The organism is Pararhizobium sp. P1_E7, from assembly GCF_056405855.1.
Map to the genome: position 1 here is coordinate 1 of NZ_JBFUBH010000023.1, position 55,679 is coordinate 55,679.

Annotated in this window: 57 protein-coding genes, 1 tRNA gene and 2 riboswitches (1 of these 60 running past the window's edge); of the genes, 18 read left to right on the top strand and 40 right to left on the bottom strand. The window is 61.9% G+C overall.

Features of this window, described 5'->3' with window-relative positions; all coding sequences use genetic code 11:
• Positions 1–630 (top strand): LLM class flavin-dependent oxidoreductase (locus AC1D17_RS18940; RefSeq protein WP_477566885.1); only part of this gene is annotated, 630 nt, incomplete at its 5' end.
• Positions 631–645: 15 nt separating this feature from the next.
• Here AC1D17_RS18940 and AC1D17_RS18945 read toward each other — a convergent pair.
• From AC1D17_RS18945 to tesB, 6 genes are all read right to left on the bottom strand, one after another.
• On the bottom strand, positions 646–1,452 hold the full coding sequence (locus AC1D17_RS18945; protein WP_477566886.1) for an exodeoxyribonuclease III: 807 nt from the start codon (positions 1,450–1,452) through the stop codon (positions 646–648).
• A 210-nt stretch (positions 1,453–1,662) separates the two neighbouring features.
• Positions 1,663–2,331, bottom strand: coding sequence for an outer membrane lipoprotein carrier protein LolA (locus tag AC1D17_RS18950; RefSeq protein WP_477566887.1), 669 nt, complete (start codon positions 2,329–2,331; stop codon positions 1,663–1,665).
• Between the two features lie 137 nt (positions 2,332–2,468).
• Entirely contained in the window at positions 2,469–5,156 is a 2,688-nt protein-coding gene (locus tag AC1D17_RS18955; protein ID WP_477566888.1) for a DNA translocase FtsK 4TM domain-containing protein, read from the bottom strand.
• A 272-nt stretch (positions 5,157–5,428) separates the two neighbouring features.
• The gene (locus AC1D17_RS18960; protein WP_477566889.1) at positions 5,429–6,853 is read right to left on the bottom strand and encodes an ammonium transporter; all 1,425 of its coding nucleotides are present in this window, start codon (positions 6,851–6,853) and stop codon (positions 5,429–5,431) included.
• Between the two features lie 29 nt (positions 6,854–6,882).
• Positions 6,883–7,233: a P-II family nitrogen regulator gene (locus tag AC1D17_RS18965; protein WP_319005512.1), complete on the bottom strand. Its 351-nt coding sequence runs from the start codon at positions 7,231–7,233 to the stop codon at positions 6,883–6,885.
• Positions 7,234–7,456: 223 nt separating this feature from the next.
• Positions 7,457–8,335 carry an acyl-CoA thioesterase II gene (gene tesB / locus AC1D17_RS18970; RefSeq protein WP_477566890.1) on the bottom strand — a complete coding sequence of 293 codons (879 nt, stop codon included), beginning with the start codon at positions 8,333–8,335 and terminating at the stop codon, positions 7,457–7,459.
• Between the two features lie 120 nt (positions 8,336–8,455).
• Between tesB and AC1D17_RS18975 the strand changes: the two genes are divergently transcribed.
• The gene (locus AC1D17_RS18975) at positions 8,456–9,670 is read left to right on the top strand and encodes a ubiquinone biosynthesis hydroxylase (RefSeq protein ID WP_477566891.1); all 1,215 of its coding nucleotides are present in this window, start codon (positions 8,456–8,458) and stop codon (positions 9,668–9,670) included.
• Between the two features lie 212 nt (positions 9,671–9,882).
• Here AC1D17_RS18975 and AC1D17_RS18980 read toward each other — a convergent pair whose 3' ends face one another.
• From AC1D17_RS18980 to AC1D17_RS18995, 4 genes are all read right to left on the bottom strand, one after another.
• Positions 9,883–10,071 (bottom strand): Trm112 family protein, encoded by a 189-nt coding sequence (locus AC1D17_RS18980; protein ID WP_037097280.1) that lies wholly within the window; start codon positions 10,069–10,071, stop codon positions 9,883–9,885.
• A 10-nt stretch (positions 10,072–10,081) separates the two neighbouring features.
• The gene (locus AC1D17_RS18985; RefSeq protein ID WP_477566892.1) at positions 10,082–10,765 is read right to left on the bottom strand and encodes an LON peptidase substrate-binding domain-containing protein; all 684 of its coding nucleotides are present in this window, start codon (positions 10,763–10,765) and stop codon (positions 10,082–10,084) included.
• Positions 10,766–10,923: 158 nt separating this feature from the next.
• A complete protein-coding gene (gene trxA, locus AC1D17_RS18990; RefSeq protein ID WP_477566893.1) occupies positions 10,924–11,910 on the bottom strand; it encodes a thioredoxin in 987 nt (328 codons plus the stop codon).
• A 58-nt stretch (positions 11,911–11,968) separates the two neighbouring features.
• Complete coding sequence (locus AC1D17_RS18995) at positions 11,969–12,478, bottom strand: prolyl-tRNA synthetase associated domain-containing protein (protein ID WP_477566894.1); 510 nt, start codon at positions 12,476–12,478, stop codon at positions 11,969–11,971.
• Positions 12,479–12,501: 23 nt separating this feature from the next.
• On the opposite strand from AC1D17_RS18995, the gene AC1D17_RS19000 reads away from it, so the two are divergent.
• Together AC1D17_RS19000 and AC1D17_RS19005 are read left to right on the top strand one after the other, a co-directional pair.
• Positions 12,502–12,741: a hypothetical protein gene (locus tag AC1D17_RS19000; RefSeq protein WP_477566895.1), complete on the top strand. Its 240-nt coding sequence runs from the start codon at positions 12,502–12,504 to the stop codon at positions 12,739–12,741.
• Positions 12,732–12,806 (top strand) — tRNA-Gly (locus AC1D17_RS19005). Before AC1D17_RS19000 ends, AC1D17_RS19005 begins: the two co-directional genes overlap by 10 nt.
• Positions 12,807–12,837: 31 nt before the next feature.
• Here AC1D17_RS19005 and AC1D17_RS19010 read toward each other — a convergent pair.
• The 5 genes from AC1D17_RS19010 to metA form a co-directional block, all read right to left on the bottom strand.
• Positions 12,838–13,419, bottom strand: a complete 582-nt coding sequence (locus tag AC1D17_RS19010) for a dioxygenase family protein (protein ID WP_477566896.1) — start codon at positions 13,417–13,419, stop codon at positions 12,838–12,840.
• A gap of 136 nt (positions 13,420–13,555) precedes the next feature.
• Positions 13,556–14,323, bottom strand: a complete 768-nt coding sequence (locus AC1D17_RS19015; RefSeq protein WP_477566897.1) for an SDR family oxidoreductase — start codon at positions 14,321–14,323, stop codon at positions 13,556–13,558.
• Between the two features lie 147 nt (positions 14,324–14,470).
• The gene (locus tag AC1D17_RS19020) at positions 14,471–15,487 is read right to left on the bottom strand and encodes an aldose epimerase family protein (RefSeq protein WP_477566938.1); all 1,017 of its coding nucleotides are present in this window, start codon (positions 15,485–15,487) and stop codon (positions 14,471–14,473) included.
• 238 nt (positions 15,488–15,725) lie between these two features.
• The gene (locus AC1D17_RS19025; RefSeq protein ID WP_477566939.1) at positions 15,726–16,178 is read right to left on the bottom strand and encodes an N-acetyltransferase family protein; all 453 of its coding nucleotides are present in this window, start codon (positions 16,176–16,178) and stop codon (positions 15,726–15,728) included.
• Positions 16,175–17,101, bottom strand: a complete 927-nt coding sequence (metA, locus tag AC1D17_RS19030; RefSeq protein WP_477566898.1) for a homoserine O-acetyltransferase MetA — start codon at positions 17,099–17,101, stop codon at positions 16,175–16,177. The genes AC1D17_RS19025 and metA overlap by 4 nt, the downstream gene beginning before the upstream one ends.
• An 87-nt stretch (positions 17,102–17,188) precedes the next feature.
• Positions 17,189–17,266: riboswitch (SAM riboswitch) on the bottom strand.
• Between the two features lie 247 nt (positions 17,267–17,513).
• Between metA and AC1D17_RS19035 the strand changes: the two genes are divergently transcribed.
• Positions 17,514–18,971, top strand: coding sequence for a PAS domain S-box protein (locus AC1D17_RS19035; RefSeq protein WP_477566899.1), 1,458 nt, complete (start codon positions 17,514–17,516; stop codon positions 18,969–18,971).
• Between the two features lie 29 nt (positions 18,972–19,000).
• Here the strand turns inward: AC1D17_RS19035 and AC1D17_RS19040 are convergent, their stop codons facing one another.
• From AC1D17_RS19040 to AC1D17_RS19050, 3 genes are all read right to left on the bottom strand, one after another.
• Complete coding sequence (locus tag AC1D17_RS19040) at positions 19,001–20,830, bottom strand: ABC-F family ATP-binding cassette domain-containing protein (RefSeq protein WP_477566900.1); 1,830 nt, start codon at positions 20,828–20,830, stop codon at positions 19,001–19,003.
• Positions 20,831–20,832: 2 nt separating this feature from the next.
• A complete protein-coding gene (locus AC1D17_RS19045; protein ID WP_477566901.1) occupies positions 20,833–21,483 on the bottom strand; it encodes a thiamine diphosphokinase in 651 nt (216 codons plus the stop codon).
• A gap of 124 nt (positions 21,484–21,607) precedes the next feature.
• Entirely contained in the window at positions 21,608–22,135 is a 528-nt protein-coding gene (locus AC1D17_RS19050) for a MarR family winged helix-turn-helix transcriptional regulator (RefSeq protein WP_477566902.1), read from the bottom strand.
• A gap of 120 nt (positions 22,136–22,255) precedes the next feature.
• Here AC1D17_RS19050 and AC1D17_RS19055 point away from each other — a divergent pair, with 120 nt between their 5' ends.
• Positions 22,256–23,758, top strand: coding sequence for an MDR family MFS transporter (locus AC1D17_RS19055; protein WP_477566903.1), 1,503 nt, complete (start codon positions 22,256–22,258; stop codon positions 23,756–23,758).
• Positions 23,759–23,822: 64 nt separating this feature from the next.
• Positions 23,823–23,939, top strand: a riboswitch (TPP riboswitch).
• Positions 23,940–23,979: 40 nt separating this feature from the next.
• Entirely contained in the window at positions 23,980–24,990 is a 1,011-nt protein-coding gene (thiB, locus tag AC1D17_RS19060; RefSeq protein WP_477566904.1) for a thiamine ABC transporter substrate binding subunit, read from the top strand.
• 199 nt (positions 24,991–25,189) lie between these two features.
• Here the strand turns inward: thiB and AC1D17_RS19065 are convergent, their stop codons facing one another.
• From AC1D17_RS19065 to hemC, 6 genes are all read right to left on the bottom strand, one after another.
• Complete coding sequence (locus AC1D17_RS19065) at positions 25,190–25,933, bottom strand: glutamine amidotransferase (RefSeq protein WP_477566905.1); 744 nt, start codon at positions 25,931–25,933, stop codon at positions 25,190–25,192.
• Between the two features lies 1 nt (position 25,934).
• A complete protein-coding gene (locus AC1D17_RS19070) occupies positions 25,935–26,420 on the bottom strand; it encodes a tellurite resistance TerB family protein (protein ID WP_477566906.1) in 486 nt (161 codons plus the stop codon).
• Between the two features lie 31 nt (positions 26,421–26,451).
• Positions 26,452–28,131: a heme biosynthesis HemY N-terminal domain-containing protein gene (locus AC1D17_RS19075; protein ID WP_477566907.1), complete on the bottom strand. Its 1,680-nt coding sequence runs from the start codon at positions 28,129–28,131 to the stop codon at positions 26,452–26,454.
• A gap of 10 nt (positions 28,132–28,141) precedes the next feature.
• Complete coding sequence (locus AC1D17_RS19080; RefSeq protein ID WP_477566908.1) at positions 28,142–29,440, bottom strand: COG4223 family protein; 1,299 nt, start codon at positions 29,438–29,440, stop codon at positions 28,142–28,144.
• Positions 29,441–29,613: 173 nt separating this feature from the next.
• Positions 29,614–30,336, bottom strand: coding sequence for a uroporphyrinogen-III synthase (locus tag AC1D17_RS19085; protein ID WP_477566909.1), 723 nt, complete (start codon positions 30,334–30,336; stop codon positions 29,614–29,616).
• Positions 30,337–30,339: 3 nt separating this feature from the next.
• Positions 30,340–31,269, bottom strand: coding sequence for a hydroxymethylbilane synthase (gene hemC / locus AC1D17_RS19090; RefSeq protein ID WP_477566910.1), 930 nt, complete (start codon positions 31,267–31,269; stop codon positions 30,340–30,342).
• A gap of 75 nt (positions 31,270–31,344) precedes the next feature.
• Between hemC and tsaD the strand changes: the two genes are divergently transcribed.
• From tsaD to AC1D17_RS19115, 5 genes are all read left to right on the top strand, one after another.
• Complete coding sequence (tsaD, locus tag AC1D17_RS19095) at positions 31,345–32,442, top strand: tRNA (adenosine(37)-N6)-threonylcarbamoyltransferase complex transferase subunit TsaD (RefSeq protein ID WP_477566911.1); 1,098 nt, start codon at positions 31,345–31,347, stop codon at positions 32,440–32,442.
• The gene (locus AC1D17_RS19100) at positions 32,442–33,440 is read left to right on the top strand and encodes an NAD(P)H-dependent glycerol-3-phosphate dehydrogenase (protein ID WP_477566912.1); all 999 of its coding nucleotides are present in this window, start codon (positions 32,442–32,444) and stop codon (positions 33,438–33,440) included. Before tsaD ends, AC1D17_RS19100 begins: the two co-directional genes overlap by 1 nt.
• An 18-nt stretch (positions 33,441–33,458) precedes the next feature.
• Complete coding sequence (locus AC1D17_RS19105; RefSeq protein ID WP_477566913.1) at positions 33,459–33,752, top strand: YciI-like protein; 294 nt, start codon at positions 33,459–33,461, stop codon at positions 33,750–33,752.
• Between the two features lie 2 nt (positions 33,753–33,754).
• Positions 33,755–34,186, top strand: a complete 432-nt coding sequence (locus AC1D17_RS19110; protein WP_264219697.1) for an EVE domain-containing protein — start codon at positions 33,755–33,757, stop codon at positions 34,184–34,186.
• A 195-nt stretch (positions 34,187–34,381) separates the two neighbouring features.
• Positions 34,382–35,044 carry a class I SAM-dependent methyltransferase gene (locus AC1D17_RS19115; RefSeq protein WP_477566914.1) on the top strand — a complete coding sequence of 221 codons (663 nt, stop codon included), beginning with the start codon at positions 34,382–34,384 and terminating at the stop codon, positions 35,042–35,044.
• Here the strand turns inward: AC1D17_RS19115 and AC1D17_RS19120 are convergent.
• Positions 35,031–35,384 carry a hypothetical protein gene (locus AC1D17_RS19120; RefSeq protein ID WP_477566915.1) on the bottom strand — a complete coding sequence of 118 codons (354 nt, stop codon included), beginning with the start codon at positions 35,382–35,384 and terminating at the stop codon, positions 35,031–35,033. The two genes, AC1D17_RS19115 and AC1D17_RS19120, sit on opposite strands and share 14 nt — an antisense overlap.
• A 24-nt stretch (positions 35,385–35,408) precedes the next feature.
• On the opposite strand from AC1D17_RS19120, the gene AC1D17_RS19125 reads away from it, so the two are divergent.
• The 6 genes from AC1D17_RS19125 to ftsZ all read left to right on the top strand — a co-directional run bounded on the left by AC1D17_RS19125 (position 35,409) and on the right by ftsZ (position 40,878).
• Positions 35,409–35,693, top strand: coding sequence for a hypothetical protein (locus AC1D17_RS19125; protein WP_477566916.1), 285 nt, complete (start codon positions 35,409–35,411; stop codon positions 35,691–35,693).
• A 283-nt stretch (positions 35,694–35,976) separates the two neighbouring features.
• The gene (gene sdhC / locus AC1D17_RS19130; RefSeq protein ID WP_264219694.1) at positions 35,977–36,369 is read left to right on the top strand and encodes a succinate dehydrogenase, cytochrome b556 subunit; all 393 of its coding nucleotides are present in this window, start codon (positions 35,977–35,979) and stop codon (positions 36,367–36,369) included.
• A gap of 15 nt (positions 36,370–36,384) precedes the next feature.
• Positions 36,385–36,765: a succinate dehydrogenase, hydrophobic membrane anchor protein gene (sdhD, locus tag AC1D17_RS19135; RefSeq protein ID WP_264219693.1), complete on the top strand. Its 381-nt coding sequence runs from the start codon at positions 36,385–36,387 to the stop codon at positions 36,763–36,765.
• 6 nt (positions 36,766–36,771) lie between these two features.
• A complete protein-coding gene (gene sdhA, locus AC1D17_RS19140; protein WP_477566917.1) occupies positions 36,772–38,616 on the top strand; it encodes a succinate dehydrogenase flavoprotein subunit in 1,845 nt (614 codons plus the stop codon).
• 12 nt (positions 38,617–38,628) lie between these two features.
• On the top strand, positions 38,629–39,408 hold the full coding sequence (locus tag AC1D17_RS19145) for a succinate dehydrogenase iron-sulfur subunit (protein WP_060502745.1): 780 nt from the start codon (positions 38,629–38,631) through the stop codon (positions 39,406–39,408).
• Between the two features lie 444 nt (positions 39,409–39,852).
• Complete coding sequence (gene ftsZ / locus AC1D17_RS19150; protein WP_477566918.1) at positions 39,853–40,878, top strand: cell division protein FtsZ; 1,026 nt, start codon at positions 39,853–39,855, stop codon at positions 40,876–40,878.
• 94 nt (positions 40,879–40,972) lie between these two features.
• Here ftsZ and AC1D17_RS19155 read toward each other — a convergent pair whose 3' ends face one another.
• From AC1D17_RS19155 to AC1D17_RS19225, 15 genes are all read right to left on the bottom strand, one after another.
• The gene (locus AC1D17_RS19155; protein WP_477566919.1) at positions 40,973–41,470 is read right to left on the bottom strand and encodes a DUF2867 domain-containing protein; all 498 of its coding nucleotides are present in this window, start codon (positions 41,468–41,470) and stop codon (positions 40,973–40,975) included.
• A gap of 116 nt (positions 41,471–41,586) precedes the next feature.
• Positions 41,587–42,993, bottom strand: a complete 1,407-nt coding sequence (gene lpdA, locus AC1D17_RS19160; protein ID WP_477566920.1) for a dihydrolipoyl dehydrogenase — start codon at positions 42,991–42,993, stop codon at positions 41,587–41,589.
• 22 nt (positions 42,994–43,015) lie between these two features.
• The gene (locus AC1D17_RS19165; protein ID WP_477566921.1) at positions 43,016–43,774 is read right to left on the bottom strand and encodes an SDR family oxidoreductase; all 759 of its coding nucleotides are present in this window, start codon (positions 43,772–43,774) and stop codon (positions 43,016–43,018) included.
• Positions 43,771–44,265: a hypothetical protein gene (locus AC1D17_RS19170; protein WP_477566922.1), complete on the bottom strand. Its 495-nt coding sequence runs from the start codon at positions 44,263–44,265 to the stop codon at positions 43,771–43,773. Before AC1D17_RS19170 ends, AC1D17_RS19165 begins: the two co-directional genes overlap by 4 nt.
• 2 nt (positions 44,266–44,267) lie before the next feature.
• Positions 44,268–44,909 carry a LysE family transporter gene (locus AC1D17_RS19175; protein ID WP_477566923.1) on the bottom strand — a complete coding sequence of 214 codons (642 nt, stop codon included), beginning with the start codon at positions 44,907–44,909 and terminating at the stop codon, positions 44,268–44,270.
• Between the two features lie 41 nt (positions 44,910–44,950).
• Positions 44,951–45,364, bottom strand: a complete 414-nt coding sequence (locus AC1D17_RS19180; protein ID WP_477566924.1) for an MAPEG family protein — start codon at positions 45,362–45,364, stop codon at positions 44,951–44,953.
• Positions 45,365–45,376: 12 nt separating this feature from the next.
• Positions 45,377–46,618 carry a 2-oxoglutarate dehydrogenase complex dihydrolipoyllysine-residue succinyltransferase gene (odhB, locus tag AC1D17_RS19185; RefSeq protein ID WP_477566925.1) on the bottom strand — a complete coding sequence of 414 codons (1,242 nt, stop codon included), beginning with the start codon at positions 46,616–46,618 and terminating at the stop codon, positions 45,377–45,379.
• Between the two features lie 29 nt (positions 46,619–46,647).
• On the bottom strand, positions 46,648–46,965 hold the full coding sequence (locus AC1D17_RS19190; RefSeq protein ID WP_477566926.1) for a YciI family protein: 318 nt from the start codon (positions 46,963–46,965) through the stop codon (positions 46,648–46,650).
• Positions 46,966–46,978: 13 nt separating this feature from the next.
• On the bottom strand, positions 46,979–49,975 hold the full coding sequence (locus AC1D17_RS19195) for a 2-oxoglutarate dehydrogenase E1 component (RefSeq protein ID WP_477566927.1): 2,997 nt from the start codon (positions 49,973–49,975) through the stop codon (positions 46,979–46,981).
• Positions 49,976–50,145: 170 nt separating this feature from the next.
• The gene (gene sucD / locus AC1D17_RS19200; protein ID WP_477566928.1) at positions 50,146–51,048 is read right to left on the bottom strand and encodes a succinate--CoA ligase subunit alpha; all 903 of its coding nucleotides are present in this window, start codon (positions 51,046–51,048) and stop codon (positions 50,146–50,148) included.
• A gap of 18 nt (positions 51,049–51,066) precedes the next feature.
• Positions 51,067–52,260, bottom strand: a complete 1,194-nt coding sequence (sucC, locus tag AC1D17_RS19205; protein WP_477566929.1) for an ADP-forming succinate--CoA ligase subunit beta — start codon at positions 52,258–52,260, stop codon at positions 51,067–51,069.
• 46 nt (positions 52,261–52,306) lie between these two features.
• On the bottom strand, positions 52,307–53,269 hold the full coding sequence (gene mdh / locus AC1D17_RS19210; RefSeq protein ID WP_113550956.1) for a malate dehydrogenase: 963 nt from the start codon (positions 53,267–53,269) through the stop codon (positions 52,307–52,309).
• Positions 53,270–53,463: 194 nt separating this feature from the next.
• Positions 53,464–54,576, bottom strand: coding sequence for a cell division protein ZapE (zapE, locus tag AC1D17_RS19215; RefSeq protein WP_477566930.1), 1,113 nt, complete (start codon positions 54,574–54,576; stop codon positions 53,464–53,466).
• A 108-nt stretch (positions 54,577–54,684) separates the two neighbouring features.
• Positions 54,685–55,227, bottom strand: a complete 543-nt coding sequence (locus AC1D17_RS19220) for a protease inhibitor Inh/omp19 family protein (protein ID WP_477566931.1) — start codon at positions 55,225–55,227, stop codon at positions 54,685–54,687.
• 223 nt (positions 55,228–55,450) lie between these two features.
• On the bottom strand, positions 55,451–55,679 hold the final stretch of the coding sequence (locus AC1D17_RS19225; protein ID WP_477566932.1) for a TraB/GumN family protein. 875 nt of this gene lie beyond the right edge of the window; only the last 229 of its 1,104 coding nucleotides appear in the window; its start codon lies off the right edge, out of view; the stop codon is at positions 55,451–55,453.

Below are 55,679 nucleotides of genomic sequence, written 5' to 3' on the forward strand. Positions count from 1 at the left end.
GGCTTGAGCGATGCGGATATGGGCCGTAAGCATGCCGAAGTTCTGCTGGAAGTCCTCAAAGGCGAGGGTTTTGCCCAGCCCAACCCGCGTCCGATGTTTCCCAATCCGCCGGGCCTGCTGCGCCTCGAGCCGCATTCGGAAGGTCTTCGCGACCGCATCTGGTGGGGGGCGAGCTCGAATGCCACGGCGGTATGGGCAGCCAAGCTCGGCATGAACCTGCAGAGCTCGACACTGAAGAACGACGAAACCGGCGAGCCCTTCCACGTCCAGCAGGCGGCGCAGATCCGCGCCTACAGGGACGCATGGAAGGAAGCGGGCCATACGCGCACGCCGCGGGTTTCGGTCAGCCGCAGCATTTTCGCGCTGGTGGACGATCGTGACCGCGCCTATTTCGGCTCCGGCAAGGATCAGGACACGATCGGCTATATCGACGACCAGACAAGGGCGATCTTCGGCCGCTCCTATGCCGCAGAGCCTGATGTCCTGGTGAAACAGCTCGTCGCGGACGAGGCGATCGCGGAAGCCGATACCCTGCTCCTCACCGTCCCCAACCAGCTGGGCGTCGAATACAACGCCCATGTCATCGAGGCGATCCTCAAGCATGTCGCACCGGCGCTCGGCTGGCGGTGAGGCGGGCCGTCGCGGCTAAAGATCGAAATGGGCGATAACGGGCACGTGGTCTGACGGGCGTTCCCAGCCGCGGGCTTCTTTCAGGATATCGACGCGGCTGAGAAGCGGGGAAAGATCGGCGGAGGACCAGACGTGATCGAGCCGGCGGCCGCGGTCGGCGGCTTCCCAGTCCTTGGCCCGATAGCTCCACCAGGTGTAGAGCTTTTCCGGAGACGGCGCGTGCTTGCGCATCAGGTCCACCCAGGCGCCGCCGGTGAGCACGGCGGTGAGGCCTTCTGTCTCGATGGGCGTGTGGCTGACGATCTTCAGAAGCTGCTTGTGCGACCAGACGTCGTGCTCCAAAGGCGCGATGTTGAGGTCGCCGACCAGGATGGATGAAATGCCGGCTTCGCTCTCGGCGTGCAGCAGCTTCATCTCGTCGATGAAATCCAGCTTGTGGCCGAATTTCTGGTTGATCGTCCGGTCCGGCTCGTCGCCGCCGGCGGGCACATAGAAATTGTGCAGGCGGATTTTTTTGCCGGATTTTTCAAAGACGACCGACAGATGCCGGGCATCGCCGACGCCGCAATAATCGCGCCGGTCGGTGAGTTCATGCAGCGGCAGGCGGGAAATGGTGGCGACCCCGTGATAGCCCTTCTGGCCGTGGATCGCGATGTGCTCGTAGCCGAGCGCCTTCAGCGGTGAAAAGGGGAACAGGTCGTTGGCAACCTTGGTCTCCTGCAGGCAAAGGATATCAGGCGACCAGGTTTTCAGGAGATGTTCGACCAGCGGCATGCGCAGGCGCACCGAGTTGATGTTCCAGGTCGCGATCGACAATGCCATGCGGGATTTTTCCTTGGACGGTTGATGCGGACGCCGCCCGTCCGCGCGTCATGTCATAGAAGCCTTCAGGGTTAAATGGAAGCAGTTCCGTTGGCTGAAACGGGCCACTGATCGACTGGGCCGGTTTGGTCAGAGAACTGGGCTGCGACCCGCGCCGGCCGGTCGAAACCTGGTGACGCGCAGCCGTAGCAAGGGTGCCGCAGGCGATCTTTACTTGCCGCGATTGTTGATGTCGTCATAGGGGATCTGAAAGACCTTGTCGTCCATCGGTACGCCGTTCTTGACGTTGAAGATCATCACCGATGTGTCCTTCTTCTGCGCGTCGGTGATCGTCCACTGGCGCAGGTCGTAAGTCTTCGGGTCGAACATCAGGGTGATCGTCGCATCGCCGAAGACGGTGCGGTCGCCAAGCACGATGGTGGTGAGATCAGCCTCTTCCTTGACGTCGCGCACCATCTTGCCGGTGAGGTCGATGTTATCGGACAAAAGCAGTTTGAGCGGTGTCTTTGACAAAGGATAGATATCCCAGGTCTTCATTTTCTGGTTGCCGATGACGACCGACTTGCCGTCGGCGATCACGCGCATCGGCGAAGGGGCTTCATAGTTGAAGCGGATCTTGCCGGGGCGGCTGATGTAGAATTTGCCGCCGGTCTGCTCTCCGCGCGGGCCGAACTGGACGAACTCGCCGCTCATGGTTTTGACGGAGGCGAAATGGTCGGCGATTTTCTGGGCAACGGCTGTCTGCGCCTGGGCGGGCTCGACGGGAAGGCCGGTGAAGCTCAAGGCCGCGAAAACAGCAAGACCGCAGGCGAAGGAACGGCGCGACAGGGACGGAAGCTTCGCATCCTGTTCAAAATGCCCGGTTTCGGTGTCTGTCATCGCAATCTCCTTCATTTCCAGTCTCATGTGGAGCGCAAGTGCGGCGCCTTCAAGGCCTTTTCTGCGCGCGTCTTCAATTCCCCGTGAGGGCGTCCGGGCAGTGTTTTCCCGCTGAACCGTGGTCTACCGCGAACGGGTTACCTGCCGGTGATGTCGCTTTCGGTCGGCACCAGGATTTCGCGTTTGCCAGCATGGTTGGCAGCACCAATGATGCCTTCCTGTTCCATGCGCTCGATCAGCGAGGCGGCGCGGTTATAGCCGATGCCGAGACGGCGCTGGACATAGGATGTCGATGCCTTGCCGTCACGCAGCACAATGGCGACCGCCTGGTCGTAGGGGTCGTCCGAATCGGCAAGGTTTGACGTGCCGGCCGGACCGCCGCCGTCTTCGCCGTCCTCGCCGTCATCCTCGGTGATGGCATCGAGATATTGCGGCGAGCCCTGGCTCTTCAGATATTTGACGACGTCCTCGACCTCGGTGTCGGAGACAAACGGGCCGTGGACACGCTGGATGCGGCCGCCGCCGGCCATGTAGAGCATGTCGCCCATGCCCAGCAGCTGTTCGGCGCCCTGTTCGCCCAGAATGGTGCGGCTATCGATCTTCGAGGTGACCTGGAAGGAGATACGGGTCGGGAAGTTGGCCTTGATCGTACCGGTGATGACATCGACGGACGGGCGCTGCGTTGCCATGATGACGTGGATACCGGCGGCGCGCGCCATCTGGGCAAGACGCTGGACGGCGCCTTCGATATCCTTGCCGGCGACCATCATCAGGTCGGCCATTTCATCGATGATGACGACGATATAGGGCATCGGCTGCAGGTCGAATTCTTCCGTTTCGTAGACGGCCTCGCCGGTCTGGCGGTCAAAGCCGGTCTGGACGGTGCGGCTGATCTGTTCGCCCTTGGCCATCGCCTGCTCGACGCGCGAATTGAAGCCGTCGATATTGCGCACGCCGATCTTCGACATCTTCTTGTAGCGCTCTTCCATCTCGCGCACGGTCCATTTCAGCGCGACGACGGCCTTCTTCGGATCGGTGACGACAGGCGAGAGCAGATGCGGAATGCCGTCATAGACGGAAAGTTCGAGCATCTTCGGATCGATCATGATCAGGCGGCACTGCTCCGGCTTCAACCGGTAGAGAATCGACAGGATCATCGTATTGATGGCGACGGACTTGCCCGAGCCGGTGGTGCCGGCGACCAGCAGATGCGGCATCTTGGCGATATCGACGATGACGGGCTCGCCGCCGATGGTCTTGCCGAGCGCCATTGCGAGCCTGGTCTTGCTGGTTTCGAAATCGCGCGACCCGATCAGTTCGCGCAGGTAGACGGTTTCGCGGCGCTGGTTGGGCAGTTCGATGCCGATGGCGTTGCGGCCGGGCACGACGGCGACACGGGCGGCGATCGCCGACATCGAGCGGGCGATATCGTCGGCAAGGCCGATGACGCGGGATGATTTGATGCCGGGCGCCGGCTCCAGCTCGTACATGGTGACCACCGGGCCGGGGCGCACATGGATGATCTCGCCCTTGACGCCAAAGTCCTCCAGCACGCCTTCCAGCATGCGGGCATTCTGTTCGAGCGCATCGGCAGACAAAGTCGCGTCGCGGGCGACGTTTTTCGGTTCGGCGAGGAAATGCAGGGGCGGCAGGGTGAAATCGTCATCGTCGGAGACGAGCGATGCCTGTGCCTCGCGCTCGATGCGCTGGCCGGTCTTCGGGCGGGGCGCTGCCGGAACAACGCGTGCCGTGGCCGACGGCATTGCAGGAGCCTGCTTGCGCGGTGCCGGTACCGGCGCCCAGTCGGCGGCGGGGTCGATACCGTCGTCCTCGTCGTCTTCAGGCAGGATGCCTGCCGGCACACGGCGGTTGTCGAGAGCGTGGAAATCGTCATCCTCGTCGTCCATCGATATAGACGGGGCTGCGACCGTGCGGCGTTCGCTGCGGTCCAGCGACGGCTCGACCCGCTCGGAGCGGGCGACAGTCTTCGGGCGCACCGGTTCGTTCAGCGTGCCGAACTCGTCGGTATTGAAATCATAGGGCTCGTCATAATCGCGTGATGCCGGCTTGCGGCGGCCGCTCAAGCCGAACAGGCGGCGGATGCGGGCCTGTGCCGTAAAGCGCATGTGAGTGAGCGCGCCGGCCATCACCATGAAAATACCCTCGGAATCGTCGTCTTCCGATTCGTCGCTGACGGTGCGGGCCTTGCTGGGCGCCGGTGCCTGCACGTCGACGTCGTCCTCCGGATCGGATACGCCGATGAGGCCGGCGCTGTAGATCAGGAAATAGGCGGCGGGAAGCGCAAACAAGACGGCGAGCACCGTGCCGAATGTGCCGGTGGGGTAGGTGCCGGTGAAAAGAGCGGGGAAACGCAGGATCATGTCGCCGAACACGCCGCCCAGGCCGTTGGGCAACGGCCAGGTGACCGGCGCGGGAACGCAGCTGAGCGCCGCAGAGGCCAGAACCGAGCCGATGAACCAGGCGCCGGCGCGCTTGACGATATGATCGAAGGGTTTGCCGGTGATCAGCACCAAGCCCCAGGCGACCACGGGAAGAAGCGCCACGACGCTGGCGATGCCGAAGAATTGCATGAAGATATCGGCGAAGGCGGCACCTGTGTAGCCGAGCAAGTTGGTCGGGGCGTCGGCGGTCGCATAGGAGAAGCTCGGATCGGCGACGTTCCAGCTCGACAATGCGGCGACCGCAAAGGCGAGGGCGGCGAACACCGTAAAGCCCGCCAGGGCGGCGACCTGTTTCCAGACGAATGTGGAAAGCACAAACCGGTTGGAACGGCTGTCGTATACCGCCTGATTGCTTCTGCTCATGATGACCTGCTGCCCGTTATTCTCAAAAACGCAATGCGCGCATTCGAAGGTAAGCAGATGAGGGTTAAAGCCCTATTAACCTTGACGCTTCCTTTACGCGAAACGGCGCAGCCCAGGCAGTTTTCCCCAGCCGGCCGCCCTTTGCAGCAACCGAAGCTTGCACGTGCGCAAAAAAAGGGCCCGGACGAGATGTCCGGGCCAAATGCGGTTTCGCCGAAACGGAACCGCGACGGGAGCGGATGCGAAGCCGGTTTTCCGGCTCCGCAAATGCCTTATGAGTGGTAGGCGGCTTCGCCGTGCGAGGAGAGGTCGAGACCTTCCCGTTCGGCTTCGACCGGAACGCGCAGACCGACGATGACATCAACGATCTTGTAGAGGATTGCCGAGCCGATGCCCGACCACAGGAGCGTGACGAGGACGCCCTTGAACTGCGACCAGACCTGGGTTGCCGTGCCGGCGTAGCTGGCTGCGAAGTCGGCCGTCGAATAATCGACGATGCCGGCGCCGCCGAGAGCGGGGTTGACGAACACGCCGGTGAGCAGTGCGCCGAGGATGCCGCCGATGCAGTGAACGCCGAAGACATCAGCCGTGTCGTCGTAGCCGAACTTGTTCTTCACGGTGGAGACGAAGAAGTAGCAGATCGGGGAGACGATGAGACCCATGACGATGGCGCCGATCGGACCAACGAAGCCGGCGGCCGGGGTGATGACCACGAGGCCGGCAACGGCGCCGGAAACGGCGCCGAGGATCGAAGCCTTGCCGCGGGTGAAGGTTTCGACGAGCGACCAGGAGACAACCGCAGCGGCCGTTGCGACAAAGGTGTTGATCATAGCGAGAGCGGCATAGGCATTGGCTTCGAGGTTGGAGCCGGCGTTGAAGCCGAACCAGCCGACCCAAAGAAGGGAAGCGCCGACCATCGTAAGCGTCATCGAGTGCGGCGCCATCATGTCCTTGCCGAAGCCGGTGCGCTTGCCGACCATAAAGGCTCCGACCAGACCGGCGATGCCGGCATTGATGTGAACGACCGTACCGCCGGCAAAGTCGATTGCACCGAAGCCGAAGATCAGGCCCGACGGATCGCTATAGGCGCTCGGACCACCCCAGAACCAGACCATGTGGGCGATCGGGAAATAGATGAAGGTCAGCCACAGGATGGTGAAGAGAATGACGGCGGAGAACTTCACGCGTTCTGCAAAGGCGCCGACGATGAGGCCGGGCGTGATCGCCGCGAAGGTCATCTGGAAGACCACGAAGGTGAGTTCCGGAATGGCCACACCCTTGGAGAAGCTTTCCGAGACCGTCGTCACGTCGACGCCGGACAGGAAGAGCTTCGAGAAGCCGCCGACGAAGGAATTTCCGGCCGTGAAGGCCAGCGAATAGCCGTAGGCAACCCAGACAAGCATCGCGACCGAGGCGATCATCAGCACCTGCATCATCACCGACAGCATGTTCTTGCTGCGCACAAGGCCGCCGTAGAAAAGGGCGAGGCCGGGAACCGTCATCAGCAGGACGAGAGCGGACGATACGAGCATCCAGGTCGTGTCGCCCTTGTCGACGGTCATGGCCGGTGCCGCTGCAGCAACGGCTTGCGTGGCTGCCGGCGCGGTCTCCTGCGCAAATGCGATGGCCGGAGCGAGCAGGGCTGCGGTTGCAGCGCTCACGCGTCCAAGAGAGGTGGAAAGTTTAAATGATGACATTGACATATAGCTCCCTGAACGGCCGTGACTTACAGCGCTTCTGTGTCGGTTTCGCCGGTACGAATGCGCACGGCATGGTCAATCGAGTAGACGAAGATTTTGCCGTCGCCGATCTGGCCGGTCTTGGCTGCTGAGGCGATCGCTTCGACGGCCTTGTCGACGATCTCCGTGGCGACAGCGATTTCGATCTTCAGTTTCGGCAGGAAGCTCACGGCATATTCCGTACCGCGGTAGATTTCCGTATGTCCCTTCTGACGTCCGTAACCCTTCACTTCGGTCACGGTCAGGCCTTGGATGCCAACGGCAGTGAGGGCTTCGCGAACCTCATCGAGCTTGAACGGCTTGATAATGGCCATCACAATTTTCATCTGGTTTCCCATCCTTGTTCATCTTCGGCTCGGGGCCGTCTCTCCTTGCCGCCGAGCACAAATCCCCAACGACCGCCCAATGCTATTCAAGGGGCGTGCCAGTTTGGGAACGGATGGTTAAGTCTATGAAAAGACATGAAAATGCCACATCCCGCCGAGAGCCTTCAGCGGAATGTCAAAAAATCGTCAATTTAAACGATGAAAAAATAAGCAGATTCAAAAAATCGGCGCTTTTTTATTCAGATGCCTTTTTCCGGATCAGACCCTCCTGGGCCACGGAAGCAATCAGCAGGCCGGAGCGGTCAAACAGGCTGCCACGTGTCATGCCGCGGGCGCCAAAAGCGCTGGGGCTGTCCTGCGTGTAGAGCAGCCAGTCGTCCATGCGGCAGGGGCGGTGAAACCACATGGCATGATCGAGGCTCGCCACCTGCAGGTCGCGGTCGAACACCGAGGTGCCGTGCGCATAGAGCGCGGTGTCGAGCAGCGTCATATCGGAAATATAGGCGAGCACCGCCGCCTGGATGTGGCGCTCGTCCGGAACGGCGCCGACCGCCTTGACCCAGACGTCCTGCGACGGTTCCAGTTTGTCGCGTGAGAAATAATGCTTCAGCGAAACCGGGCGAATCTCGATCGGCCGGGGGCGCTCCCAATAGCGGCGGATGGCCTCGGGCGCATTGACCAGGAATTTCTCCTTGATGTCCTTTTCGCCCATCAGCGTTTCGGGCGCTGCGACATCCGGCATGGTGATCTGGTGGTCAAACCCTTCCTCGTCGAACTGGAAGGAAGCCGACAGGGAAAAGATCGCCTTGCCGTGCTGGATGGCGACGACGCGGCGGGTGGCAAAGCTTGCTCCGTCGCGGATGCGGTCGACATCGTAGATGATCGGCACGGATGGATCGCCCGGCCGCATGAAATAGGCGTGCAGCGAATGCACGTAGCGGCCTTCGCTGACGGTGCGCTGGGCTGCCACCAGCGCCTGGCCGATCACCTGGCCGCCGAAGACGCGCTGCCAGCCGACCTGCGGCGAGCGGCCGCGAAACAGGTTTTCCTCCAGTTTCTCCAGATCCAGCGTTTGCAGTAGGACGTCCATCGGGGCGGGGTCGGGGCGCGACATTTCGGCAATCTCCAGGGATAGAACGGCCCCAGTGGTAGGAAGGAGCACGCCAATGATCTATATAGGAGGCAAGCAATGCTCAAGAGCGATGGGGCTCAAGAGCGACAGGGAGAATGAGAGATGATCGATGTGCTGATTGCCGGCGGCGGTTATGTCGGACTGTCGCTGGCCGTATCCATCAGACAAGCTGCGCCACATCTCGCCGTGACCTTGATCGACGGCGCGCCGGAAGGCGCCTGGCAGAAGGACGAGCGCGCCTCGGCGATCATCGCCGCTGCCTCGCAAATGCTCGATGTGCTGGGCGTCTGGGCCGGGATCGAGCCGGAGGCCGAGCCGATCAAGCGGATGGTCATCACCGATTCGAAGACGGCCGATCCGGTGCGCCCGGTGTTTCTCACCTTCGAGGACGAAAAGGTAGAGGGCCGGCCATTTGCCCACATGGTGCCGAATGTCGCGCTGGTTGGCGCCCTGCGCAAGGCAGCGCAGGAGCTGGGCGTCGAGATCCGGCAATCGGCGGCGGCTCAGGATTTCAAGAGCGGCGATCATGCGGTTTCGGTCAATCTGGCGAACGGCGACGTGCTCGATGCGCGGCTGCTGGTCGCCTGCGACGGCGTGCGCTCGAAACTGCGCGATGCCGCCGGCATCAAGACCGTCGATTTCGATTACGGCCAGTCCGGCATCGTCACCACCGTCGAGCACGAACGGCCGCATGACGGCACGGCGGAGGAACATTTCCTGCCCGCCGGCCCGTTTGCGACACTGCCCTTGAAGAACAACCGTTCCTCGCTGGTCTGGACGGAGCGGACGCGCGATGCCGACCGTCTGATCGCCAGCGACGACCTGGTGTTCGAGGAAGAGCTGGAGCGCCGCTTCGGCCACAAGCTCGGCACGCTGAAGGTTGTCGGCGGACGCCGCGCCTTTCCGCTCGGCCTGACGCTGGCGCGCGATTTCATCGCCCCGCGCTTTGCCCTTGCCGGTGACGCCGCCCACGGTATTCATCCGATTTCCGGCCAGGGTCTCAACCTTGGCTTCAAGGACGTGGCGGCGCTGGCCGAAACCATCGTCGATGCCGACCGCCTCGGCCTCGACATCGGCTCGCTGGCCGTGCTCGAACGCTACCAGAGCTGGCGGCGCTTCGACACCTTCCGCATGGGGGTGACCACCGATGTGCTGAACCGGCTGTTTTCCAACGATGTCACGCCGGTGCGGGCCTTGCGGGATTTCGGGCTCGGCCTCGTCGACCGCCTGCCATCGGTGAAGTCGTACTTCATCCGCCAGGCGTCCGGGCTTGGCGGGCAGAGCGAGCCGAAGATGCTGGGCGGGCAGCCGATCTGAGCGGTGGGTATCATGTTTGCGGATAAACGCCCCTCCCCCTAACGCTCCCCGCATGCGGGGAGAGGGGACTTGCCGGAGTTGCCCGCCTGGTCCTTCTCCCCGTCATGACAGGGAGAAGGTGCCCGAAGGGCGGATGAGGGGCTTTCGAGCCATGCGCAGATTCATTCGCAAACAAGGGAGCGACCGAGAACTCGTGAGATTGAATCGAAGCCTCAGTCCTCGATCTTGCGCGCCTCGGAAATCAGCATGATCGGGATGCCGTCGCGGATCGGGTAGGCGAGGCGGGCCTTTTCCGAGATCAGTTCGTTCTCGGCGGCATGGTAGCTCAGGCGGCCCTTGGTCAGCGGGCAGACGAGAAGTTCGAGCAGTTTGGGATCGACCCGGCTGGTCCTGTCTTCCATCGCTTTCGCCCTATTGCAGCATGGTTTCGATATCGCCGAAATTGCGGGCAAGCACGATCTCGGTGATGGCGATCAGCGTTTCGGCGCGGGTCTTCAGATCCGGCGCTTCGAGCAGCGCCTGCTTTTCCGCCGGGCCATAGGGTGACATCATCGCCATCGAATTGACCAGCGTCAGGTTGCTGGCGCGCTCGACGCTTTCCCAGTCGGCTTCCAGCTTGTTGGCATCGAGATAGGCCTTGAAGGCTGCCAGCAATGCGTCACGGTCGACCTGCGCCTCATCGTCCGGGCCGGTGAGGTCGGTGGCAAACGGGGCGATCTTGAAGCAGCGGTAGCCTTTTTTCGCCAGAGGAACCTCGTCGAACAGGCGGAACCGGCAGATGCCGGTGAGCGAGACGATATAGCGGCCGTCCTCCATCTCCGCAAACGACGTGACCCTGCCGACGCAGCCGACCTGGCAAAGGGCCTGTACATGCGCCTGGCCCGGCTCTTCGCGAATTTCGCCGAACGACGGCTGGATCATGCCGATCAGGCGGTTTCCGGCCAGCGCATCGTCGAACATCGAAAGATAGCGCGGCTCGAAAATGTTGAGCGGCAATTGCGACCCCGGAAGCAGGAGCACGCCCGTCAGCGGGAATACCGGAAGCGTCTCCGGTAGGTCCTGAGGCCTCAGATAACGTGCATTTCCAACTTGCATGTCTCAATTCACCCCGTCGCTGTCAGGCGTTCGTGTGGCGGCCCTTGTGGCGTCACACCGCCTATCGACAAGAAATGGGGCACCAATCCTAAATCTCAAGAGAGAGTGTCACAAAGGTGCACCTGATAAGGCGGCGCAGGCAATAGGAGGTGCTGGCGCTACGAAAACAGGATCGAAGACAGCTTGCGCCGTGCCGACAGCGTTGCCGGATCCATCGGTCCCCAGACATCGAAGAACTGCAGCAGTTCGCGCCTTGCGCCGTCATCCTCGAACGTCCGGTCGCGTTTCATCACCTTGAGGAGATGATCGGCCGCAACCTCGCGGTCACCCTCGACATTGCGGATCTTGGCGAGCTTGATGCGGGCGGCGTGATCGTCGGGATCGGCTGCGAGAGTTTGCTCCAGCGCATCGGGGTCGCCGAGTTTGCGGGCTTCCTCGATCTGGTCGAGCTTTTTCACAACGGCGGCGATGCCGGCATCCTTGGCAAGCTCTTCGGAAAGCCCGGTCAAAAGATCGCGCGCCTGCTGCGCTTCGCCTGCGGCAATCATGCAATTGGCAAGGCCGCTCAGCGCTGCCGCATTTTCCGGATCTGCCTGCAGGACGGCGCCAAAAAGCCCTGCCGCGTTCTGCAGATCGCCCTGATCGAAAAACGTCTTTGCCTCGGCCAGCGCCGCATCGATCTCGGCCTGCTGGTCATCGACCACCGGACCGGCGATCTTGTCGATGAATTCGCGGATCTGGCTTTCGGGTACGGCACCCATGAACCCGTCGACCGGCCTGCCGCCCGAAAAGGCGATGACGGCGGGAATGGACTGGATGCCGAGCTGGCCGGCGATCGAGGGATGATCGTCGATATTCATCTTGACCAGCCTGACGCGGCCCTGTGCCTCGGTCACGACTTTTTCGATGACCGGGGTCAGCTGTTTGCAGGGACCGCACCAGGGCGCCCAGAAATCGACCAGAACGGGCTGCTGGCGGGAGGCTTCGAGCACGTCGCGGGTGAAATTGGCGGTCGTGGTTTCCTTGATCAGCTCGCCGGCCGGTGCGGCCGCCGCCGGAGCCTGTGCCGGGGCGGCACCATAGCTGGCCGTCGCCGTCATCTGGTTGCCGTAGGATGCTGCATAGGGATTGTCGTTGCCGCTCATCGTGTCTCCTCGCGGACATCCGCGTCCGTCTGACTTTCTTCCCGTCAAAGATCGTATGTCAGGACGTCACTTTCAAGACAAGTGGTTCGTGTCCCGTCGCCTCGATAAAGCGCAACAGGTCTTTTGAGGCAATCGACGTCGTCGCGTCGTTCACCAGCGGATGGCAGTTGACGATCTCGTCCTTCATCAGATCCGTATCGATGATGATCTTCACGTTCTGCCCGGCATCGTTGATCACGCCGAAGGCGGTGACCGCGCCGGGGATGACGCCCAGATATTCCATCAGCTTTTCCGGCCGGCCGAACGAGACCTTGCTGGCGCCGCCGATGATCGTGTGCACCGTCTTTAAATCCACGGTGGCGTTTTCCTCGACGGTCAGAAGAAAATAATTGTCCTTCTTATCCTTTACGAACAGGTTCTTGGTGTGTCCGCCGGCAATGGCGTCCCGCAGCGCCACCGATTCGGCAACGGTGAAAACCGGTTCGTGCCGCATGGTCTGATGCGCGATGCCGAGGCCGTCCAGAAACGCGAACAATTCGTCCTGTGTCTTTGGCTGCATTTCACTCATGACGGCTTCCTTCTGGTTTGAAAATGGCGGTCTTCCTTACGGTGAAGGGCAAAAAACCGCAACATTCCACAGAATGCAGGCTGCAAAACGCCTTGTTTTCAGGGGCTTGCGACATTTCTTCAAAAAATTATTGGATCGACCGTCATTTCCCTGTTGCATTTGAAAATCGTCTGGGCCATATAGCCGTCGTCGCAGCAAACAACAACGCAGCGGCGCCACGGTCCACCGACTACCCCCGGACCGAGGTTGATGAGCGGGTGTAGCTCAGGGGTAGAGCACAACCTTGCCAAGGTTGGGGTCGGGCGTTCGAATCGCCTCACCCGCTCCATTTTCTCTTCAAAGAGCATCAGAGCCTTTGGTTACGTGACGATGAAATCGTAGCGGCCAAATTTTCCGTCGTCAGTCGGGCTGACATTGAGCAACAACGATGCGTTGAATATTCGGTCGCGTTCATTGAGCGGCTCACCTGGAAAATAGAGCTGCGTCGTCAGCACGCTCCCGCCGGGCCGTTGGACTTTCAGGTGGTAGTGCCGGGTGCGACCAGGATATGTCCCCGGAACGATCGTATCGAACCACCATTTCCCTTCACTATCGGTGAATTGATGTCCGCGGAGTTTGTAGCCACTATTGTCGTAGAGCCCCTTTTCGTTGGCATGCCATAACTCGATCAACGCTTTTGAGACGGGCCGGCAGTTCTCGGTCAGCACGTACCCAGCGAGCGTCATCCTTTCACCGCCGGGTGCATCGCTCGCGAAGTCCTGTTTTTCAGGGCTTTCCGGGGTAAAATAGGGGCCTTCTGTTTGCGCTGGCGTCAGATCGTCGTCGTCACCGCAAGTTGGTGTCAGTGACAGCCGTGCCTGAGCACCGGCTGCGTGGGCGAGTCCCGGCAGCACAATGGGCGTGGCAACGAAGCCGATAAGAAAATGTCGCCGGGTGGGCATGGCGCTGTATCTCCCGAACACGGAAACCGAGATTCTTGCGGCTCCATAGGGCGGAAGTGAGGCGTGCCTTTCTCCTGCTAGGCCGTCCTGCGCCGCCGTGTTTGCTTGATCTTCGCTAGTCAAAAAGGTCCCGCTATCAACCCCTTCCCACATAGGGCATCTGCGTTGCCATCACCGTCATCGTCAGCACATTGGCGGTAAGCGGCAGGCCGGCCATGTAGACCACCGCGTCGGCGACCAGATTGGCGGGGATGGTCGGTTCGCTGGCGATCTCGCCATTGGCCTGCAGGACGCCGCTGCTCATCTTCGATGTCATTTCGGTTGAGGCATTGCCGATATCGATCTGGCCGCAGGCGATGTCGAACAGACGGCCGTCGAGCGCGGTCGATTTGGTGAGACCGGCGATCGCGTGTTTGGTTGCCGTATAGGGCGCCGACATCGGGCGTGGCGTCGAGGCCGAAATCGAGCCGTTGTTGATGATCCGGCCGCCACGCGGCGTCTGCGTCTTCATCAGCTTCATGGCCTGCTGGGTACACAGGAAGGCGCCGGTCAGGTTGGCGGCAACGATGGCGTTCCACTGTTCGAAGGTGATGTCTTCCATCGGCACGGCCGGCAGGCCCATGCCGGCATTGTTGACGAGCAGGTCGAGACGGCCGAAATCATGGCGGATGGTCGAAAACAGGGTGGCGACCGCCTGCGGATCACCGACATCGGCAGCGAACGCCCGTGCCGTCCCGCCGGTCAAGTCCGACATTTCTTTCGCGGCGTGCTGGAGAATATCGAAGCGCCGGCCCGAAAGGACAACCGTGTAGCCGTTTTTCAAGAGGGCCTCGGCAATGGCGCGGCCAATGCCGGTGCCGCCGCCGGTAACCAGGGCGATCTTCCTTTGTCCTGTCTCAGTCATTGCTCGACCCTCCCGCCCGTGTCGACCTAAGATAGGCGCCTTGAGCGCCGCATCAAGCCCGGTTTCTGCCGACCCCACGCAACGGGCGAGCGAAACGGAGTTTCACCCCGCCGGCCGTCCCGAGCCCGGCATGCCCCTCACGGCGCCTCAGCTTCCGGTAAAGACGTAGTCGGTTTCCTGGCGGAGCGTATCACCGGGCCGCAGCACGGCGTGCGGGAAATTGGCATGGTTGATCGCGTCCGGCCAGATCTGCGTTTCCAGGCAAAATCCGGCGAACGGGCCGTAGTGGCGGCCTTCGAGGCCGGGCACGGCAACATCCATCTTGAACCCGGTGTAGAATTGCACGCCGGGTTCGGTGGTGCGGACTTCCAGTGATACGCCGGAATTGATGCTGCGCACCAGGGCGGCCGACTGTTTGGGGCCGCGCGTCTGCGACAGGCAGAAATTATGGTCGTAGCCGATCCTGTCGCCCTCCAGCTGGCGGCGCATCGGGGTCATGGCGCGCAGGTCGAAGGCGGTGCCATCGACCGCGCGGATCTCGCCGGTCGGGATCTGCAGTTCATTGGTCGGCAGATAGCTATTGGCGGCGATCATGACGTCATGACTGAGCGCATCGGCGGTGCCGTCGAGATTGAAATAGCTGTGCTGACAGACGTTGCAGATCGTCGCGCGGTCCGCCGTGCTCTCATAGACGACGTTAAGCACGCCGCCATCGCTCACAGTATAGGTGCAGGTGACGGTGCAATTGCCGGGATAGCCGGCGCGGCCATCGGGATCGGTAATCTGAAGCACGACGCGGTTTTCCGCCTGCTCAACGACCGTCCAGAGCTGCCTGGCGATGCCGTCGCTGCCGCCGTGCAGGTGGGTCACCCCGTTTTCATTGCATTCCAGCTGGTAAGGCACCCCGTCGATGGCAAACCGGCCGCTGCCGATACGGTTGGCATTGCGGCCGGGTGTTGCGCCGAAATAGGGGGAATGATCGAGATAATCCCGGAAATTTTCGAAGCCGAGCACAAGAGGGGCCGCATGGCCGGCAAGGCGCAGGTCCTGGATGACGGAGCCCCAGGTGAGGACATGTGCGGTCAGTCCGCCGCCTCTGATGGTAATGCGATGCACGGGCTCGCCGGACGGCATATGGCCGAACACTTCAGTCTCTGTCTGCACGGCCATTCTTCCTCCACTAATCCTGCTGCACAATTCTCTAAACCGGCTCGGCTTAAGGAAAAATTATGCAGCAAATTTAAAGTGCTACGGCGACCTTTGCGCGGCGTGAATGACGCGCGGCGCTGTAGGCGGCAAACTGCGTCATTTCGCTGAAGGCGGCAACCGAAAAGTCATACAATTCACGGTCGATTGGCAGGCGCTGGTGTCGTGCCGTCTGCGCTGTGAACATAGGGCCTGTTCAAAACGTCTTCTGGTAGATGATGAAGGGTGTCTTTTCAGCGATCCGGTCGTAAAGCGTGCGGGCATTGGCGTTGAAGTCCTGGGTCATCCAGTAGACTTCCCCGGCCTTTTCCGCGTTCGCCCTGGCATAGACGGCTTCGATCAGCGCGCGGCCGATGCCCTGTCCGCGCACATCCGGATCGGCGAACAGGTCCTGCAGGTAGCAGATGGAATTGCTGTGCCAGCAGGACCGGTGAAAAAGAAAATGCGCAAGGCCCACCGGCCTGCCGTCGAGAACGGCGAGAAATCCCGCATATTCATTCGCAGCACCGCTCAAAAGACGCGAAAAGGTCAGCGCGTAGATGTCGTCCGGCAACGTGGTTTCGTAGAAGGCGAGATAGGCCTTCCACAGCCGGCGCCAGTCTTGCTCGTCGCCGGGTTCGATGGGGCGGATGGTAAGGGGTGCGGTCAGCGTCTGTCCTTCCCGATATCGGCGAGATCAAAGGATGTCGTCTGGTAGATATCGTTGATCCAGTTGCCGAACAACAGGTGTGCGTGGCTACGCCAGCGGTTCTGCGGCGTCAGCGACGGGTCGTTGTGGGGGAAATGGTTGTGCGGCATCTTGATCGGCACGCCGGCATCGACATCGCGGAAATATTCGTCCGACAGCGAGGTCGAGTCATATTCGACATGGTTGAAGACATAGAGCCGGTTGCCAGCCTTCTCGTGCACGAAGCAGACGCCCATCTCGTCGGATTCCATCAGGATCTCCAGCGCGGGCCTTTTCTCGATGTCGGCGCGGCGCACTTCTGTCCAGCGCGACACCGGGATCTGGAAATCGTCCGAGAAGCCGCTGAGATAGGGTGAGGACGGGTTGAGATTGTGGTGGCGATAGACGCCGAAGGCCTTTTCCTTCAACGTATATTTCGGCACGCCATGGAAATGATAGATCGCCGCCATCGCGCCCCAGCAGATGTTCAGCGTCGAATGGACGTTGGTATGGGTCCAGTCGAGAATCTGCTGCATCTCTTTCCAATAGGTGACGTCTTCATAGTCGAGCGTCTCCACCGGCGCGCCGGTGATGATCAGGCCGTCGAATTTGCGGTGCTTCACCTCTTCCCAGGTCTCGTAGAATGCGAGCAGATGCTCTTCCGGCGTGTTCTTGGCCTTGTGGCCGCCGAGCCGGATGAGAGAGAACTCGACCTGCAGCGGCGTCGCGCCGACAAGGCGCGCCATCTGCACCTCGGTCTTGATCTTGTTCGGCATGAGATTGAGCAGGCCGATCTGCAGCGGCCGGATGTCCTGGCGGATCGCCGCGGTTTCGGTCATCACCCGCACACCCTCTTTGACGAGGGTTTCGAAGGCGGGCAGCGTATCGGGAATCTTGATGGGCATGGGCAACACTCGGGTCTACGAACAAGCGGGCTTCGGACTGGCCGGCACAAAAAAACCGGCAACGACAAATCGCAACCGGCCCCGCTTGCTTGCGCACGCACGGCCCTTTAGCGACTTATTTAACGTGGCTGCAAGCCGGCCGGCCAAATCACCACGAGAACATTCAATAGCGCCTGTCCGCGCGCGAATCAATATGCGGCGCCCATCTCGCTGAAACGGACGCCGTGTTGGAAAACAGCGCGTTGGAAGGGGCGCTGAAAGCTGCCGCCTCAGGCAAAGGGGAGTGACGCATGCCCGTGCCCGGCGACCACGTTAACGATATACATGCGCTTGCGGAAAGATTATCATCCCATGTCTTTGTGAATGAATTTCCGGCCGCACACAGCCTGTCACGGCACTAACGGAGAGACGGATGAGTTCCCTTTCGCTTGGTCCAGCGGATGGTGATACCGCAGGCATCGAAAAACCGCTTTCCTACAACGGGCAGAAGCCGTCTTCTGCTGTGGATTTGAGCGTCCAACGCATTCTCGAGGCCCTTCCCGAGCCGATCTATATGACGGATGCGAGGGGCCGGATAACGTTCTACAACAGCGCTGCCGTCGAAACGTGGGGCGTTCGACCGGAGATCGGCAGGAGCGAATTCTGGGGATCGTGGAAGCTGTATTGGCCCGATGGCACGCCTTTGCCTCACGACGAATGCCCAATGGCCACAGTCCTGAAGGAAGGGCGCGCCAAAAGAGGATTGGAAGCGGTTGCCGAACGCCCCGATGGCACGCGTATTCCTTTCCTGGCATTTCCAACACCGCTCTTTGACGAAGCCGGCAATCTCACCGGCGCCGTCAATATGCTGGTCGACCTCACGGAACGAACAATCGTCAATGAGACGGCACAACGGTTTTCGGCCATCGTCGAATCCTCGGACGATGCGATTATTGCCAAGGATCTCAAGGGCACGATCATCAGCTGGAATCGTGGTGCGGAGCATCTGTTCGGCTATACCGCAGCTGAAATCATCGGCAAGCCTATAACCATCTTGATTCCACTGGATCGGCACAACGAGGAACCGGACATCCTCGCCCGCATTCGCCGCGGCGAACGCATCGACCACTACGAGACCATCCGGCGGCGCAAGGACGGGACCCTCGTCGAGATTTCCCTGTCGGTGTCTCCGATCAGAAGCCGTGACGGCAGGGTTATCGGCGCTTCGAAGATCGCGCGTGATATCACCGAGCGCAAGCGCGCAGAGGAGCTGCAGCACCTTCTCATCCGGGAAATGGACCACCGTGTCAAAAATCTGTTCGCACTGGCGAGCAGCGTCGTCTCCCTTAGCGCCCGCTCGGCAGGCACGCCGGCAGAACTGGCCTCGACTGTTCGGGACCGGCTGAACGCGCTGGCGCAAGCCCACGCATTGACGGTTCCATCGACCTGCGAAGCGAGCGGGAGAACCGAGCAGAGCACGACGCTGCATCGATTGATCGAAACGATCCTGGCGCCCTATCATACCGGCTTGGACAGTCCCCAGCCTCGTGCCGTTGTCACCGGTCCGGATATTCCCATCGGCGGTGCAGCCGTTACGAGCTTTGCATTGCTGTTGCATGAGTTTGCGACGAACGCCGCCAAATACGGAGCGTTGTCCGTGGCCGAAGGCGTGCTCAGTATCTCCTGCCGCGAGGAGGAGGACCGCTTTATCCTGACATGGACCGAGCGCGATGGGCCGCCGGTCGACCGGCAGGCCGATGGAGACGGGTTCGGCACGCTGCTTGGCAAGGCGACGGTGCGAAACCAATTGGGCGGCGAGATCGTCCGCGTGTGGAAGCCCGAGGGCCTATCGATACGGCTTACCGTGGCGCGCGATCGTCTGGGTGTTTAATAATTCCGGCGGCGCAGTCGACGATTGTCCTACCCCTCGATCTCTTCCCGCAGCATCTCCAGTTCGAGCCATTCCTCTTCCATCCTGGTGATCGAAGCGCGAAGTTTTTCGAGCTCGGCGGCGAGCGCCGAGAACCGGGTTGGGTTCTTCGAAAACAGGTTGGGGTCGGCCATTTCCTTTTCGCGCTTGGCGATTTCAAGTTCGGCCTTTTCCATGTCCTTCGGCAGGTTCTCGAGTGCGAATTTCTGTTTGAAGGAAAGCTTGCCCTTGCCGGTCTTTGGCGCAGAGGATGAGGAGTCGCTGCCGGTGGCGGATTTGGCTTTTTCGGCTTTTTCCGCGCGCTTCTTGTCGTCGGCGACGCCCTTGCGCTGCGCCATCATGTCGGAATAGCCGCCGGCATATTCGATCCAGCGGCCGTCCGGCGCGTCCGGGTTGGCCGGCGCGATGGTCGAGGTGACGGTGCGGTCGAGGAAGTCGCGGTCGTGGGAGACGAGGATGACGGTGCCGGAGAAGCCGGCGACGATTTCCTGCAAAAGGTCCAGCGTCTCGATGTCGAGGTCGTTGGTCGGTTCGTCGAGGATGAGCAGGTTGGTCGGCCGCGACAGGATGCGGGCGAGCATCAGGCGGGCGCGCTCGCCGCCCGACAGGTTCTTGATCGGGGTTCTCGCCTGTTCGGGCTGAAACAGGAATTCCTTCATATAGCCGGTGACATGGCGCTGTTCGCCGTTGACGAGCAGGTTTTCGCCGCGGCCGTCGGTGAGGTAATGCGCCAGCGTGTCCTCAAGGTTCAAGTCCTCGCGGCGCTGGTCAAGCGTGGCGATTTCGAGGTTCGTGCCAAGCTTGACCCAGCCGCTGTCGGGCTTGATCTGGCCGGTCAGCATCTTCAGGAGGGTGGTCTTGCCGGCACCGTTCGGGCCAACGAGACCGATGCAATCGCCGCGATGGACGCGGATCGAGAACGGCGCGACGATACTGCGGCCGCCATAGGTCTTGGTGATCTGATCTGCCTCGATCACCAGCTTGCCGGATTCGCGGGCATCCGAGACAGTCGCCTGGACCGAGCCTTGCGGCCCGGAATGGCCGCGGTGTTTGGCGCGCAGGTCCTGCAGCGCCCCGAGGCGGCGCATGTTGCGCTTGCGCCTTGCCGTCACGCCATAGCGCAGCCAGTGTTCCTCGCGTTCGATTTCCTTGCCGAGCTTGTGCTGTTCGATCTCTTCTTCTTCCAGCACCTTGTCGCGCCAGGCCTCGAAGAAGCCAAAGCCCTGGTTCAAGCGGCGCGACTGGCCGCGATCGAGCCAGACGGTGGAATTGGAGACCTTTTCGAGAAAGCGCCGGTCATGGGAAATGACGACGAGGGCCGAGCGGCTTTTGATCAGCTCGCCTTCCAGCCATTCGATGGTGGGGAGGTCAAGATGGTTGGTCGGCTCGTCGAGCAAAAGGATATCCGGCTCCGGTGCCATGACGCGGGCCAGCGCTGCGCGGCGGGCTTCGCCGCCGGACAGCTGGGCGGGATCCTCGTCGCCGGTCAGTCCGAGATGTTCCAGAAGATAGGCGACGCGGTAGGGATCGTCGCTGGGCCCAAGGCCCGCTTCGGCATAGGCGCGCACGCTGTCGAAGCCGTCGAAATCCGGCGCCTGGTGCAGGTATCGGATGGTGACGGAGGGATGGCGGAAGATTTCGCCGGTCTGCGGTTCGGCAAGGCCGGCCGCCATCTTCATCAGGGTCGATTTGCCCGAACCGTTGCGGCCGACGAGGCAGATGCGGTCGCCCGGTTCCACCTGCAGGTTGGCGCCGGCCAAGAGCGGCGTGCCCCCGAAGGACAGGAAGATATCGTCGAGTTTCAGAATGGGTGGCGCCATGGTCAGGCTCCCGAAAAGTCTTGAGGACGGGCAAGAATCAGCGCCCGGCCGGAGGAAAGGGTGAAGCGGACGGTGCCTTCGGCGACATTGGAAACAGTGCGCGAGGAGCCGAACGGCAGATGGAAATCCTTGAGCGGATAACGGGCGCCTTCGATCGAAAGACCGGTCAGCGTATCGAGCCCGAGGATGGAAAACAGGCTGCCCTTCGGCAGGCCGATCTTAAAGGTGCCCGGCAGAAGCGGATAGGCTTCCTCTTCGCCGGAGGTGAGGAGCATGTCGATGCCGTCTTCGGCGAGCTTGGCCGCATAGAGCAGGTGCATGAAGGCATGGTCGCTGCGTTCACCGCTAAGCGCGCCGGCCAAAATGAGTTTTTGGGCGCCGCGTGCCAAGGCGCCGGCAACGGCAATCTCGCCGTCGGTCTCGTTCTTGGCGGAGGGGTATGGCTCGCGGATGACATCTGGCCATTCGGCGATCAGGGTTTCCGGCGTGGAATCGAAATCGCCGACCCAGAGTTCCGGCTTGAGGCCCAGCACCTTGGCATGGCGCATGCCGCCATCGGCCGCAATGACGCGGGCGCCGGCCAGCTGGGCGGCGAGCCTGTCCGTCGGCGTCAGCGGGCCGCCCATCAAGATTACAAAAGCCTGTTTGCTCATGGCGCAAGGCCATAGCGTAAACAGGGGCGCAAGGGGAAGGGGCAGGCGTGTATTTGCTTATGGCTTGGCGGCCGTCACGCTATCTTCCTCTTCCCCCGCTGGCGAGAAGAGGAAGTTGACCTCGTCAATCCGTATTGTCCTTCTCGCGGGTGCTGCAGACCCGTTCGAACGATGTGACGAACCTGTCGAAGAGGTGGGAAAAGGCGGTCACGTCCTCTTCCGGCCATTCCGTCAGCACGCTTTCGATGACGCCGCGCTTGACCGCCTGTATCTCGGCCACCAGCTGCTGGCCAAGCTCGGTCATCACGACGACGATGCGGCGGGCGTCGGCCTGCGAGGCTTCGCGCCTGAGTGCGCCGCGCGTCACCATTTCGCCGACGATGCGGCTGGCGCGCGAGGGGTCGATCCGCATCATTTCGGCAATGGTGCCGACCGTTACCTCGCCCTCCGGCCTAGCCCGCCGGACGGCCTCGAGGACGTCGAGATGGGTGATTTCAAGGCTCGGCGCGACATTGCTGATGACCAGGCGGGCGAGCACCCGTCTGCCGACCATCGTCCGCCAGCGGCCCATCGATTGAGCGATCAAGGCGCGGCTGGCCTCCGGTTCCCCGGTTTCTGTGGTGTTGTCCAATGTGGAAGATGCGTGATCCATGCCTCATCCTAGCAAAACGAGCCGGTTTCATAAAGCATGAATATGCGTTGCGCATAAATGTGCTGTTGACAATTATATGCTAAGAGCACATAAATTGCCGAAAGCAACCGGATATCTCTGATGGACATGCATGTCACACCGGCGCCGCTCGTATCGAGCCCCGCGCTTCGCCTGACCCTTTTCTTCTTCCTGATGACGGCGCTGTTCATGGCGACGCTCGACAACCAGATCGTTGCGACCGCGCTGCCGACCATCGTCGGCGAGTTCGGCCAGATGGAACGCTTCGGCTGGATCGGCTCGGCCTATCTGCTTGCCACCTGCGCCGTCATGCCGCTCTACGGCAAGCTCGGCGACCTGTTCGGTCGCAAATATGTGATGATCGCGGCGGTAACGATCTTCACGCTGGGGTCGATCGCCTGTGGGCTCGCCGTCTCGATGAACACGCTGATTGCCGCCCGCGTGCTGCAGGGGCTGGGTGGCGGAGGCATCATGGTGTCGATCTTCTCCATCAATGCCGATCTGTTCGAGCCACGCGAGCGGGCGAAGTACCAAAGCTATTCCAGCCTCGTGCTGATGGCGTCCGGCGCCGTTGGTCCGGTGCTCGGCGGCACGATGAGCGACCTGTTCGGCTGGCGTTCGATCTTTCTCATCAACATTCCGATCGGCATCGCGGTGCTTGCCGGCCTGTTCATCTTCCTGCCCTATCGCCGTCCGACGCGCCGTCCGGCGATCGATTATGCCGGAGCGATGCTTCTGGCCGGTACGGTCACCTGCGCCGTGCTCCTGGGCGATGGCGCCGAACTGTTCGGCTCGTTGTTTTCGCTCGGCAGCCTGGCGATCGTTACGCTCGGCGTGGTTTGCGCGGCAGCCTGGGTCTTTGTCGAGCGGCGGGCGCCCGAACCGATCGTGCCCTTGACACTGTTTGCCAATCCGACTTTCAGCCTGATGCTGGTGATTTCGCTGGCGAGCGGCGCCGTCGGCATCGGCATGGTCAATTATTTCGCGCTGTTCCTGCAAACGACGACCGGGCTGACGCCGTCGCTCGCCGGGCTGCTGTTCATCATGCTGACCGGCGGCATCGTCTGTGGCTCGCTGACGGCGGGGCGGCTGATTTCGCACTCGGGCCGCTACAAGCCGTTTGCGATCGTCAGCGCCAGCCTGACGGTGCTGGCACTGACGATCTTCTCGCAGATCCAGCCCGGCACGCCGCTTCTTGTCATCTGCGCCGTCATGGCGCTGCATGGCATCGGCATCGGCTTTGGCCAGCAGGTACCGATCATCGCCGTCCAGAACATTGCGTCGCGCGGCGATGTCGGTGCCGCCACCGGTGCCGTCACCCTGTCGCGCATGGGCGGCGCCTCGATCGCCATCTCGATCTACGGCGCCATCATCGCGGCAGGCCTCGCCCGCGGGACGACAGCGATCCCGGGTGTCGCCGATGTCGAGAAACTGACGCCGCTGGTGCTGTCGATGCTGCCGGAAGCGACGCGCCAGCTGGTCGCGCAAAGCTATACCGCCGCCTTCATGCCGCTGTTTCTGACGGCCGGCGGCATTTCGCTGATCGCGCTGATCTCGGCCATCAGCCTGAAGGCCGTGCGGCTGCCGCAAAAGCCGGCGGCGTGAGGGGATTAACCCACCCCTTGCCACCGACCACTTGCCAAGCATTTCGCCCGGGTCTAAACCTCCTCCTGCTCTAACGGGGTGCCGTTCGTTCCTTGGGACGTTCGGCTGAGAGGCTTTGTCAAGCCAACCCGAAGAACCTGATCCGGCTTGTACCGGCGGAGGGATTAGACGGCACAATTGAGCGCCCTCTTCCCAATTTTGGATTTATAAAGGAGGCGCGGATGCGCAAGGCAATCATTCCATTCATCGCGGTATTCGCTGCCCTCGCCACGCCGTTTTCCACTTCTGCCGAAGACAAGGTGCTGACGGTCTACACCTATGAAAGCTTCACCAGCGAATGGGGGCCCGGCGCCAAGGTCGCGGAAGCGTTCGAGAAAACCTGCGGCTGCAAGGTTTCCTATGTCAGCGTCGCCGATGGCGTCGAGCTCCTGACCCGGCTGAAGCTTGAAGGCGCGTCCTCCAAGGCCGATATCGTGCTTGGCCTCGATACCAATCTCGTTTCCGAAGCCAAGGCGACCGGCTTCTTTGCGCCGCACGGTATCGATACCTCGGCCGTCAAGGTTCCCGGTGGTTTCAGCGACGATACGTTCGTTCCCTATGACTACGGCCATTTTGCCGTGATCTACGACACGCAGGTGATGAAGGAGCCGCCGAAGAGCCTGAAGGAACTGGTCGAGGGCGATGCGAACCAGAAGATCGTCATCGAGGATCCGCGCACCTCGACGCCGGGGCTCGGCCTGCTTTTGTGGGTGAAGTCGGTTTATGGCGACGAGGCCGCCGCCGCCTGGGCAAAGCTCAAGGATCGTGTGCTGACCGTCACCCCCGGCTGGTCGGAAGCCTACGGCCTGTTCACCAAGGGCGAGGCGCCGATGGTGCTGTCCTACACGACCTCACCGGCCTATCACATGGTCGCCGAAGGGACCGACCGCTATCAGGCGGCAGCCTTCTCGGAAGGTCATTACATCCAGATCGAAGTGGCCGGCATGACGAAGGCTGCCAAGGACCCGGCGCTGGCCAAGGAATTTCTTGCCTTCGTCACGGGGCCTGAGTTCCAATCGATCATCCCGACAACCAACTGGATGATGCCGGTCGCCGCCGTCAAGGAGCCGCTGCCGGAGGCGTTTAGCAAGCTGGTGACGCCGGAAAAGACATTTTTGATGTCGTCCGACGAAGTTGCCGCCAACCGCAAGGCCTGGATCGACGAGTGGCTCGCCGCCATGAGCAAGAACTGATACGGTCGGGGAGCGACGGTTTCCTCTTCTTCCCAGAGGGGATCGTTGCATAACCCTGGCGCATCCTTGTGTTGGTCGCCGGTGAACCTGCCTCTGCGCCGCCAGCCCATTTGGACTGCGGTGCCAACACAGGCAGGGGATCACATCTCAGCGATTTGCAACGGTCCCCTTGAGAGGGAAACAGGGAGCATTCAGTTGCTCAAGCGCTGATCTTCTCTGCCTGCCGCTGGAAGACATGGGTGAGAAACCGGTCCATCCAGGCGCGCAGCGGCGCGTCGTGGTCCATGCGGCCTTCCAGATGGGCGCGGCCGAGTTGCGCACCGGGCAGTTCGAACCGGTGCGCGCCATGCACGACCCAGCGATGCATCATTACCCGCGTCAGTTCGCCATGAAACTGGATGCCCCAGGCATTGTCGCCATAGCGGAAGGCCTGGTTGGGATAGATACTGCCGGAGGCGAGCAGTTCGGCGCCCGCAGGCAGGTCAAAACCTTCGCGGTGAAACTGGTAGACCATCGACGGCCATTCCATCAGGGCGCGGCCTTTTTCGGTGGCGTGCAACGGATACCAGCCGATTTCCGCCTGCCCTTCATGGTGCGGAGCGACCACGCCGCCGAGATGGCGGACCAGCATCTGGGCACCGAGGCAGATGCCGAGGAAAGGCTTGTTTTCGGTCAAAGGGACGGAGAGCCAGTCGATTTCGCGGCGGACATAGTCCTCTTCGTCATTGGCGCTCATCGGCCCGCCGAAAACGACGGCGCCGGCATGCCCATCCAGCGTGGCGGGCAGGGGGTCGCCGAGCACCGGGCGGCGGATATCGAGGCTGAACCCCTTTTCCAGCAGCAGGTGTCCGACACGGCCGGGGCTGGAGTGTTCCTGATGCAGGATGATCAGGACCGGCTTGCCGGTGTTGCGCCCATAGAACGTGCGGTCGTCGAAAAGCATTTCACTTTTCCTGTTGCGCGGTGGTCTCCTCCACGATGTCCAGCTTGGCGGCCACCTCCTGCCGCTTGATGATCCTGTCCCTGCCGGAAACGCCGAGCAGATCGGCGATCCGCCAGATCACGTGGTCTTCCATCTCGCTGCGCTTGCCATCGGCATAGACAATCTCCCACAGCATGCCGACGAGGTCTATCCGCTGCTCCTCGGAAAAATGCCGTTTGATGTCGGAGGTGAAGCGGAAGAAGTCGATGGCCTGGCTTTCGGCGGTTTCGCCCGCGGCGATCAGCGCGTCGAGTGCCGCATCGTCCAGCTTGTAGTGATCCTTGATCATCGAGCGCACCTTTTTACGCTCCTTCTCGTGGATTTCGCCGTCGGCCTCCATCACCTGGATGCAGAGCGCCATGATGGCGATCCGGCGGTCGCCCGGCTCTATCGCCGACGGCCCGCTGCCGGTCAGATTATCGAGGAAAGTTCGAAAACGTTCAAACATGCTTTTCCGTCAAAAAAATTTGGGTTTCTTTTCAAAAAAGGCGAAATGTCGTCTTTTCCAATGACTTGTTGTTGTCATCGCGAACACCGGGATCATCAGGCGGACGGCCGAAGAAGGGTTCGACGACATTGTCCTCTTTTTTGCCTTCAGCAGGTTTGGCTGGGGCCGTCCTTGTTGTCGGCGGCTGGCGCTCGACTTTCACCGTCTGCGGCACGATCACCGATTCGCTCGGCGCCGGCACGGCGATGGTCCTGACCGTTTCCGGCGCTGTGTCTCCGGCTTCGATCACAGGACTGGTCTTGAACGGTGTTGCGGCTCGTTCAGGCTGCGGCTCTTGACGCGGATGGACCACCGCAACCGGCGGCAGGCTGCGAATCGCAGCGTCTGCGGCGTCGGGCGTGCCTTCCTCGACCGGCCCGGCAATCTGGGCGATCGGCTGCTTCCATTCAAAGGCGTCGAGGCGGCCGCTGACCGGCGAGACCGGCAGCCATTCCGGCGCTGTCACACCGTCGGCGGTCCAGGCCGGATCGCGCGGGCTTTTCAGCGCCTGGTTCATCCAGTGGCGGATACGGCCGTCATCGCCGGTATCGGCTTCCTCGATATCGGCGAGCAGCAGAAAGACGCCCTCATTCGGCTGGATGCGGGCGGCGGCCTCCGCCTTGGAGCGGGCAAGCGGCAGTTGGCGCGCTTCGAGCGCACTTTCGGCAACGGCGGCGAGCGCCACGGGGTTGTTGGGTCTCAACGCCTCCAGCTTATTGGCGCGCTTCAACCGGTCGGCGGCCGAATCGCCGCTGCGAGCGCGGACATAGAGCCTGGCGACTTCCGGATGCGGGTCCTGTTTCCAGAGCTTTTCCAGGATGGCGGCCGCCTTGCGCAGATTGTCCTCGCGAAACAGCGCCTTCGCGGCGACCAGTCCGGCGGGTATCAGGCCTTCGGCAAGCTTCAGCGCCGCCGACGCATCGTCACGGGCGCCCTTCGGATCGGCTTCCAGCTTTTCGGCGGCGCGGGCGGTCAAAAGCACGGCCTTCTTGCGGTCGGCTTCCTTACGCTCGATGACATGTGCCGTGCGGCTCTGGTCGAGGAGGCGGATCGCTTCATCCCACTGGCCGGTCTGGCTGCGATAGTCCAATGCCGCCAGCGTTGCCCAGGGCAGGTGCGGCGCCTTGTCGGCGGCGCGCTCGGCATATTGGCGGGCCGCTTCGTTGGCGCCCAGCCGCTTGGCTTCGAGATAAAGGCCGCGCAGGCCGAGTTCTCGGGTTTCCGGATCGTCGGCCATCAGCTCGAATTTCTTGCGGGCGTCGTCGTATTTGCCCTCGATCAGCGCCGTCTGCGCTTCAAGCAGGTGGATCAGCGGCTCCTGGTCGGAACTCAGGAACCCATGGGTGCGGGCGGTCATCTTGCGGGCAAGCGCACTGTCGCCGGCCCCGGCGGCAATCAGACCGGTGGAGAGCGCCTGATAGCCCCGGTCGCGCTTGCGGGCGCGGAAATAACGCGAGATCGAATGGGGGGAAAGCCAGACGACACGGAGGAACCACACGACAATCAGAACGGCCGCGATCAGCGAGGCAAGCAGGGTTGCCGCCACCATCAGGCTCATCTCGATGCGTTGGCCCTGCCAGATCAGCGACAGTTCGCCGGGACGGTCGGCCAGCCAAGCAAAGCCGGCACCAAGCGCCAGAACGATGAGGACATAGAACAGAATACGGATCATGAACTCCTCCTTAGCCCTGGTTGGCCGTCATGGCACCGGCAACGGTGGCGCCGATCAGACCCTCGACGCGGATACGTTGGTCGAGCTTCGTCTTGAAATCGGTACCGGCTGCCTTTGCGGGCTCCGGCAAGGCGGCCCATTCGAGGCTCGCGCCCTTCAAGTCGCCATTGGTCAGCTTGTCCTCGATGCGGGCGACGACGGCTTCAGGGCCTTCGCCCTCGACGCTGCCGACGGGGCGGATGCGGATAGCTAAGGAGGCGCTGTCCATGAGACGAGAGAAAATTCCCTGATTGGGATCGCTGTGCTGCGTTGCCTCCAGCATCGCATCGGCAACCGCCGGGAAATCGCGCACCAGATCGGCGCGGGGCGCGATGCCGGTCTTGGCATCTTCGGCGAGACCGGTAACGGCCGGGTCGCTCGCGGCGATGCTCTTCAGCGCGTCCAGTTCGGCAAGGAACGGTCCGCCGCGGTCAATCGCCGTCTTCAGCGCGGTGACGGCCACGGCGCGGGCCAGCTGAACGTCGCTCGCCGGTTCGTCGATTTTCTTTTCTGCGGCATCAAGCCGGGTCGAAAGCTCGGATTTCGCCGTCTCGGTGGATTGCTGCGCATCGGCCAGCGCCGATTTCAGCGTGGCGATCTCGCCGGTCAGGTTGGCAATCCGGGCATCGAGTCCCGAAACATCGGCGGCCGCGCCGTTTCCGGCTTCAGCGGCCGTCTTTTCAAGCGCGGCGATACGGGCCTCAAGCGTGCCGAGATCGGCGGCCGCCTGCGGAACGGGTGCTGCGGCAAGCTGGGCCTTGAGGGCTTCGATATCGCTGGCAAGGCTCTGCTCGATGGCCGTGTTGCCACCGCCCGGACCAAGCGAGGGCATGACGCCAGCATATTGCAGGCCGCCGGCGCCGACAAGCGTGATCAACCCACCGAGGATGCCGGCGGCAAGGGCGCCTGAATTGGACACGCGGCGCGGTTCGGCATGGAACGGCCGGGCCGGGTGTTCCGCCGCTGTTGCGGCCGAGGTCGGCTCTTCGGCAAAGGCTGCCGCTGCAGCCTCGGCGCGCGCGTCCTCTTCATCGGCCTCGGGCGCATCATTGTCTTGTTCCGGAATGTCGGCCGGCTCGGGAATGTCGGCGCGCACGGTTTCATCGGCTTCGCCGGCGCGGATTTCAGCCGCCTCGTTGACAACCGCTTCGCGTTCAGCGGCGGCATCGGTTCTGTCCGCGCCTTCGGCTGCCGCCGTGTTGGCTTCCAGGTCGATCGTCAACGGCTCCTGATCGGATTTCGAGCGGCGCGGAGGTTTTTCCGGTCCCATGATGATCTCTTTCCGTTATCGCATGAACGTGACGTACTGTCTTATACCAAGTCTCTATCATCGAGACTTGGTATTAAACCTAGACATGCGGCAGGGATAGGGAAAGCCCCCAAGCGACAATTCCTTGCCTGCCCGTTGCAGTGAGCAGGCGCCGTTGCTCCTTGCCGAAACTGTCAGAGCAGGGCGAGAAGCGCCTCTTCGGAGGGCTCCGTGGCAATGGCGACCGGACCGAAGCCCGAGGGTATGGCGTTTGCGACATGCTCGCTCAGGCAGATCAGCCGGATACCGGAAAGCGCGCCTGCTGCCTTAGGGGAAAGCAGGGCGAAGAAATGCCGTGCTGTTTCGTGCGAATAGAACAGGGCCACGTCCGGGATGGGCGGGCGAAGCAGCCGTTCGACGGTTTCGGGCGCATAGGCGATGGCGGACATCCGGTAGGTTTCGGCCGTGCGGCAAGCGATGCCCGCTGCCCGCAAACCGGCCTCGAAAGCAGGCGAGCGCGGCGAGCCGGCAAGATAAACAAGGCCGCCGGCGAGGTTTGCCGATGCGGCTGTGACGATCCTGGCCAGGGACACCCCGGTGCCGCTGCCGGAGATAACCGTTCGGAAGCCCATTTGCCGCGCCGCCTGCGCGGTTGCCGGCCCGACGCAGTAGACGGGTGTTTGCAGATACGGCGCAAGCTCGGCCTTTTCGGACGCAAGGGCGCGAAAGGCCTCGGCGCTGGTCACCGCAATGGCGCTGTGGGGATGGGCAAGCGCCTCCAACGCGGCCTGCGGCTGATGGACGGCTTCCATGACCGGCAGAAGCACGGCCACGTGCCCCATCGCTTCGAGCCTTGCCGCCGTTGCCGCCGCCGAAGGTTGCGGCCGGGTGACAAGAACGCGCAAGGGGACAGGCATGGCTCAGGTCCAGCTCGAAAAGAAATCCGGTCCCGCATCGATGCGGATATCGTCACCGGCTTTTGCGCCGAGCTGTTCGGCATCGGATGCCTTGCCTTCGGTGCTCACGCGAAAAGACTCGCTGCCGTCCGGGGTCAGGACCATGCCGGAAAAGCGGATCGTGTTGCCATCGGAGACGGCGTAGCCGGCGATCGGCGTGCGGCAGGAGCCGTCGAGCGTTGCGAGAAACGCCCGTTCGCAGGTCACGGCTTCATGGGTTCTGCGATCATTGACCGCTTCGAGCAGCGCATTGACCTTGCCGTCGCCGATGCGGCTTTCGATACAGATCGCGCCCTGCGCCGGCGCCGGTGGAAATATCTCCGGATCAAGCAGTTCGGTCGGCACATTGTCCTTGCCCAAACGCTTCAGGCCGGCGAATGCCAGAAGCGTCGCATCAACCTGCCCTTCCGCCAGTTTTCTCAGCCTTGTATCGACCAGGCCGCGATAGGTGATGACGTTGATATCCGGGCGCAGACGCTTGATCAGCGCCTGGCGGCGCAGCGACGAAGAGCCGATGGTGGCGCCTGGCGGCAGGTCCAGGAGTTTCGCGGCGGTACGGCCGACAAACGCGTCGCGGGCGTCCTCGCGCGGCAGATAGGCGGAAAGGAACAGGCCGGCCGGCAGCTTGGTCGGCATGTCCTTGGAGGAATGCACGGCAAAATCCAACCCGCCGGAGATAAGCATATCCTCCAGTTCCTGGGTAAAAAGACCCTTGCCGCCGATCGCCGCCAGCGAGCGGTCGGTGATCCGGTCGCCCATGGTCGACAGCACGACGATCTCGAACATTTCGGACGGCAGGCCATGCACGGCCATCAGCCGGTCCCGCGTTTCATGGGCCTGCGCCAGCGCCAGGGGACTGCCCCGCGTGCCGATCCGGAAAGGTTTTGTTTGCATCCACTGCGATCCGTTGTTACCGGAGTTCCGTGTATCCGCCTTTCCCCGCGACCGCAATATTCGAGTAAACTGCCCATGTCCGCCCGCCTGCGTATCCTTGGTATCGAAACAAGCTGCGACGAGACCGCCGCTTCGGTCGTCGTGCGCGATGAAAACGGTCATGGCGAGATCCTTGGCGATGTGGTTTTGAGCCAATTGGAAGAGCACAGCGCCTATGGCGGCGTGGTGCCCGAGATCGCCGCGCGTGCCCATGTCGAGGCGCTCGATACGCTGATCGAGGAGGCGCTTTTGCGCGCCGGCGTGACACTGTCGGATATCGATGCGATCGCCGCCACCAGCGGCCCGGGTCTGATCGGCGGCCTGCTTGTCGGGCTGATGACCGGCAAGGCATTGGCGCGCGCCTCTGGAAAACCGCTCTATGCCGTCAATCATCTGGAAGGCCACGCGCTGACGGCGCGGCTGACTGACGGGCTCGCCTTTCCCTACCTGATGCTGCTCGTTTCCGGCGGCCACACGCAGCTCATCCTTGTGAAGGATGTCGGCGTCTACGAGCGCTGGGGCACCACCATCGACGATGCACTGGGCGAAGCCTTCGACAAGACGGCGAAGCTGTTGGGCCTTCCCTATCCGGGCGGTCCGGCCGTCGAGTATGCGGCAAAAAGCGGCAACCCGGACCGGTTTTCCTTTCCGCGTCCGCTGGTCGGCGAAGCCCGCCTCGATTTTTCATTTTCCGGTCTGAAGACGGCCGTTCGCCAGGCAGCCCAGTCGATAGCACCGGTGAGCGAGCAGGATATTGCCGATATCTGCGCCTCCTTCCAGAAGGCGATTTCGCGCACGCTGAAGGATCGCATCGGCCGGGGGCTTGCCCGGTTCAAGGCGCAATTTTCCGGCACTGTCGAGCATCCGGCGCTGGTGGTTGCCGGCGGTGTTGCAGCCAATCAGGTGCTGCGGGCAACGCTGCAGGAACTCTGCGACAAGAACGGCTTCCGTTTCATCGCGCCGCCCTTGCAACTGTGCACAGACAATGCGGCGATGATTGCCTGGGCAGGTGCCGAACGGATGGCGGCGGGATTGCCTGCGGATGATCTGGATGTAGCGCCGCGTTCGCGCTGGCCGCTGGATCAAGATGCGAAGGCCCTGATCGGGTTCGGCAAACGGGGAGCGAAGGCGTGATGGCAGACGCGGTGTGGACGGATCGTATTGTCGTCGTTGGTTCCGGCGCGTTCGGAACGGCGCTGGCTGCTGTTGCAGCCGCATCCGGCAAGGTGCCGGTGACGCTGCTGACCCGCCGCGAAAGCATCGTCGAGGATTTCAAGGAAACCGGCCGCAACGACAGCGCCCTGCCGGGCATCGACCTGCCGGAAACGCTTGATGTTTCCGACGATCCGGCAGTGCTTGAAGGGGCCGGCATCGTTCTGTTCGCCATGCCGTCGCAGGCGCAGCGCGAAGCGGCTCGATCCCTTAACGGGTTTATCGGCAAGGGTGCGGACGTGGTGATCTGCGCCAAGGGCATGGAGCGCGCCAGCGGGCGTCTGCTCACCGATGTCGTTGAGGAAGAATTGCATCTGCAGAATGTCGCGGTGCTGTCCGGGCCGGGTTTCGCCGCCGATATCGCCAAGGGCCTGCCGACGGCCATGGTCATTGCGGCCGGAAGCATCGAGCGCGCGGCGGATCTTGCCGAGGCGCTGTCGGGCGCGACGTTCCGTCTCTATCCCTCCGCCGACCGTATCGGCGTCCAGCTGGGCGGCGCATTGAAGAATGTGCTGGCGATCGCGTGCGGCATCGTCGAGGGTGCCGGCCTTGGCGATTCGGCCCGGGCGGCGCTGATTTCGCGCGGACTGGCCGAAATGTCGCGCTTCGTCGCGGCGCGCGGCGGCGAGGCCGATACGGTGCGCGGCCTGTCGGGTCTTGGCGATCTGGTGCTGACGGCGACCAGCCACCAGTCTCGCAATTTGCGTTACGGCATTGCGCTTGGCCAGAGCGGCAGCGCCAAGGGGCATTCGGGCGAACTGGTCGAAGGCGCGTTTGCAGCCTCGGTCGCTGCCGATGTTGCCAGAAAGCTCAGCGTCGATATGCCGGTGACCGAGGCGGTGGCTGCGATCATCGATGGAAAGATGGATGTGAAAACGGCGCTGGAACAGCTGATGTCGCGCCCGATCACGCAGGAATAATCACTCAAGGAGAATACGATGCTGTTTGCCGTTCTGTGCACCGACAAGCCGAATGCCCTGCAGGTGCGGATGGACGCCCGTCCTGCGCATGTAGAGTTTCTGAACGATCTCAATGCCAAGGGCACATTGGCCTTTGCCGGTCCGTTCCTTGACGATGCAGGCAAGCCGAACGGCAGCCTGGTGGTGATCAAGGCGGAAACGATCGAGGACGCGCGGACCATCGCCAGCGCCGATCCCTATGCCAAGGCCGGCCTGTTCGCCAATGTCGATATCAAGCCCTGGAACTGGGTCTTCAACAAGCCGGAGGCTTGAGCGTGGGTTACTGGCTTTACAAGTCCGAGCCGTTCAAATGGTCCTGGGCGATGCAGAAGGATGCGGGCGCCAAGGGAACCGAATGGACCGGCGTGCGCAATTATCTGGCGCGCAACAACATGCGGGCCATGCAGATCGGCGACAAGGGCTTCTTCTACCACTCGAACGAGGGGCTGGAGATCGTCGGGATCACCGAAGTCTGCGCACTGTCGCATCCGGATTCGACTGCTGATGGTGATGCCCGCTGGGACTGCGTCGATATCCGCGCGGTCTGCGACCTGCCCAACCCGGTGTCGCTAAAGGACATCAAGGCCAATCCGAAATTCGAGACGATGGCCCTGGTCACGTCGATGCGGCTGTCGGTGCAGCCGGTTACCGAAGAAGAATACCTGGAAATCTGCCGGCTTGGCGGACTGGATAATCCGCCGCGGTGATGTGTTTCACCTTTAATAATGCCCCTCATCCGCCCTTCGGGCACCTTCTCCCCGTTTGACGGGGAGAAGGGACTAGCGGCGACCTCCGTCGTCCCCTCTCCCTGCTTGCGGGGAGAGGGTTAGGGTGAGGGGCTCTCACTTAGCGGACGCCGCCGGATAGTACCCGGCGCAACCAACCGGAATCCAGACCACCCGATGAAAACCGATCCCGAAACCTTCATCCGTGCCAATACCGATATCATGACGCCGCCGCATGTGCCGGAAATCCGGCTGCATCTGGCCAGCGAAGCCCATGATCTGTGGCTGAAGACGGAGGAAGAGTTGGAGGAAATCGGCTTGCCGCCGCCGTTCTGGGCTTTTGCCTGGGCAGGCGGACAGGGGCTGGCGCGCTACATTCTCGATCATCCCGGGCTGGTTTCCGGCAAGCGGGTGATCGATTTCGCTTCCGGCTCAGGCCTGGTGGCGATCGCGGCGATGAAGGCGGGGGCTGCCTCGGTGCTGGCCGTCGATATCGACCCCTGGACCGAAACCGCCATCCGGCTGAACGCTGCGCTCAACGGCGTCGACGTCTCATCGGCGGCGGTCGATATCATCGGCGCCGGGCGGGACGCGGACGTCTATCTTGCCGGCGACGTCTTTTATGACAAGGCATTTGCCGACAGGATCGTTCCCTGGTTGACCGCCCTTGCCGAGGACGGTGCCGATGTCCTCGTCGGCGATCCCGGCCGCGCCTATTGCCCGCGCGACCGGATGGAAATGCTGTCGACCTATCAGGTGCCGGTCACCCGGGCGCTGGAGGACAGCGAGGTCAAGAAGACCACGGTCTGGCGGTTTGCCCCGTCCGTCAGCGGCGGATGACGCAGACGCCGGATTCCCAGGAGCAGGCGCGCCCGGCGGTCGATGGGGTCACGTGGATGATCTTGGGACGTGCTGCGGGATAGTTCATTCCCGTATCGTCGGAATAGTAGCCGTAGCCATTGCGCTCCGAGCTGAAATAGGTGCCGTTGCCGGGGTCGGTCCAGGCGGACAGGCCACCGAAATACGTGCCGCCATAGGCCTCGGATGGGAACCCGTCATCGCCATAGGATTGCCCCCAGCCATTTCTGCCGCGACCACGATACTCCCGCACGGCGATGGTGCGGTCATAGCGGCGGTCGTCACGCCGGTATCTCGGTTCGAAATGCCCGCGATCGGCCATTCGCCAATCGGACTGGAACCTGTCATGGCGGCGATCGTTGTGATATCCGCGGCCGCCATGCGAGCGCCGGTCATGTCGGTAAAAGTGGTGGTCGGCGGTCACGCCGGAAATGACTTCCTGCCGTCCGCGGTGATGATGCTCGCCGTGCGACCGTTCGAAATGCGGACGGCGGACATGGTTTCTTTCGCTGGTGCGGTCGCGTGCTTCGGCGAAACTAGCAAACGAGAGGATCACGGCGAGCGCCGCGATCAAGACTTTCGTCGCATTCCGCATGCTGATTGGACGCATTTCGTGCAGCCCTCCGGATGAATCTTAACAAATCCTTAATGGACAATGTGGGCCAGATGGCGGTAAAAGTCACGGATTACGCTGAATTTTTCATGGCTTATCGTTAACGCCACGGCGAAATCGAGTCGTCATGGCGCCACATTTTCGTCTAATCGATTAAATTGATTTTGCAGTGCAAACACACTTGTCGTTAATCAATATGGTGATTAAACGTCGGCTGACTGAATTGCGCACAATCAGGTGCAATACCGGATGAAAATAGTCCAGTTTTTGGGCGTCTTTCCGGGTCTTCCGTGAGGTTCAGATGACGAATGTCACCAAAAGCCGGCCGCTGTCGCCGCATCTACAAATCTACAAGCCCATTCCGACGATGGTCATGTCCATTGTGCACCGCATCACCGGCGGCGCGCTTTATTTCGGCACCATTCTTGTCGCCTGGTGGCTGATCGCCGCTGCGACCGGTCCGGACTACTATGACTGGGTCATGTGGGCCTTCGGCACGATCGTCGGCCAACTCATCCTGTTTGGTTATACCTGGGCGCTGGTGCACCATCTGTTCGGCGGTCTCAGGCACTTCATCTGGGATCTGGGCTATGGCTACGAAAAGCATTTCGCCACCAAGCTTGCCATCGCCAATCTGATCGGTTCGGTCGCCGTGACCGTATTGATCTGGATCATCGGCTACGCGGTTCGCTGAGAGGACAAGAATTCCATGGATATGCGCACTCCCCTCGGCAAGGTTCGCGGTCTCGGTTCGGCCAAGGAAGGCACCGATCATTTCTGGCGCCAGCGGCTGACGGCGGTCGCCAACGTGCCGCTGATCATCTTCTTCGTGCTGTTCCTGATCAAATATGCAGGCGCGCCTTATGCCGAGGTCACCGCCGCCCTGTCGAACCCCTTCGTGGCCGTGGTCATGGGGCTGGTCGTCATCTCCGGTCTGATCCACATGAAGCTCGGCATGCAGGTCATCATCGAGGATTATGTGCATGGAGAGGGCGCCAAGATCGTCTTCGTCATGCTCAATACGTTTTTTGCGATCGCAGTTGGCGGGTTCTGTCTATTCGCCATCCTGAAGATCGCGTTTGCAGGGTAATTCAAAATGGCACCCACCTCATCGCCGCTCATCAACGGCCACGCCTATGACTATGTCGACCATGCCTATGACGTGATCGTCGTCGGCGCCGGCGGTGCCGGCCTGCGCGCCACGCTCGGCATGGCCGAGCAGGGGTTCAAGACGGCCTGCATCACCAAGGTTTTCCCGACGCGGTCGCATACGGTCGCAGCGCAGGGCGGTATCGCCGCATCGCTGACCAACATGACGCCGGACAGCTGGCAGTGGCATCTGTACGATACGGTCAAGGGCTCCGACTGGCTCGGCGATGTCGATGCCATGCAGTATCTGACCATGGAAGCGCCGAAGGCCGTCTACGAGCTTGAGCATTACGGCGTTCCCTTCTCGCGCAATGCCGAAGGCAAGATCTATCAGCGCCCGTTCGGCGGCCACATGCAGAATTACGGCGAAGGCCCGCCGGTGCAGCGCACCTGCGCCGTTGCCGACCGGACCGGCCACGCCATCCTGCACACGCTCTATGGCCAGTCGCTGAAGAACAACGCCGAATTCTTCATCGAGTATTTCGCGCTTGACCTGATCATGTCGGATGACGGCAGCCGCTGCACCGGCGTTGTCGCCTGGAACCTCGACGATGGCACGATCCATCGTTTTTCCGCCAAGATGGTCGTTCTGGCGACCGGCGGCTATGGCCGCTCCTATTTCTCGGCAACATCGGCCCATACCTGCACCGGCGACGGTGGCGGCATGGTGGCGCGCGCCGGCCTGCCCCTGCAGGACATGGAGTTCGTCCAGTTTCATCCGACGGGCATCTATGGCTCTGGCTGCCTGATCACCGAAGGTGCGCGCGGCGAAGGCGGCTATCTCGTCAATTCCGAAGGCGAGCGCTTCATGGAGCGCTATGCGCCATCGGCCAAGGACCTTGCCTCGCGCGACGTGGTTTCCCGCTGCATGACGCTGGAAATCCGCGAAGGCCGCGGCGTCGGCAAGAACAAGGACCATATCTACCTGCATCTCGACCATCTCGATCCGGCCGTGCTGCATGAGCGCCTGCCGGGCATTTCCGAGAGCGCCAAGATTTTTGCCGGTGTCGATGTGACCCGCGAGCCGATCCCGGTCCTGCCGACCGTTCACTACAACATGGGCGGCATTCCGACCAACTACTGGGGTGAAGTGCTGAACGCCGACAGCGCCAATCCCGAGCGTGTCCTGCCGGGCCTGATGGCTGTCGGCGAAGCCGGGTGCGCCTCGGTGCACGGGGCTAATCGTCTGGGCTCCAACTCGCTGATCGACCTGGTCGTCTTCGGCCGCGCCGCCGCCATCCGTGCCGGCGAAGTCATCGACCGGGCATCTCCGATCCCGCCGATCAACGAAAAGGCCTGCGAAAAGATCATGACGCGCTTCGACAGGCTGCGTTATGCTGACGGCTCAACGCCGACGGCGGTGCTGCGCGAAAAGATGCAGCGCACCATGCAGGACGACGCCGCCGTGTTCCGCACGCAGGAATCGCTGGAGAGCGGCTGCAAGCGGATGAGTGCGATCTGGCAGGAACTGAGCGACGTCAAGGTCACCGACCGCTCGATGATCTGGAATTCCGATCTGGTGGAAACGCTGGAGCTGGAAAACCTGATGGCCAACGCCATCGTCACCGTCTATGGCGCCGAAGCCCGCAAGGAAAGCCGCGGCAGCCATGCGCGCGAGGATTATGTCGACGGCCCGTTTGCCGGCCGCGACGACGTCAACTGGCGCAAGCATACGCTGTCCTGGGTGAACGAGGCCGGCGAAGTCCGGCTCGACTACCGCCCGGTTCACACCGAACTTCTGGCCGAGGGCATCGATCCGAAAAAGATCGAACCCAAGGCGCGCGTGTATTGAGGAGAATGATCCATGGTTGAACTCGCTCTCCCCAAGAATTCGACGATGACGGAAGGCAAGGTCTGGCCGAAGCCCGCCGGCGCCACCAACACGCGCGAGTTCCGCATCTATCGCTGGAGCCCGGACGACGGCAAGAACCCGTCGATCGACACGTTCTATATCGATGTCGATGATTGCGGCCCGATGGTTCTCGATGCGCTGCTCTACATCAAGAACAAGATCGACCCGACGCTGACGCTGCGCCGCTCCTGCCGCGAAGGCATCTGCGGTTCCTGCGCCATGAACATCGACGGCACCAATACGCTGGCCTGCACCAAGGGCATGGACGAGGTGAAGGGCGCGGTGAAAGTTTACCCGCTGCCGCATATGCCTGTTGTCAAGGATCTGGTGCCGGATCTCACCAATTTCTACGCCCAGCACCGTTCGATCGAGCCCTGGCTGAAGACCGTTTCGCCGACGCCGGCCAAGGAATGGAAGCAGAGCCATGAAGATCGCCAGAAGCTCGACGGCCTCTATGAGTGCATCCTCTGCGCCTGCTGTTCCGCCTCCTGCCCGAGCTACTGGTGGAACGGCGACCGCTATCTCGGACCGGCCGTTTTGCTGCAGGCCTATCGCTGGCTGATCGATAGCAGAGACGAAGCCAAGGGCGAGCGCCTCGACAATCTGGAAGACCCCTTCCGGCTCTATCGCTGCCACACGATCATGAACTGCGCCCAGACCTGTCCGAAGGGTTTGAACCCTGCCAAGGCCATCGGCGAGATCAAGAAGATGATGGTGGAACGGCGGGTCTGATTGTTCGGCCTTACGCAATGCAACCGATCTCGGACCGGGCTCTCCCCGTTTGCGGGTAATCTTGCGGTCTGACCGGTTGAAACCAGGGGCGAACTGCGCCCGCCATCTGTATAACACACCACCAGCCCACTCAAACCGCAGTCCAGATGGGCTGGCGGCCCAGAGGCAGGACTACCGGCGACCAACACACGGATGCGCCAGAGTTTTGCAACGGCCCCCTCTGGGGAGAAGGGGGAGCACGCCCACATGCTCCCTCCAACACATATGGAGCTTCGCCGGCGCACCAATTTTAGCTGTGACTCTTGCACCCGCGCCGTCTCTCTGCCTTTTTGCCAGCCTAACCTGCGGCGGCCTGATTCGCGCCCGCTCCGCTTCGCATTCGATGCAGCTCCCGGAACGCGCTTCCACATGCCGGGGCCGCACCAAGTCCAAGGAGACGACGAGATGACAGAAATCAAGAAACCCGTGATTTCGGAAATGAGACCGAAGATCACGGTCATCGGCGTCGGTGGCGGCGGCGGCAATGCCATCAACAACATGATCACCGAGGGCCTGCAGGGCGCCGAATTCGTCGCTGCCAACACCGACGCGCAGGCGCTCACCATGTCAAAGGCGACGCGGCTGATCCAGCTCGGCGCACAGGTGACCGAAGGTCTCGGCGCCGGATCGCTGCCGGAAGTCGGCCGCGCGGCAGCCGAAGAATCGATCGACGAAATCATGGATCATCTCGGCGGCACGCATATGTGCTTCGTCACCGCCGGCATGGGTGGCGGCACGGGCACAGGGGCTGCCCCGGTGATCGCGCAGGCCGCGCGCAATGCCGGCATCCTGACGGTGGCTGTCGTCACCAAGCCATTTAGCTTCGAGGGCAAGCGCCGCATGCAATCGGCCGAGGAAGGCATCGAGCGGCTGCGTGAAGCTGCCGATACCGTCATCGTCATTCCGAACCAGAATCTCTTCCGCATTGCCGACGCCAAGACCACCTTTGCCGACGCCTTCGTCATTGCCGACCGGGTTCTCTATTCCGGCGTTGGCTGCATCACCGACCTGATCGTCAAGGAAGGCCTGATCAACCTCGACTTCGCCGACGTCAAATCGGTGATGAAGGGCATGGGCCGGGCGATGATGGGCACCGGCGAAGCCAGCGGTGACGGCCGCGCCTCGAAGGCCGCCGAAGCGGCGATCGCCAATCCGCTGTTGAGCGAAGTCTCGATGAAGGGCGCCAAGGGCGTGCTGATCTCGATCTCCGGCGGTTCCGACATGACGCTGTTCGAAGTCGACGAAGCGGCAACCCGCATCCGCGAGGAAGTCTATGAGGATGCCGACATCGTTGTCGGTGCAATCTTCGACAAGAGCCTCGACGGCGTGTTCCGCGTTTCTGTCGTTGCCACCGGCCTCGACGGTCAGGCTGCAGGCGCCGACACCGGCGCTATTGCCGCCCAGCCGGCGCAGGTCCGCACGCTGCAGTAATGTTTCGTTCGGGGCGGCGGCAACCGGCCTCCGCCCCGCGCAGACGATTAGGCAATCGCGGCAACATTTGTCCGCAGGGGTGGCCGCGAAAGCGTCAGCTTATTATCGTAACAGGACGGGCGAGCCGCGACAGCATCGTCCTGACGATCAGCCGGTGAAACGGCGTGATGACAGCGATATAGATCTTTCCGAGTAGGATCTTGCGGTGCACCAGCGTCGTGACGCTAACCCTCTGGGCGAGCTCCCCGGCCTGGCGAACATCAATGACGATGCGAAAATCCACATGCGTATCGTTAAAGCCAAGCACCGCCTGTTCGCCTGACTGCGAAATGACGGGAAAAAAGCCGATCATCTCCACCTTGCCGTCCGGCTGGTGCCCCGAGCCTTTCAGGCCGAATGGGCTGACAATGGCGTTTCGCAGCCACATCAGAGCGCGCACCCAGGCCGGGAAATCACCCAGTGCACGTTTGGCCGCCAAGATGGCGGTGGTCGATGGGCCAGGCACCAGAAGTTCGTAACAATCCGCCCAATCGGCCAAGGGTAATGCCGCATGTGGCAGGACAACGGGAACGGAGTGAGTGCGTGGCGGCATAGGCGGTGCTCCTTGAATGCACCGATCCTAGCCCGCCCGCCAAAGTGCCGCAAAGGGGCCGATTGTCACGGCCCCCATACCAAGTCTCGATCATCGAGACTTGGTATTACGGGTTTTTACATGTGGATCGGCTTTGCGAACGTCGCGAGAGCCGCTTCCTTCACCGCTTCCGACATCGTCGGGTGGGCATGGCAGGTGCGGCCGAGATCTTCCGAAGAACCGCCGAATTCCATCAGAACGGTGATTTCGTGGATTATTTCGCCGGCGCCGAAGCCGACGATATGGCCGCCGAGAACGCGGTCGGTTTCCTTGTCGGCAAGGATCTTCACGAACCCGTCGGTGGCAAGCATCGCGCGCGCGCGGCCGTTTGCCGTGAACGGGAACTTGCCGACCTTGTAGGCGATGCCTGCAGCCTTCAGCTCTTCCTCGGTCTTGCCGACGGAGGCGACTTCCGGCTGGGTGTAGACGACGCTCGGGATGACGTCATAATTCACATGACCGGCCTGGCCGGCAATGATCTCGGCAACGGCAACACCTTCGTCTTCCGCCTTGTGGGCAAGCATCGGGCCGCGCACGACGTCGCCGATCGCATAGATGCCGGGAATGCTGGTCTGGAAATGGTTGTTGATCTCAACCCGGCCGCGCGTGTCCATGACGACGCCTGCCTTGGCAAGGCCGAGGCCCTCGGTGAACGGCTTGCGGCCGGTCGCGATCAAAACGACGTCGGCGTCGATCGTCAAGGCATCGCCACCCTTGACCGGCTCGAACGTCACCTTGGCGCCCTTGCCGGACTTTTCAACGCCGGTCACCTTGGCGCCGAGCTTGAAATCGATGCCCTGCTTGGCGAGCATGCGCTGGAACTGCTTGGACACTTCGCCGTCCATGCCGCCGAGGATCGTGTCGAGATATTCGACGACGGTGACCTTGGCGCCGAGACGCGACCAGACCGAGCCGAGCTCGAGGCCGATGACGCCGCCGCCGACCACGACCATGGTGGCCGGAACCTTTTCCAGCGCGATGCCGCCGGTGGACGAGATGATGATCTTCTCGTCGATTTCGACCTCGACGCCCGGGATGCCGGCGACATCGGAACCGGTGGCGATGACCACGCTCTTGGTCTCGATGATCTGCTCTTCGCCCTTGTCGTTGGTGACGGAGACCTTGCCTTCGCCGAGAACCCTGCCGGTGCCCTGGAAGGCATCGATCTTGTTCTTCTTGAACAGGAAGGCGACGCCATCGGTGTTGGATTTCACCGTCGCATCCTTGTGGGCGAGCATCTTGGAAAGATTCAGTTTCGGAGCGGAGACTTCGACGCCGAGCGCATCGATGCCGTGGCCGGTCTGGTGGAAGACTTCCGAGGCGTGCAGCAGCGCCTTGGAGGGGATGCAGCCGATATTGAGGCAGGTGCCGCCATAGGTGGCGCGCTTTTCGATAACGCCGACCTTGAGGCCGAGCTGGGCCGCCTTGATGGCGCAGACGTAGCCGCCGGGGCCGGTACCGATAACGATGAGATCATAAGCCATGAAAAGTCCTTCCTGAGAGCGGCTAGCGTCCGCCGCTGACGTTGAGAATGGCGCCCGTTACATAGGACGACGAAGGGGAAAGCAGGTAGAGAACGGCATCGGCAACCTCCTGTGCGGTACCCGGCCGTTTCATTGGGATGGTGGGCGACAGGTCGCGGGCGCGATCGGGAAGCCCGCCGGAAGCGTGGATATCCGTATCGATGACGCCAGGGCGCACCGCGTTGACGCGGACGCCGTCCGAGACAACCTCGCGCGCCAGGCCGACGGTGAACGTATCGATGGCCCCCTTGGAGGCCGCATAGTCGACATATTGCCCGGCCGAGCCGAGCACGGCCGCCATCGAGGAAATATTGACGATGACACCGCCCTTGCCGCCATGACGCACCGACATGCGCCGGACGGCCGCAGCGGCACAGAGGATCGAACCGGACACGTTGACACGCAGCATCCGCTCCAGCCTTTCCGCAGTGATCTCGTCGATCCGGGCAGGCAAACCGACAATGCCGGCATTGTTGACCAGCCCGTCGAGACGGCCGAACGTCTTGTCGACGGCGGCAAAGATGGCATTGATCCCGGCTTCGCTGCCGACATCGCCTTCCACTGCAATGGCTGAGCCGCCCGCGTCCGCGATCACCGAGACGACTGCGTCGGCGGCCGGACGGTTGGAGGCATAGTTGACGGCAACCGCCCAGCCCTGCTTAGCCGCGGACAGGCAGATAGCCGCACCAATGCCGCGGCTGCCACCGGTTACCAGCAGAACGGGCCTGTCGTTGTGCGTCATTGGCTGCATCCCTTGAAGGTCAGAGCATCCCAGGGCGCAACTGTCGCCTTGCCCCAGATGGAGGAATTCCGGATAGCCGGGCCAAAATCGGGCAGCAGCACCTGGTGTGCCGCCGCCATGCCCTCCTGCGGCAGCGAATCGACCTTGCCGTCGGCGCCAATCGAATAAATCACGCCTTGCCAGACGGTGCAGGCGGCGATGTCGTCGCCGGTGACGTCGCCTTCCGGGCAGTTGTTCATGATCATGCCGCTGGCGCGAACAGGTTCGCCCGATTGCATGACGATACCGTCGAGCACCAGATCGGTCTTGCCAACCTTGATCTTGAAATGATTGCTGGTGGCGGCACTGGCCGAGCCGACCGGCTCGAACCGCAATTCATAGGCAGCATCGGCATCGCCATAGATTGCCTGCTCCTGCAGGCAATCGGCTGCAACTGCCGGCGAGACCGCCAGCAGTGCGCCTAAGGTGGATGCGGAAGCGGTAAGGCGCATGCTCAGGCAGCCTTTTCCGTGGCAAGCTTCAGGCCAAGGGCGATGAAGACCAGGCCGCTGGCGCGGTCGATCCACTGGCTGGCGCGCGAGAAGGCGGCGCGCATCTTCGGGGTCGTCATGAACAGGCTGACGCCGACGAACCAGAGGATCAGGCAGCTTGCCATGACCAGGCCGTAGCCGAACTTGACCATGATCGGCGTATGGGCGCTGACCACCGTCGAGAAGATCGACAGGAAGAAGAACACCGGCTTCGGGTTCAGGGCATTGGCAGCAAAGCCGAGGCCGAAGGCCTTCAGCCCGGACTGGCGCTTTTCGCTGGCCTGTACACCCTCGGCCTGCGCCGTCATGTCGGTCTTGCCGGCGCGCAGCGACTTGACGCCGATATAGAGAAGGTAGGCAACACCGCACCATTTTACGATGTTGAACAGGTAGATCGACTGCGAGATCAGCAGGCCCAAACCGAGGATCGTATAGGTCACATGGAACATCAGCGACGTGCCGACGCCGAACGACGTGATGATGGCGGAGCGGCGACCGTTGACGATCGACTGGCGCATGACCATGGCAAGATCGGCGCCCGGCGAAACGATGGCGAAGGCAAAGATGGCCATCAGGGAGGCGAGTTCGAACAGATAGGGATGCACGGCACGTCTCCGGTTATCGCCGCCGGACGTCCGCTTTCGTCTTAGAAAACGAGCGTCGCGACCATGATGAGGAGCCCGGCAAGCGAACCGAGCCAGATGAGCGAGCGGATATAGGCAACACCCGCCAGATAAAGCGGAATATAGACGATCCGGCAGGCAATCCAAGTCCAGGCGCCGGTCAGGCCCCAGCCCGTCGGATCACCGGTGACCGCCAATGCCAGGACCAATCCGATAAAGGCCGGATAGGTTTCCCTGAAATTGGCCGATGCACGGGAAGACCGTCCGGCCAGTTTGCCGGCGGGCTTCCTCTCCACGTCGCGCGGACCGGCATTCCATGCCGATCCAAGTTCGAGGGTCGAAGAAAAGCCCTGCAGGCTGACATGGAAAACCAGCAGCGTCACGCTCCAGGCAAGGAGCGTGACGAAAGGCGATACCACCAGTGCTGCCGCGTCCATGCAGGCCGTTCCTTAGAGATCGAGAACCAGACGTTCCGGATCTTCCAGGCTTTCCTTGACGCGCACCAGGAAGGTAACCGCTTCCTTGCCATCGACGATGCGGTGATCGTAGGACAGCGCGAGATACATCATCGGGCGGATGACGATCTGGCCGCCGACGACGACCGGACGGTCCTGGATCTTGTGCATGCCGAGAATGCCCGACTGCGGTGCGTTCAGGATCGGCGAGGACATCAGCGAGCCGTAGACGCCACCATTGGTGATCGTGAACGTGCCGCCCTGCATATCGGCCATGGAGAGTGCCCCATCGCGGGCGAGCTTGGCGAGACGGCCAAGATCCTTCTCTACTTCAGCGATCGACATCTCGTCGGCGTCGCGGATGACGGGAACGACAAGACCCTTGTCGGTGCCAACAGCCATGCCGATATGGCAGAAGTTCTTGTAGATGATGTCGGTGCCGTCGATTTCGGCGTTGACGGACGGGATTTCCTTCAGAGCATGGGTCACCGCCTTGGTGAAGAAGCCCATGAAGCCAAGCTTTACGCCGTGCTTCTTTTCGAAAATGTCCTTGTACTTGGTGCGCAGGCTCATGACCGCGCTCATGTCCACCTCGTTGTAGGTGGTCAGCATCGCTGCCGTGTTCTGAGCATCCTTGAGGCGCTTGGCAATCGTCTGGCGCAGGCGGGTCATCTTGACGCGCTCTTCGCGCGGCGCGTCCTCGGCAGCCGACGGACCGCGCGACACGATCTTGACCGGCTCGGACGCGGCAGGCGCCGAAATGCCCTTGGCAACGGCAGCGATGACATCGCCCTTGAGAACCTGGCCGCGCTTGCCGGAACCATCGAGCTGATCGGCCGAGAGGTTGTTTTCGGCCAGCATCTTGGCAGCAGCGGGGGCCGGCGGCATGGCGGAGGCAACCGGGGTGGCCGCAGGTGCAGCAGCAGCGGCCGCAGGTGCTGCGGCGGCAGGCTCGGCAACCTTCTTTTCGGCAGCTGCAGGCGCAGCGGCGCCCGCGGCACCGGCAGCGATCTGGCCAAGCAGTGCGCCGAGACCGACGGTTTCGCCGGCAGCGGCAACGATTTCGGACAGAACACCGGCAGCAGGCGCCGGCACTTCGATGGTCACCTTGTCGGTCTCGAGCTCAAGCAGCGGTTCATCGGCCTTGACGGTATCGCCCACCTTCTTGAACCAGGTACCGATGGTCGCTTCGCTGACGGACTCGCCGAGGGTAGGAACGCGGATTTCTGTGGTCATCTTCAGATCCTGATTTTGATCGTTATCGGTTATGCGGCAGGTGCGGCGACATGCCGGAGAATGAGTGAGGGTATGGCGGCAATTTCGAACTGGAAACACAGGCGGGCGGCAATGATGGGGTCGCCGTCGGCAAGGGCTCGAGCGGCCCCTTCATCGGCAACCTCCACAATCGCCATGCCAAAGGCACCGTCCTTTGCGAAGACGGGACCGACGGCAATCGCCCGTCCCGCATCGGCCTGTTCCTGCCAGTAGACAACGTGGCGCTCCATCGCGGCCATTTCCTCAGATGTTGCATCATGAGGAAATGTGCTGCGGGGTGGCACTAGTTTCAGATGAAAATAGGCCATGGAACGCTGCCTCTTAACCGCCGAGGGCGTCTTCGAGGAATGCGGCAAGCTGTGCCAGATGCTTGGACATCAGGCCTGTCGCCGGAGAGGCGGCAGCCGGACGGCCAGTGTAGCGCACCCGCTGGTACTTCGCATCGATATGGGCAAGCACCCATTCCAGATACGGGTCGATGAACGACCATGCACCCATGTTCTTCGGCTCTTCCTGACACCAGACCATTTCCGCATGGCGGAAACGCGACAGCTCGTTGATCAGCGCCTTGGCCGGGAACGGATAGAGCTGCTCGACGCGCAACAGGTAGATGTCGTCGATGCCGCGCTTTTCACGTTCCTCGAGAAGGTCGTAATAGACCTTGCCGGTGCACAGCACGACGCGGCGGATCTTGGCGTCCTTCTGCAACTTGATCGGACCGTCCTTGATGACCTCTGCATCGTCCCAGAGCAGGCGATGGAAGGAGGTCTCGCCGGCCATTTCCGACAGCGAGGAGACGGCGCGCTTGTGGCGCAGCAGCGACTTCGGCGTCATCATGATCAGCGGCTTGCGGAAGTCGCGCTTCACCTGGCGGCGCAGGATGTGGAAGTAGTTCGCCGGCGTCGTGACGTTGGCGACCTGCATGTTGTCTTCGGCGCACATCTGCAGCCAGCGCTCGAGGCGGGCCGACGAATGTTCCGGACCCTGGCCTTCATAGCCATGCGGCAGGAGGCAGACGAGACCGGACATGCGCAGCCACTTGCGTTCGCCCGACGAGATGAACTGGTCGAAGACGACCTGTGCACCGTTGGCGAAGTCGCCGAACTGGGCTTCCCACAGGGTCAGCGCGTTCGGACGGGCCAGCGAATAGCCGTATTCGAAGCCAAGCACCGCCTCTTCCGAAAGCATCGAGTTGATGACTTCGTAACGGGCCTGGGTTGGCGACAGGTTGGCAAGCGGAATGTAGCGGTCTTCGGTCTCCTGGTCATAGAGAACCGAATGGCGCTGCGAGAATGTGCCGCGTTCGCAATCCTGACCCGACAGGCGGATCTTGGTGCCTTCGACGCAGAGCGTGCCGAATGCGAGCGCTTCCGCCATCGCCCAGTCGATGCCTTCACCGGTCTGGATCATGCTGGCGCGGCCATCCATGAAACGCTGGATGGTCTTGTGGGCATGGAAGCCTGCCGGAACTTCCGACAGCTTGCGGCCGACTTCCTTCAGCACCTTCATCGGCACCGAGGTCTTGCCACGGCGCTGCTCATCCTGGTTGTCGGCAGCCCGCAGACCCGACCAGACGCCGTCCAGCCAGTCGGCCTTGTTCGGCTTGTAGGATTGCCCGGCCTCGAACTCCTGTTCCAGACGCGCGCGCCAGTCGGCCCGCATCATTTCCAGTTCGCCTTCGGAGATCAGGCCTTCGGCGATCAGGCGTTCGCCATAGAGCTGAACGACCGTCTTGTGGGCGCGGATGACCTTGTACATCTTCGGCTGCGTGAACGACGGCTCATCGCCTTCGTTATGGCCGAAGCGGCGGTAGCAGAACATGTCGATGACGACAGGCTTGTGGAACTTCATCCGGAATTCGGTGGCGATCTTGGCTGCGTAAGTCACGGCTTCCGGATCGTCGCCGTTAACGTGGAAGATCGGCGCTTCGATCATCTTGGCAACGTCGGACGGATAGGGCGACGAGCGCGAGAAGGCCGGATTGGTGGTGAAGCCGATCTGGTTGTTGATGATGAAATGCACGGTGCCGGCTACACGATGACCGCGCAGGCCCGACAGGCCGAGGATTTCAGCCGTGACGCCCTGGCCGGCAAAGGCGGCATCGCCGTGCAGCAACAGCGGCATGACCTGTGCCCGCTCGGACAAGGGAATGATGTCGCCTTCGAAGATCTTCGCCATCTGGTCCTGCTTGGCGCGGGCCTTGCCCATGACGACAGGATTGACGATTTCGAGATGCGACGGGTTTGCCGTCAGCGACAGATGCACCTTGTTGCCGTCGAACTCGCGGTCCGAGGAGGCACCCAGATGGTACTTCACGTCGCCCGAACCTTCGACATCGTCCGGCGCGGCGGAACCGCCCTTGAACTCGTGGAACACCGCGCGGTGCGGCTTGCCCATGACGTTGGTCAAAACGTTCAGACGGCCGCGATGGGCCATGCCGAGGATGATTTCCTTCAGGCCGACCTGGCCGCCGCGCTTGATGATCTGCTCCAGCGCCGGGATCAGCGATTCACCGCCGTCGAGGCCGAAACGCTTGGTGCCCTTGTACTTGACGTCGATGAACTGCTCAAAGCCTTCCGCTTCGATCAGCTTCTGCAGGATGGCCTTCTTGCCTTCGGCGGTGAAGTCGACGCCCTTATCCGGACCTTCGATGCGTTCCTGGATCCAGGATTTGATTTCCGGATCGGAGATGTGCATAAACTCGACACCGAGCGTCGAGCAATACGTGCGCTCCAGGATATCGACGATTTCGCGCAGGGTCGCATATTCGAGGCCCAGCACGTTGTCGATGAAGATCGGACGGTCCATGTCTTCCGGACCGAAACCGTAGTTCGACGGTGACAGCTCGTGGTAGTCCTCGACCGGAGCGGCAATGGCCAGCGGATCGAGCTTGGCATGCAGATGGCCGCGCATGCGGTAGGCGCGGATCAGCATGATCGCGCGCACGCTGTCGCGGGTCGACTGGTGAACGTCGGCGGGTGCTGCGGCAACGCCGGTAACGGCGGCCTTTGCCTCGGCCTTCGCCTGAACCTTCTTTTCGATGACCTTTTCGACTGTGCCCCAGTCGCCATCCAGCGCCGAGACCAGCTCGCCGTTGGCCGGGATCGGCCAGTTCGGCTTCTTCCAGGAAGCGCCCTTGGCGGCCTTGATCACGTCTTCAGGCCGCTCCTGCAGCGCCCTGAAAAACGACTGCCACTCGCCCGAAACGGACGACGGATCGTTTTCATAGCGCGCATAAAGCTGATCGATATATCCGGCATTCGCTCCGTCGAGGAACGATGTCAGCTGAAATTGCTCGTTGGCTTCTTGCCGTGCCATGGTGTTCCGCGGACCTGTCCGTCCGCCTCCTGACTTGTTGACTCTGCCGGTATAGGCCCCGGTGAACCGTAATCATAAGGGTGCCGAACGCACCCTTCGCGTCATCAGATGCTGCTGACCGGGCCATCCGCAAAGGGAAGCCCGGCCACGTTATCGGTGCATGCGCAGTCTCAGCCCTTGAGGACTTCGACCAGCGTCTTGCCAAGGCGAGCCGGGGAAGGCGACACCTTGATGCCTGCCTGCTCCATCGCTGCGATCTTGGATTCCGCATCGCCCTTGCCGCCGGAAACCACAGCGCCGGCATGGCCCATGGTGCGGCCCTTCGGTGCGGTACGGCCAGCGATAAAGCCGGCCATCGGCTTCTTGCGGCCCTTCTTGGCTTCGTCGATCAGGAACTGCGCGGCGTCTTCTTCCGCCGAGCCGCCGATTTCACCGATCATGATGATCGAGGTCGTGGCTTCGTCAGCGAGGAACATTTCGAGCACGTCGATGAACTCGGTACCCTTGACCGGGTCGCCGCCGATGCCGACAGCCGTCGTCTGGCCGAGGCCCTCGTTCGAGGTCTGGAACACGGCTTCATAGGTCAGCGTGCCGGAGCGCGAAACGATACCAACCGAACCCTTGCGGAAGATCGAGCCCGGCATGATGCCGATCTTGCATTCTTCCGGTGTCAGGATACCCGGGCAGTTGGGCCCGAGCAGCCGCGACTTGGAGCGGTCGAGGCGAGCCTTGACGCGCACCATGTCCATGACCGGAATGCCTTCGGTGATGCAGGTGATGAACGGGATTTCGGCTTCGATCGCTTCGATGATCGCGTCAGCGGCGCCTGCCGGCGGCACGTAGATCACCGACGCGTCGGCGCCGGTCCGTTCCTTGGCTTCCGCAACCGTTGCAAAGATCGGCAGGCTTTCGCCCTTCGAACCGGTCCAGGTTTCCCCACCCTTCTTCGGGTGGATACCGCCGACCATCTGCGTGCCGTAATAGGCAAGCGCCTGTTCGGTGTGAAAGGTGCCGGTCTTGCCGGTCAGGCCCTGAACAAGGACCTTGGTGTCTTTATTGACGAGAATAGACATGAATTCGGGTCCTTCAAATTAGGCGTTGATCGCCGCGACGATCTTCTTGGCCGCATCGTCCAAGTCGTCTGCCGCCGTGATCGCAAGACCCGATTCATTCAGGATCTTCTTGCCGAGCTCGACATTGGTGCCTTCGAGGCGCACGACGAGCGGAACCTGGAGGCCGACTTCCTGCACGGCAGCGACAACGCCTTCAGCGATGACATCGCACTTCATGATGCCGCCGAAGATGTTGACGAGAATGCCTTCGACCTTGGGGTCGGCGGTGATGATCTTGAAAGCAGCCGCGACCTTTTCCTTGCCGGCACCGCCGCCGACGTCGCAGAAGTTTGCCGGCTCTTTGCCGTAAAGCTTGATGATGTCCATCGTCGCCATGGCAAGACCCGCACCGTTGACCATGCAGCCAATGTTGCCATCGAGGGCGACGTAGGCGAGATCCCACTTGGAGGCCTCGATTTCCTTGGCATCCTCTTCGGTCTCGTCGCGCAGCGCCTTGACGTCATCGTGGCGGAAAATCGCATTGCCGTCGAACGACATCTTGGCGTCGAGAACTCGCAGGTGATCGTTTTTCATGACGATCAGCGGGTTGACCTCGAGCAGAGCCATGTCCTTCTCGTTGAAGGCCTTGTAGAGGATCGGGAAGAGCGACTTGGCGTCTTCGGCAGCAGCGCCCGAAAGCTCGAGCGCCTTGGAGATCGCGGCAATGTCGGCAGCCGTCACGCCCGTTTCCGGATCGATGGCGATGGTGTGGATCTTTTCGGGCGCGTCATGGGCGACAGCCTCGATATCCATGCCGCCTTCGGTCGAAACGACGAAGGCAACGCGGCCGACCGAGCGGTCGACCAGCAGCGAGCAATAGAGTTCGCGGGCAATGTCGGCGCCGTCTTCGATATAGAGGCGGTTGACCTGCTTGCCGGCTTCGCCGGTCTGCGCTGTTACCAGCGTGTTGCCCATCATTTCCTTGGCATGCGCCTTGGCTTCATCGATGGAGAAGGCCAGGCGAACGCCGCCCCTGGCATCCGGACCGAGTTCCTTGAACTTGCCCTTGCCGCGGCCGCCAGCGTGGATCTGGCTCTTGACGACGTAGAGCGGGCCCGGAAGCGACTTTGCAGCCGCTTCTGCTTCATCGGCGGAGAAGATGGCGACACCTTCCGCAACCGGAGCGCCGAAGGTCTTCAACAGAGCCTTGGCCTGATATTCATGAATGTTCATGGGGATATTTCCTGTTTGAGCCTAATGGCAATTACGTGAGGCGCAATTACTTCAGGCTGGGCGCGATGGCGATGCAGGCTTCGCAAAGGCTCGCCACCGAAGCGACGGACTTTTCGAAGGCTTCCTGTTCGGCCTTGTTGAATTCGACTTCGATGATGCGCTCGATGCCGCCGGCACCGATGATCGTCGGAACGCCGACATACATGTCCTTGACGCCGTACTGGCCGGACAGGTGGGCGGCGGCCGGAAGCACGCGCTTCTTGTCCTTGAGGAAGGATTCAGCCATTTCGATCGCCGACGCAGCCGGAGCGTAGTAGGCCGAACCGGTCTTCAGGAGGCCGACGATTTCGGCGCCGCCGTCACGGGTGCGCTGGATGATTTCTTCGAGACGCTCCTTGGTGACCCAGCCCATCTTGACCAGATCGGTCAGCGGAATGCCGCCGACGGTGGAGTAACGGGCAAGCGGCACCATCGTGTCGCCGTGGCCGCCGAGAACAAACGCAGTGACGTCCTGGACGGAAACGTTGAATTCTTGGCTAAGGAACAGGCGGAAGCGCGAGCTGTCGAGAACGCCAGCCATGCCGACAACCATGTTCTTCGGCAAGCCGGAGAACTTCTGCAGCGCCCAGACCATCGCGTCGAGCGGGTTGGTGATGCAGATGACGAAGGCGTTCGGGGCATACTTCTTGATGCCGGCGCCGACCTGTTCCATGACCTTGAGGTTGATGCCGAGCAGATCGTCGCGGCTCATGCCGGGCTTGCGGGCAACGCCGGCGGTGACGATGCAGACATCGGCGCCCTCGATTGCGGAATAGTCGCTGGCACCGGTCAGGTTGGCATTGAAGCCTTCGACGGGAGAGGACTGAGCGATATCGAGACCCTTGCCCTGCGGGATGCCGTCGGCGATGTCGAACAGGACGATATCGCCCAGTTCCTTCAGGCCGGCGAGATGCGCCAGCGTGCCACCAATCATTCCAGAACCAATAAGTGCGATCTTGTTGCGCGCCATGAAAGTGCTTCCTTTGCGATCCAAATCTGACAAGGCCTGACGTGGCGCCTCAAGCGCGAGCTATGGCAAACCTTCGGCGCAAGGAATTAAACGCCAAAAACTAAAATATCAACCGATACTTTTGGGTGGAACAATTTCAATCGGTTAGATCATAAATTTCTTACGTAAACGTAAGAAATTACGTCGTCAATTTGTCACGAAGTCACTGTTTCCGCACGATGATTGCGGGCATATTCCTCACTCTGCATCTCGATCAGGCGCGAAACCGTGCGGTCGAATTCGAAGCCTTCCGTGCCTTTTTTTGCCGTCAGCAGTTCGATCGGCGCCGAGGCCGCCGTGGCGAAGAGGCGGGCGCCGTGATCGTAGATCGTGTCCACCAGCATGATGAAACGCTTGGTCTCGTTGCGGCGCTCGGGCCCAAGATGCGGGATATGATCGATAAAGATCGTCCGGTAATGCGAGAGGATGGCGAGATAGTCGGCAGCCCCGAGCGGCTTCTCGCAAAGGTCTGAAAAGGTAAACCGGGCGCAACCGTTGGCCGCGGACGGAACCTTGATTTTCCTGCCCTTGTGCGCGACCTCGCCCGCCGCGGCCGACAGCCCGGCCGTGGCATGGATCCAGGCCCGATCGAGCGCTGCATCGGCGAGCGGCCCCATCGGCGACAGCCAGACCGGCAGCCCTTCCATCTTTGCCAGGCGATAATCCGTCCCGGCATCCAGTGGCACGATCTCGGTATTGGTCTTCAACAGATCGATGAACGGCAGGAACAGTCCGCGATTGAGCCCATCCTTGTAGAGATTGCCCGGCTCGACATTCGAGGTGGCGACGAGAACGCAGCCCTTGGCGAAAAGCTCGGAAAACAGCCGCGACAGGATCATTGCATCGGCAATATCGGTGACGGAAAACTCGTCGAAGCAGAGAAGCCGGGCTTCGGCAAAGATTTCCGAAGCGACCGGCGGCATCGGATCGGCCTGGCGCGTTTCGCCGCTCTTCAGCTTCTGCCGGTGCTTGAAGATGCGCTCATGCACATCGGCCATGAATTCATGGAAATGCGCCCGGCGCTTGCGCTGGATCGGCACCGTTTCGAAAAACAGGTCCATCAGCATGGTCTTGCCGCGGCCGACGCCGCCGTAGAGATAAAGCCCCTTGAGCGGCGGATGATCGTTCTTGCGCGAAGCAAACAGCCAGCCGAGCGCATTCGACTTGCGCTGCGCGCGGTTCCCGGCGAGCTCCATCAAAAGGTGATCGAAGCGCTTGGCGATGGCAAGCTGCGCCGGATCGCGCCGCACCCCGCCTGTGGCGATCATGGCCTCGAGTTTTCGCGAAACACTGTCTTCGGGATTTGGCACGCGCTTGACCGGTTGGGCCGTAAACGGCGGGTAAGAAAAAGCCCGGCGGGAAGCCGGGCTGATTTGTTAACGGCTCAGGCTGACCGGCTGGCCGCCATTGGTCGAGCCGTCGAAGCGCGCATCGGCTGTCTTGAACAGCCGGGCGAGCGGATTGCCGTTGCGATCCTTGAGCACGACCTGCTTGCCTGCGACTTCCCAGGACCCCATGGCCGTCAGCTCGCCGGCGCAACCGCGCGTACCGCCGCGCGAGCCGCTGCCGAGATTGGTGAGCGTCAGGAACATATCGCAGGAGCTTCCGGCGTTCGACACACGCCAGTTGCCGACCATCGATTCCTTGGTGACATCAAGCGCGTTGGCCGCAGCCGCCACTTCGGTGCCGCCCGGCGTCTGCACGCCGCCAACCGCTGCCGTACCGCTGACCGGTGCTGCCGGGAACTGCGAGGTATCGCCGGGAGCAGCAAGCTGGCCGGACGAGACGGTCGGTACAGGCTGTGCCTGCAACGGAGCCGGCGACACGGTATTTCCACCGAAATCGGTCATGGACGTCCTCTGACATCCAGCCAGCGCCAGCACCACGGCCAGTCCCGCCACCGCATGTATTGTCCGCATGTTTTTGCTCCCGATCATCTCTGCTATCGCGTTGTCCAGGGGAATATAGGCGGAATTAGCTTAAAACTAACTTTAAAATCAAGATGGGGCTGATTCTTTAAGACCTGTGGCATGATTGAAACGGTTGCGCTGCCTGCGCCGGGAGGTTGCCCATGGATTGCAAGGCCGTTGCGGGCTCTCGTATGCGACAGCCCCGTCCGCAAGGCGGAGATTATTCCGTTGCTCAGTTGGCGGACGGCATGCTGGTGATCGTAAAGCCGTCCCTGCGCAAAAGCGCGATCACGCCTTCATCTCCCGGCAGGTGCAGGGCGCCGACGGCCATGAACACGGCGCCGCCGTCAAGGATCGGCCTGGCGCGGGTCGCCATGATCCTGTTGCGGTCGGTGATGATCCGCTGTTCGAAATCGGCATAGCCTGCGTCGTCCCCGGTGGATTTCTCTTCCGAAACGGCC

Bases quoted from the DNA above. Each gene is read 5' to 3' on its own strand.
- AC1D17_RS18945 (WP_477566886.1), bottom strand. From the start codon at position 1,452: ATGGCATTGTCGATCGCGACCTGGAACATCAACTCGGTGCGCCTGCGC.
- AC1D17_RS18950 (WP_477566887.1), bottom strand. From the start codon at position 2,331: ATGACAGACACCGAAACCGGGCATTTTGAACAGGATGCGAAGCTTCCG.
- AC1D17_RS18955 (WP_477566888.1), bottom strand. From the start codon at position 5,156: ATGAGCAGAAGCAATCAGGCGGTATACGACAGCCGTTCCAACCGGTTT.
- AC1D17_RS18960 (WP_477566889.1), bottom strand. From the start codon at position 6,853: ATGTCATCATTTAAACTTTCCACCTCTCTTGGACGCGTGAGCGCTGCA.
- AC1D17_RS18965 (WP_319005512.1), bottom strand. From the start codon at position 7,233: ATGGGAAACCAGATGAAAATTGTGATGGCCATTATCAAGCCGTTCAAG.
- tesB (WP_477566890.1), bottom strand. From the start codon at position 8,335: ATGTCGCGCCCCGACCCCGCCCCGATGGACGTCCTACTGCAAACGCTG.
- AC1D17_RS18975 (WP_477566891.1), top strand. From the start codon at position 8,456: ATGATCGATGTGCTGATTGCCGGCGGCGGTTATGTCGGACTGTCGCTG.
- AC1D17_RS18980 (WP_037097280.1), bottom strand. From the start codon at position 10,071: ATGGAAGACAGGACCAGCCGGGTCGATCCCAAACTGCTCGAACTTCTC.
- AC1D17_RS18985 (WP_477566892.1), bottom strand. From the start codon at position 10,765: ATGCAAGTTGGAAATGCACGTTATCTGAGGCCTCAGGACCTACCGGAG.
- trxA (WP_477566893.1), bottom strand. From the start codon at position 11,910: ATGAGCGGCAACGACAATCCCTATGCAGCATCCTACGGCAACCAGATG.
- AC1D17_RS18995 (WP_477566894.1), bottom strand. From the start codon at position 12,478: ATGAGTGAAATGCAGCCAAAGACACAGGACGAATTGTTCGCGTTTCTG.
- AC1D17_RS19000 (WP_477566895.1), top strand. From the start codon at position 12,502: ATGGCGGTCTTCCTTACGGTGAAGGGCAAAAAACCGCAACATTCCACA.
- AC1D17_RS19010 (WP_477566896.1), bottom strand. From the start codon at position 13,419: ATGCCCACCCGGCGACATTTTCTTATCGGCTTCGTTGCCACGCCCATT.
- AC1D17_RS19015 (WP_477566897.1), bottom strand. From the start codon at position 14,323: ATGACTGAGACAGGACAAAGGAAGATCGCCCTGGTTACCGGCGGCGGC.
- metA (WP_477566898.1), bottom strand. From the start codon at position 17,101: ATGCCCATCAAGATTCCCGATACGCTGCCCGCCTTCGAAACCCTCGTC.
- AC1D17_RS19035 (WP_477566899.1), top strand. From the start codon at position 17,514: ATGAGTTCCCTTTCGCTTGGTCCAGCGGATGGTGATACCGCAGGCATC.
- AC1D17_RS19040 (WP_477566900.1), bottom strand. From the start codon at position 20,830: ATGGCGCCACCCATTCTGAAACTCGACGATATCTTCCTGTCCTTCGGG.
- AC1D17_RS19045 (WP_477566901.1), bottom strand. From the start codon at position 21,483: ATGAGCAAACAGGCTTTTGTAATCTTGATGGGCGGCCCGCTGACGCCG.
- AC1D17_RS19050 (WP_477566902.1), bottom strand. From the start codon at position 22,135: ATGGATCACGCATCTTCCACATTGGACAACACCACAGAAACCGGGGAA.
- AC1D17_RS19055 (WP_477566903.1), top strand. From the start codon at position 22,256: ATGGACATGCATGTCACACCGGCGCCGCTCGTATCGAGCCCCGCGCTT.
- thiB (WP_477566904.1), top strand. From the start codon at position 23,980: ATGCGCAAGGCAATCATTCCATTCATCGCGGTATTCGCTGCCCTCGCC.
- AC1D17_RS19065 (WP_477566905.1), bottom strand. From the start codon at position 25,933: ATGCTTTTCGACGACCGCACGTTCTATGGGCGCAACACCGGCAAGCCG.
- AC1D17_RS19070 (WP_477566906.1), bottom strand. From the start codon at position 26,420: ATGTTTGAACGTTTTCGAACTTTCCTCGATAATCTGACCGGCAGCGGG.
- AC1D17_RS19075 (WP_477566907.1), bottom strand. From the start codon at position 28,131: ATGATCCGTATTCTGTTCTATGTCCTCATCGTTCTGGCGCTTGGTGCC.
- AC1D17_RS19080 (WP_477566908.1), bottom strand. From the start codon at position 29,440: ATGGGACCGGAAAAACCTCCGCGCCGCTCGAAATCCGATCAGGAGCCG.
- AC1D17_RS19085 (WP_477566909.1), bottom strand. From the start codon at position 30,336: ATGCCTGTCCCCTTGCGCGTTCTTGTCACCCGGCCGCAACCTTCGGCG.
- hemC (WP_477566910.1), bottom strand. From the start codon at position 31,269: ATGCAAACAAAACCTTTCCGGATCGGCACGCGGGGCAGTCCCCTGGCG.
- tsaD (WP_477566911.1), top strand. From the start codon at position 31,345: ATGTCCGCCCGCCTGCGTATCCTTGGTATCGAAACAAGCTGCGACGAG.
- AC1D17_RS19100 (WP_477566912.1), top strand. From the start codon at position 32,442: ATGGCAGACGCGGTGTGGACGGATCGTATTGTCGTCGTTGGTTCCGGC.
- AC1D17_RS19105 (WP_477566913.1), top strand. From the start codon at position 33,459: ATGCTGTTTGCCGTTCTGTGCACCGACAAGCCGAATGCCCTGCAGGTG.
- AC1D17_RS19115 (WP_477566914.1), top strand. From the start codon at position 34,382: ATGAAAACCGATCCCGAAACCTTCATCCGTGCCAATACCGATATCATG.
- AC1D17_RS19120 (WP_477566915.1), bottom strand. From the start codon at position 35,384: ATGGCCGATCGCGGGCATTTCGAACCGAGATACCGGCGTGACGACCGC.
- AC1D17_RS19125 (WP_477566916.1), top strand. From the start codon at position 35,409: ATGGCGGCGATCGTTGTGATATCCGCGGCCGCCATGCGAGCGCCGGTC.
- sdhC (WP_264219694.1), top strand. From the start codon at position 35,977: ATGACGAATGTCACCAAAAGCCGGCCGCTGTCGCCGCATCTACAAATC.
- sdhD (WP_264219693.1), top strand. From the start codon at position 36,385: ATGGATATGCGCACTCCCCTCGGCAAGGTTCGCGGTCTCGGTTCGGCC.
- sdhA (WP_477566917.1), top strand. From the start codon at position 36,772: ATGGCACCCACCTCATCGCCGCTCATCAACGGCCACGCCTATGACTAT.
- AC1D17_RS19145 (WP_060502745.1), top strand. From the start codon at position 38,629: ATGGTTGAACTCGCTCTCCCCAAGAATTCGACGATGACGGAAGGCAAG.
- ftsZ (WP_477566918.1), top strand. From the start codon at position 39,853: ATGACAGAAATCAAGAAACCCGTGATTTCGGAAATGAGACCGAAGATC.
- AC1D17_RS19155 (WP_477566919.1), bottom strand. From the start codon at position 41,470: ATGCCGCCACGCACTCACTCCGTTCCCGTTGTCCTGCCACATGCGGCA.
- lpdA (WP_477566920.1), bottom strand. From the start codon at position 42,993: ATGGCTTATGATCTCATCGTTATCGGTACCGGCCCCGGCGGCTACGTC.
- AC1D17_RS19165 (WP_477566921.1), bottom strand. From the start codon at position 43,774: ATGACGCACAACGACAGGCCCGTTCTGCTGGTAACCGGTGGCAGCCGC.
- AC1D17_RS19170 (WP_477566922.1), bottom strand. From the start codon at position 44,265: ATGCGCCTTACCGCTTCCGCATCCACCTTAGGCGCACTGCTGGCGGTC.
- AC1D17_RS19180 (WP_477566924.1), bottom strand. From the start codon at position 45,364: ATGGACGCGGCAGCACTGGTGGTATCGCCTTTCGTCACGCTCCTTGCC.
- odhB (WP_477566925.1), bottom strand. From the start codon at position 46,618: ATGACCACAGAAATCCGCGTTCCTACCCTCGGCGAGTCCGTCAGCGAA.
- AC1D17_RS19190 (WP_477566926.1), bottom strand. From the start codon at position 46,965: ATGGCCTATTTTCATCTGAAACTAGTGCCACCCCGCAGCACATTTCCT.
- AC1D17_RS19195 (WP_477566927.1), bottom strand. From the start codon at position 49,975: ATGGCACGGCAAGAAGCCAACGAGCAATTTCAGCTGACATCGTTCCTC.
- sucD (WP_477566928.1), bottom strand. From the start codon at position 51,048: ATGTCTATTCTCGTCAATAAAGACACCAAGGTCCTTGTTCAGGGCCTG.
- sucC (WP_477566929.1), bottom strand. From the start codon at position 52,260: ATGAACATTCATGAATATCAGGCCAAGGCTCTGTTGAAGACCTTCGGC.
- mdh (WP_113550956.1), bottom strand. From the start codon at position 53,269: ATGGCGCGCAACAAGATCGCACTTATTGGTTCTGGAATGATTGGTGGC.
- zapE (WP_477566930.1), bottom strand. From the start codon at position 54,576: ATGATCGCCACAGGCGGGGTGCGGCGCGATCCGGCGCAGCTTGCCATC.
- AC1D17_RS19220 (WP_477566931.1), bottom strand. From the start codon at position 55,227: ATGCGGACAATACATGCGGTGGCGGGACTGGCCGTGGTGCTGGCGCTG.